The organism is Streptomyces sp. NPDC005576 (assembly GCF_042871745.1).
Taxonomy (GTDB): domain Bacteria; phylum Actinomycetota; class Actinomycetes; order Streptomycetales; family Streptomycetaceae; genus Streptomyces.
In genome coordinates this window covers 51,631-109,301 of record NZ_JBIAJC010000018.1, presented here as the reverse complement: position 1 = coordinate 109,301, position 57,671 = coordinate 51,631, and the positions used below count along the sequence as shown (strand labels likewise).

General features: G+C 71.4%; 44 protein-coding genes and 3 pseudogenes (1 of these 47 running past the window's edge). 30 read left to right on the top strand and 17 right to left on the bottom strand.

All coding sequences use genetic code 11. The annotated features are described in order from the left end of the window. The 4 genes from ACFYPN_RS28350 to ACFYPN_RS28335 form a co-directional block, all read left to right on the top strand. Positions 1–1,112, top strand: partial view of a SpoIIE family protein phosphatase gene (locus ACFYPN_RS28350; protein WP_358764642.1) — the 3' portion only. Its footprint begins 112 nt before the window's first position; 1,112 of the gene's 1,224 nt are visible here — the last part of the coding sequence; the start codon falls outside the window, past its left edge; it ends in the stop codon at positions 1,110–1,112. Continuing rightward, entirely contained in the window at positions 1,105–2,730 is a 1,626-nt protein-coding gene (locus ACFYPN_RS28345; RefSeq protein ID WP_358764617.1) for a CHASE3 domain-containing protein, read from the top strand. The genes ACFYPN_RS28350 and ACFYPN_RS28345 overlap by 8 nt, the downstream gene beginning before the upstream one ends. After that, positions 2,727–3,170 carry a response regulator gene (locus tag ACFYPN_RS28340; protein ID WP_358764619.1) on the top strand — a complete coding sequence of 148 codons (444 nt, stop codon included), beginning with the start codon at positions 2,727–2,729 and terminating at the stop codon, positions 3,168–3,170. The genes ACFYPN_RS28345 and ACFYPN_RS28340 overlap by 4 nt, the downstream gene beginning before the upstream one ends. Before the next feature lie 110 nt (positions 3,171–3,280). Further along, entirely contained in the window at positions 3,281–3,736 is a 456-nt protein-coding gene (locus tag ACFYPN_RS28335) for an ATP-binding protein (protein WP_358764643.1), read from the top strand. Positions 3,737–3,807: 71 nt separating this feature from the next. Here the strand turns inward: ACFYPN_RS28335 and glgC are convergent, their stop codons facing one another. Beyond that, positions 3,808–5,025 carry a glucose-1-phosphate adenylyltransferase gene (gene glgC / locus ACFYPN_RS28330; RefSeq protein ID WP_358764621.1) on the bottom strand — a complete coding sequence of 406 codons (1,218 nt, stop codon included), beginning with the start codon at positions 5,023–5,025 and terminating at the stop codon, positions 3,808–3,810. Positions 5,026–5,111: 86 nt separating this feature from the next. Further along, positions 5,112–6,281 (bottom strand): glycogen synthase, encoded by a 1,170-nt coding sequence (gene glgA / locus ACFYPN_RS28325; RefSeq protein WP_358764622.1) that lies wholly within the window; start codon positions 6,279–6,281, stop codon positions 5,112–5,114. A 237-nt stretch (positions 6,282–6,518) separates the two neighbouring features. On the opposite strand from glgA, the gene ACFYPN_RS28320 reads away from it, so the two are divergent. Then, positions 6,519–7,619: a DMT family transporter gene (locus ACFYPN_RS28320; RefSeq protein ID WP_389302083.1), complete on the top strand. Its 1,101-nt coding sequence runs from the start codon at positions 6,519–6,521 to the stop codon at positions 7,617–7,619. Here ACFYPN_RS28320 and ACFYPN_RS28315 read toward each other — a convergent pair. Further along, positions 7,609–8,907: a peptidoglycan DD-metalloendopeptidase family protein gene (locus tag ACFYPN_RS28315; protein WP_389302080.1), complete on the bottom strand. Its 1,299-nt coding sequence runs from the start codon at positions 8,905–8,907 to the stop codon at positions 7,609–7,611. The two genes, ACFYPN_RS28320 and ACFYPN_RS28315, sit on opposite strands and share 11 nt — an antisense overlap. A gap of 282 nt (positions 8,908–9,189) precedes the next feature. Between ACFYPN_RS28315 and ACFYPN_RS28310 the strand changes: the two are divergent. Further along, positions 9,190–9,601, top strand: a pseudogene (locus ACFYPN_RS28310) (LysR substrate-binding domain-containing protein); the annotation flags it as partial. A gap of 209 nt (positions 9,602–9,810) precedes the next feature. On the opposite strand, the gene ACFYPN_RS28305 reads toward ACFYPN_RS28310, so the two are convergent. Then, positions 9,811–10,215: a hypothetical protein gene (locus ACFYPN_RS28305; protein WP_358764628.1), complete on the bottom strand. Its 405-nt coding sequence runs from the start codon at positions 10,213–10,215 to the stop codon at positions 9,811–9,813. 155 nt (positions 10,216–10,370) lie between these two features. On the opposite strand from ACFYPN_RS28305, the gene ACFYPN_RS28300 reads away from it, so the two are divergent. Beyond that, positions 10,371–10,952, top strand: coding sequence for a hypothetical protein (locus ACFYPN_RS28300; RefSeq protein WP_389302077.1), 582 nt, complete (start codon positions 10,371–10,373; stop codon positions 10,950–10,952). A 160-nt stretch (positions 10,953–11,112) separates the two neighbouring features. On the opposite strand, the gene ACFYPN_RS28295 is transcribed toward ACFYPN_RS28300, so the two are convergent. Next, positions 11,113–12,468 (bottom strand): ROK family transcriptional regulator, encoded by a 1,356-nt coding sequence (locus ACFYPN_RS28295; RefSeq protein WP_389302074.1) that lies wholly within the window; start codon positions 12,466–12,468, stop codon positions 11,113–11,115. 142 nt (positions 12,469–12,610) lie between these two features. Here ACFYPN_RS28295 and ACFYPN_RS28290 point away from each other — a divergent pair, with 142 nt between their 5' ends. Genes ACFYPN_RS28290 through ACFYPN_RS28275 form a run of 4 tightly spaced genes read left to right on the top strand, consistent with a single transcriptional unit; the run spans position 12,611 to position 17,192 of the window. After that, on the top strand, positions 12,611–13,924 hold the full coding sequence (locus ACFYPN_RS28290) for a sugar ABC transporter substrate-binding protein (protein WP_358764634.1): 1,314 nt from the start codon (positions 12,611–12,613) through the stop codon (positions 13,922–13,924). A 10-nt stretch (positions 13,925–13,934) separates the two neighbouring features. Further along, positions 13,935–14,945 carry a sugar ABC transporter permease gene (locus tag ACFYPN_RS28285; RefSeq protein ID WP_358764636.1) on the top strand — a complete coding sequence of 337 codons (1,011 nt, stop codon included), beginning with the start codon at positions 13,935–13,937 and terminating at the stop codon, positions 14,943–14,945. Positions 14,946–14,973: 28 nt separating this feature from the next. Continuing rightward, positions 14,974–15,813, top strand: a complete 840-nt coding sequence (locus tag ACFYPN_RS28280) for a carbohydrate ABC transporter permease (RefSeq protein ID WP_358764645.1) — start codon at positions 14,974–14,976, stop codon at positions 15,811–15,813. Positions 15,814–15,833: 20 nt separating this feature from the next. After that, positions 15,834–17,192, top strand: coding sequence for a GH1 family beta-glucosidase (locus ACFYPN_RS28275; protein ID WP_389302174.1), 1,359 nt, complete (start codon positions 15,834–15,836; stop codon positions 17,190–17,192). A 178-nt stretch (positions 17,193–17,370) separates the two neighbouring features. Here the strand turns inward: ACFYPN_RS28275 and ACFYPN_RS28270 are convergent, their stop codons facing one another. From ACFYPN_RS28270 to ACFYPN_RS28260, 3 genes are all read right to left on the bottom strand, one after another. Beyond that, positions 17,371–18,543: a S1 family peptidase gene (locus ACFYPN_RS28270; protein ID WP_389302069.1), complete on the bottom strand. Its 1,173-nt coding sequence runs from the start codon at positions 18,541–18,543 to the stop codon at positions 17,371–17,373. A 528-nt stretch (positions 18,544–19,071) separates the two neighbouring features. Further along, positions 19,072–19,668: a DinB family protein gene (locus tag ACFYPN_RS28265; protein ID WP_358765757.1), complete on the bottom strand. Its 597-nt coding sequence runs from the start codon at positions 19,666–19,668 to the stop codon at positions 19,072–19,074. 116 nt (positions 19,669–19,784) lie between these two features. Then, entirely contained in the window at positions 19,785–21,356 is a 1,572-nt protein-coding gene (locus ACFYPN_RS28260; protein WP_389302066.1) for a carboxylesterase/lipase family protein, read from the bottom strand. A gap of 242 nt (positions 21,357–21,598) precedes the next feature. Between ACFYPN_RS28260 and ACFYPN_RS28255 the strand changes: the two genes are divergently transcribed. From ACFYPN_RS28255 to ACFYPN_RS28225, 7 genes are all read left to right on the top strand, one after another. Continuing rightward, positions 21,599–21,982: a hypothetical protein gene (locus ACFYPN_RS28255; protein WP_358765761.1), complete on the top strand. Its 384-nt coding sequence runs from the start codon at positions 21,599–21,601 to the stop codon at positions 21,980–21,982. Positions 21,983–22,138: 156 nt separating this feature from the next. Next, the gene (locus tag ACFYPN_RS28250; protein WP_358765763.1) at positions 22,139–22,729 is read left to right on the top strand and encodes a GNAT family protein; all 591 of its coding nucleotides are present in this window, start codon (positions 22,139–22,141) and stop codon (positions 22,727–22,729) included. Between the two features lie 427 nt (positions 22,730–23,156). Beyond that, a complete protein-coding gene (locus tag ACFYPN_RS28245) occupies positions 23,157–23,756 on the top strand; it encodes a DUF5709 domain-containing protein (RefSeq protein WP_358765765.1) in 600 nt (199 codons plus the stop codon). 155 nt (positions 23,757–23,911) lie between these two features. After that, complete coding sequence (gndA, locus tag ACFYPN_RS28240) at positions 23,912–25,384, top strand: NADP-dependent phosphogluconate dehydrogenase (RefSeq protein ID WP_358765767.1); 1,473 nt, start codon at positions 23,912–23,914, stop codon at positions 25,382–25,384. Between the two features lie 432 nt (positions 25,385–25,816). Further along, complete coding sequence (locus ACFYPN_RS28235) at positions 25,817–27,172, top strand: tetratricopeptide repeat protein (protein WP_358765781.1); 1,356 nt, start codon at positions 25,817–25,819, stop codon at positions 27,170–27,172. A gap of 205 nt (positions 27,173–27,377) precedes the next feature. After that, positions 27,378–29,072, top strand: coding sequence for a helix-turn-helix domain-containing protein (locus tag ACFYPN_RS28230; RefSeq protein ID WP_358765769.1), 1,695 nt, complete (start codon positions 27,378–27,380; stop codon positions 29,070–29,072). Positions 29,073–29,310: 238 nt separating this feature from the next. Further along, positions 29,311–30,729 (top strand): diaminopimelate decarboxylase, encoded by a 1,419-nt coding sequence (locus ACFYPN_RS28225; protein ID WP_389302062.1) that lies wholly within the window; start codon positions 29,311–29,313, stop codon positions 30,727–30,729. A gap of 491 nt (positions 30,730–31,220) precedes the next feature. On the opposite strand, the gene panD is transcribed toward ACFYPN_RS28225, so the two are convergent. Beyond that, a complete protein-coding gene (gene panD, locus ACFYPN_RS28220) occupies positions 31,221–31,646 on the bottom strand; it encodes an aspartate 1-decarboxylase (protein WP_358765773.1) in 426 nt (141 codons plus the stop codon). Positions 31,647–32,027: 381 nt separating this feature from the next. Between panD and ACFYPN_RS28215 the strand changes: the two genes are divergently transcribed. Together ACFYPN_RS28215 and ACFYPN_RS28210 are read left to right on the top strand one after the other, a co-directional pair. Then, positions 32,028–32,858 (top strand): alpha/beta hydrolase, encoded by an 831-nt coding sequence (locus tag ACFYPN_RS28215; RefSeq protein WP_358765775.1) that lies wholly within the window; start codon positions 32,028–32,030, stop codon positions 32,856–32,858. After that, positions 32,851–33,468 carry a WHG domain-containing protein gene (locus tag ACFYPN_RS28210; RefSeq protein ID WP_358765777.1) on the top strand — a complete coding sequence of 206 codons (618 nt, stop codon included), beginning with the start codon at positions 32,851–32,853 and terminating at the stop codon, positions 33,466–33,468. Before ACFYPN_RS28215 ends, ACFYPN_RS28210 begins: the two co-directional genes overlap by 8 nt. Positions 33,469–33,537: 69 nt before the next feature. Here the strand turns inward: ACFYPN_RS28210 and ACFYPN_RS28205 are convergent. The 5 genes and pseudogenes from ACFYPN_RS28205 to ACFYPN_RS28185 all read right to left on the bottom strand — a co-directional run. After that, positions 33,538–33,918 (bottom strand): annotated as a pseudogene (locus tag ACFYPN_RS28205) (MBL fold metallo-hydrolase); the annotation flags it as partial. 449 nt (positions 33,919–34,367) lie between these two features. Continuing rightward, positions 34,368–34,766 carry a hypothetical protein gene (locus tag ACFYPN_RS28200; protein ID WP_358765779.1) on the bottom strand — a complete coding sequence of 133 codons (399 nt, stop codon included), beginning with the start codon at positions 34,764–34,766 and terminating at the stop codon, positions 34,368–34,370. 924 nt (positions 34,767–35,690) lie between these two features. Beyond that, complete coding sequence (locus ACFYPN_RS28195) at positions 35,691–36,269, bottom strand: TetR/AcrR family transcriptional regulator (protein ID WP_358766276.1); 579 nt, start codon at positions 36,267–36,269, stop codon at positions 35,691–35,693. Positions 36,270–36,279: 10 nt separating this feature from the next. After that, the gene (locus tag ACFYPN_RS28190; RefSeq protein WP_389302056.1) at positions 36,280–37,227 is read right to left on the bottom strand and encodes an SDR family NAD(P)-dependent oxidoreductase; all 948 of its coding nucleotides are present in this window, start codon (positions 37,225–37,227) and stop codon (positions 36,280–36,282) included. A gap of 691 nt (positions 37,228–37,918) precedes the next feature. After that, positions 37,919–38,445: pseudogene (locus ACFYPN_RS28185) on the bottom strand (IS701 family transposase); the annotation flags it as partial. A 447-nt stretch (positions 38,446–38,892) separates the two neighbouring features. On the opposite strand from ACFYPN_RS28185, the gene ACFYPN_RS28180 reads away from it, so the two are divergent. The 4 genes from ACFYPN_RS28180 (at position 38,893) to ACFYPN_RS28165 (ending at position 43,069) form a co-directional block, all read left to right on the top strand. Further along, on the top strand, positions 38,893–39,552 hold the full coding sequence (locus ACFYPN_RS28180; RefSeq protein ID WP_389302053.1) for a pyridoxal 5'-phosphate synthase: 660 nt from the start codon (positions 38,893–38,895) through the stop codon (positions 39,550–39,552). A 769-nt stretch (positions 39,553–40,321) separates the two neighbouring features. Beyond that, a complete protein-coding gene (locus ACFYPN_RS28175) occupies positions 40,322–41,458 on the top strand; it encodes an FUSC family protein (protein ID WP_358760600.1) in 1,137 nt (378 codons plus the stop codon). A 73-nt stretch (positions 41,459–41,531) separates the two neighbouring features. Beyond that, entirely contained in the window at positions 41,532–42,287 is a 756-nt protein-coding gene (locus tag ACFYPN_RS28170) for a ZIP family metal transporter (RefSeq protein WP_389302050.1), read from the top strand. 287 nt (positions 42,288–42,574) lie between these two features. Continuing rightward, on the top strand, positions 42,575–43,069 hold the full coding sequence (locus ACFYPN_RS28165) for a GNAT family N-acetyltransferase (protein WP_389302049.1): 495 nt from the start codon (positions 42,575–42,577) through the stop codon (positions 43,067–43,069). Between the two features lie 231 nt (positions 43,070–43,300). Here ACFYPN_RS28165 and ACFYPN_RS28160 read toward each other — a convergent pair whose 3' ends face one another. Further along, on the bottom strand, positions 43,301–43,687 hold the full coding sequence (locus ACFYPN_RS28160; protein WP_389302046.1) for a barstar family protein: 387 nt from the start codon (positions 43,685–43,687) through the stop codon (positions 43,301–43,303). On the opposite strand from ACFYPN_RS28160, the gene ACFYPN_RS28155 reads away from it, so the two are divergent. From ACFYPN_RS28155 to ACFYPN_RS28145, 3 genes are all read left to right on the top strand, one after another. Beyond that, a complete protein-coding gene (locus tag ACFYPN_RS28155; protein ID WP_389302044.1) occupies positions 43,686–44,747 on the top strand; it encodes an alpha/beta fold hydrolase in 1,062 nt (353 codons plus the stop codon). The two genes, ACFYPN_RS28160 and ACFYPN_RS28155, sit on opposite strands and share 2 nt — an antisense overlap. A gap of 262 nt (positions 44,748–45,009) precedes the next feature. Then, the gene (locus tag ACFYPN_RS28150; protein ID WP_389302171.1) at positions 45,010–48,291 is read left to right on the top strand and encodes a GH92 family glycosyl hydrolase; all 3,282 of its coding nucleotides are present in this window, start codon (positions 45,010–45,012) and stop codon (positions 48,289–48,291) included. A 590-nt stretch (positions 48,292–48,881) separates the two neighbouring features. Beyond that, positions 48,882–50,756 (top strand): ABC transporter ATP-binding protein, encoded by a 1,875-nt coding sequence (locus ACFYPN_RS28145; protein WP_389302168.1) that lies wholly within the window; start codon positions 48,882–48,884, stop codon positions 50,754–50,756. Positions 50,757–50,858: 102 nt separating this feature from the next. Here ACFYPN_RS28145 and ACFYPN_RS28140 read toward each other — a convergent pair whose 3' ends face one another. After that, positions 50,859–52,109: an MFS transporter gene (locus tag ACFYPN_RS28140; RefSeq protein WP_389302041.1), complete on the bottom strand. Its 1,251-nt coding sequence runs from the start codon at positions 52,107–52,109 to the stop codon at positions 50,859–50,861. 368 nt (positions 52,110–52,477) lie between these two features. Here ACFYPN_RS28140 and ACFYPN_RS28135 point away from each other — a divergent pair, with 368 nt between their 5' ends. Continuing rightward, entirely contained in the window at positions 52,478–54,361 is a 1,884-nt protein-coding gene (locus ACFYPN_RS28135) for an ABC transporter ATP-binding protein (protein ID WP_389302039.1), read from the top strand. 147 nt (positions 54,362–54,508) lie between these two features. Further along, a complete protein-coding gene (locus tag ACFYPN_RS28130) occupies positions 54,509–55,150 on the top strand; it encodes a DUF998 domain-containing protein (RefSeq protein ID WP_358760533.1) in 642 nt (213 codons plus the stop codon). A 138-nt stretch (positions 55,151–55,288) separates the two neighbouring features. On the opposite strand, the gene ACFYPN_RS28125 is transcribed toward ACFYPN_RS28130, so the two are convergent. After that, positions 55,289–56,023 (bottom strand): maleylpyruvate isomerase family mycothiol-dependent enzyme, encoded by a 735-nt coding sequence (locus tag ACFYPN_RS28125; RefSeq protein ID WP_389302036.1) that lies wholly within the window; start codon positions 56,021–56,023, stop codon positions 55,289–55,291. A gap of 203 nt (positions 56,024–56,226) precedes the next feature. Between ACFYPN_RS28125 and ACFYPN_RS28120 the strand changes: the two genes are divergently transcribed. Next, positions 56,227–57,564, top strand: coding sequence for an APC family permease (locus tag ACFYPN_RS28120; protein WP_358760535.1), 1,338 nt, complete (start codon positions 56,227–56,229; stop codon positions 57,562–57,564). Positions 57,565–57,671 lie beyond the last annotated feature (107 nt).

The window sequence follows — 57,671 nt, the reverse complement described above, 5'->3', positions numbered from 1 at the left end:
AGGAGATGCTGTCCGACAGCGATCTCGACCCCTCGCTCACCTGGTGCAAGACGCTGGCGGAGGCACGACAGTTCCTGCGGACCTGCCGCACCCCCGTCTGTGTGTTGCTCGATCTGCACCTTCCGGACGTGCACGGTCTCGACGCCGTGACACAGATCGTGGAGGCGTCGGGTGACGCGGCCATCGTCGTGCTGACCGGACTGACGGAAGCCGGTACCGGTCTCTCGGCGGTGGCCAACGGCGCCCAGGACTACCTGGCCAAGGGGCGGCTCGATCCGGAGGCGCTGGGCCGTGCGATCCGGTACGCCCTCCAGCGCAAGCAGGTGGAGCGCGCCGCGGCGGCACTTAGGGCCAATCAGCAGATGGCCCGGGAGAACGCACGTCTGGAACGGGGGCTGCTGCCCGTCCCCCTGTTGCGGGACGACCGCTTCGAGGCGGTGGCCCGTTACGAACCGGGACGGGTCCACGCGCTGCTGAGCGGTGACTTCTACGACGTGGTGCAGACCCCGGACGGCACGGTCCACGCGGTCATAGGTGACGTGTCCGGCCACGGTGCCGCCGAGGCCGCGCTCGGCGTGTGTCTCCGGGTCGCCTGGCGTACCGCGGTGCTCTGCGGGACCAGCCCGCTCGACCAGACGAACCTTCTGGAAGAGATCCTGGTGGCGGAGCGCTCCGACCCGCACCTCTTCGCCACGGTCACCACGCTCACCTTCCCGCCTGACGGGACGCGGGTGGGCATCGTGCGCGCCGGTCACCCCGGACTGCTGCTGCGCGAGGGCGACAAGGTCTCCTGGGTGGAGCCCGAGACCGGTATGGCGCTCGGGCTGCTGCCCGGGGCGCGGCACTGGTCGGAGAGCGAACTGGTGCTCGGCCCGGACAGCAGTCTGGTGCTCTTCACGGACGGTCTCTTCGAGGGGCGTACGGGCCCCGACAGCCGCCTCGGCGAGGAAGGGCTCCTCGCGATGGCGCAGGGCTCCTCGTCGCTGGCGGCCAGACCGTTCATCGACGCCCTCGTGGCGGGGGCCACGGCCGGAGCCGCGCCCTTCGGGGGTCTCGCGGACGACGTGGCCGTACTGCATCTGAGCTGGGGAAAGGTGGGAAACGATGGCTGACCCCAAGGGGAAGCCCCTGCGCGGTGGAGGTGCCTCACGGCTGTCCGTGCAGAGCTGGGTCCACCTCATCCTGGGTGGATTCGTCGTCGTGGTCGTCACGTGTCTGGTGATCGGCGCGGTCGTCCTCAACGACATGTCCGCGCGGACGACGGACCTGGTCGACCGGGTCCAGCCGGCGCGTTCCGCCTCCTTCCAGCTGCAGAACGCGCTGCTCAACCAGGAAACCGGTGTGCGGGGCTTCGTGCTCACCGGCGACGACTCCTTCCTCGAACCGTACCGACAGGGGCAGCGCGACGAGAAGAAGCGGCTGTCCCAGGTGCGCGGGCTGACCGGGTCCGAGCAGCCCTACGCCGGTGACCTGGACCGGATTGCGGTGGCGGCCGAGGAGTGGCGCACCACGCAGGCCGAGCCGCTGATCGCGGCGGTGCGGGCCAGCGGCCCCACCGGGGAGGCGTCGGCGCCGCTGCTCCGGAGCAAGGCGGAGTTCGACGCGCTGCGGGACCTCTACGGCGCCCAGCAGACCCACCTGGACCAGGCCCGGGACCGTGTCCGTGAGCAGTTGGACGACGCCCGCGCGACCCGTGACCGGGTGCTCCTCGCGCTGATCGCGGGCTTCCTCGCCTCCGTGATCGCCCTGAGCCTGCTCTTCCACCGGGTGGTCGGCAGGCCGCTGAACCGGCTGCGGGCCGCTTCGGACGAGGTCAGGTCGGGGGCGTACGAGGGGAAGATCGACGTACGCGGCCCGTCGGACGTGCGGTCGGTGGCCACGGCCGTCGAGTCCATGCGATCCCGTCTGGTGGACGAACTCGCCGAGTCCAGGAACCGGGAGACACTGCTCGCCGAGCAGACGGAGGAGCTGCGGCGCTCCAACGCGGAGCTGGAGCAGTTCGCCTACGTCGCCTCGCACGACCTCCAGGAGCCGCTGCGCAAGGTGGCGTCGTTCTGCCAGCTGCTGGAGAAGCGGTACGGGAACGAGCTGGACGCGCGCGGAAAGCAGTACATCGACTTCGCCGTGGACGGCGCCAAGCGGATGCAGGTCCTCATCAACGACCTGCTCACGTTCTCGCGGGTGGGCCGGGTGCACGAGAGCTGGCAGCAGGTCGACATGGAGCGCGGGCTCGACCGCGCCCTCGCCAATCTGACGCTGGCGATCGAGGACGCGGGCGCGGAGATCGTCCGGGAGGAGGCCCTTCCCGAAATCCTGGGCGACTCCACGACGCTGGCGATGGTGTGGCAGAACCTGATCGGCAACGCGGTGAAGTTCCGTCGCGAGGACGTGCCGTGCCGGATCACGGTGGGGTGTCTGCGTGAGGACGAGGTGTGGCACTTCACGGTGGCGGACAACGGCATCGGCATCGCGCCCGAGTTCGCGGACAAGGTGTTCGTCATCTTCCAGCGGTTGCACGCCAGGGACGCCTACGACGGAACCGGCATCGGGCTCTCGCTCTGCCGCAAGATCATCGAGTTCCACGGCGGCCGGATCTGGCTGGACCCCGAGCCGGGTGAGGGTACGCTGATCCACTTCACCCTGCCCGTCAGTCCTGATGCCCCTACGCACACCACGGCGGAGCTCCTCGCTCCCGCCCTGCTCGCCGCCCCGTCGGGAGATGCCACGTGACCAGTTCCGTAGAACCCATCGAAGTCCTCCTGGTGGAGGACGACCCCGGCGACGAGCTCATGACGCGCGAAGCGTTCGAGGACAACAAGATCCGCAACACCCTGCACGTGGTGCGCGACGGGCAGGAGGCGCTGGACTTCCTCTACCGGCGTGGCCCCTACGCGGAGGCGCCCCGGCCGGATCTGATCCTGCTGGACCTGAATCTGCCGAAGTACGACGGCCGCCAGGTGCTGGAGGAGATCAAGAGCGACGCGGAGCTGGCCACCATCCCGGTGGTGGTGCTGACGACGTCCTCCGCCGAGGAGGACATCCTGCGCAGTTACAAACTGCACGCCAACGCCTACGTCACCAAGCCGGTCGATCTGGACCAGTTCATCGCGGCGGTCCGGCAGATCGACGACTTCTTCGTGACGGTGGTGCGGCTTCCCGGACGCAAGTGAACCCGGTCCGGTTTTTTACGGGATTCACCAGGAGTGGGATACCCCGGCCCGGGTAGACGGCTTCCGTGACAAAGACACTCACCTCCCCTGCCGGGCCTTGGCTGGAGCACATGAACGAACAGGGCGCCTCGCTGCCCGACGTACCCGGACCGGGCATCCCCTCCACCGGCGTACTGCTCACGGCGGAGGTTTTCGACGGTGAGCCCGGGTGCATCGCGCAGGCGCGCGCCTTGGCGGACCGGTTCCTCACCCAGCTCGCCGCCGAGTGGTTCGCCCCGCTGGGGGTCAACACCCGCAGCGATCTGATGCTGACGGTGAGTGAGCTGGTCACCAACGCGGACCGCTACAGCCACGGCCCGTACCTCCTGGAACTGGAGGGCACCGCTGAGCGCGTGAGCGTCACGGTCTACGACAGCAGCACCGCGCTCCCCGTGCTGTACTCCCCCGACCCCTCGCGGCTCGGCGGCCACGGGATGGAGATCGTGGTGGCGCTCTGCGACCGGGTGACGGCGGAGGCCGTCCCGGTGGGCAAGCGCATCCGGGCCGAGTTCCTGCTCGGCTCCTGAACCTCGGCCGGTGACGGCCTCGGCCCATGGGCCGCCGGAGAGCCGGCCCGGACGCACCGGGCGGCGGCCCCTCAGCGCACCTGCTGGCCCTTGCCCAGGGCGATGACACCGTTGCCGGAGACCGTGTAGAACTCCCGGTCCCGCTCGGGATTGACGCCGATCGCCGCCCCCGGGGGCACGTCGACGTTCTTGTCGAGGATCGCCCCCCGCACGATGGCCCCGCGCCCCACCCGCACGTTGTCGTGCAGCACCGCCCCCTGGACGACGGCCCCCTCGGCGACGACGACGCCGGGTGAGAGGACCGACCGGGACACCTGGCCGCGGATCACGCAGCCGGGGCTGATGACCGACTCGCTCGCGATCCCCCCGGCCACGATCCTCGCGGGCGGCAGCGGACCGGCGTGGGTGTAGATGGGCCAGCGGCGGTTGTCCAGGCTGAAGGCGGGCCGGTCGGAGAGCAGGTCCATGTGGGCGTCGTAGTAGGCGTCGAGGGTGCCCACGTCGCGCCAGTAGCCGTGTTGTACGGACGTCTCGCCGGGCACGTGGTTCTCGTCGAAGTCGTAGACCTGGGCCTGGCCGCGCGCGGTGAGCATCGGCAGGATCGAACCGCCCATGTCGTGCACCGAGTGCGGATCCTCGGCGTCCCGGTGCAACGCGTCCACCAGGACCTTCGTGGTGAAGAGGTAGTTGCCCATGGAGGCGAAGACCCGGTCGGGGTCGCCCGGCAGACCGGGCGGGTCGGTGGGCTTCTCCAGGAATCTGTCGACCTGGGTGCCGTCACTGCCGGGCGTGATGATCCCGAACGCGGACGCCTCGGCGCGCGGCACCTTGATCCCGGCGACGGTGACGCCCGCCCCGTTGTCGATGTGCCGGGCCAGCATCTGTCGCGGGTCCATGCGGTAGACGTGGTCGGCGCCGAACACGGCCACGTAGTCGGGCTGTTCGTCGTGCACCAGGTTGAGCGACTGGAGTATGGCGTCGGCGCTCCCCAAGTACCAGCGCGGACCGAGCCGTTGCTGCGCGGGCACCGGTGTGACGTAGTTGCCCAGCAGGCTGGACATCCGCCACGTCGTGGAGACGTGCCGGTCCAGCGAGTGAGACTTGTACTGCGTCAGTACGCAGATGCGCAGCACGTCCGCGTTGACCAGGCTGGAGAGTACGAAGTCGACCAGCCGGTACGTGCCGCCGAACGTCACCGCCGGTTTGGCCCGGTCGGCGGTGAGCGGCATCAGCCGCTTGCCCTCCCCTCCCGCGAGTACGATTCCGAGCACCGAAGGTCCACCGCGCATCGCCGCCCCTTTGTCCGGTCACATCCGTCCGGCCGAATCCGTCCGGTCGCTTCCGCCGGTCGCTGTCGCTCCCGCCGGGTGGTAAGTCACTCGTTCGTCGCGCTGAACTCCCGGTACAGCTCCGCGGTACGGCCGGCCACCCGGTCCCACCCGAACTCCCCGACGGCGCGCCGCCGTCCGGCCGCGCCCATCCTCCGGGCACCGGCCGGGTCGCCGACCACCGCGTTCAGCGCTTCGGCGAGCCGGAGTTCGAAGAGATCGGACTCCTTCTCGTCGTAGGGAACGAGTACCCCCGTATGCCCGTCTTCCACCACCTCGGGGATACCGCCGACGGCGGAGGCGACCACAGGGGTACCGCAGGCCATCGCCTCCAGGTTGACGATGCCGAGCGGCTCGTACACCGATGGGCAGACGAACACCGCTGCGTGGGTGAGGAGTTGGACGACGTCAGGGCGGTCCAGCATCTCCGGGATCCAGTGCACTCCCTTGCGGCCGGCGCTCAGTTCGTCGTACGCGAGACGGAACTCCTCGGCGAGTTCAGGGGTGTCGGCCGCTCCCGCGCACAACACCACCTGCGTTCCCGGCTCCAGGAGGCGTGCCGCGCGCAGCAGGTGCGGGACGCCCTTCTGGCGGGTGATGCGTCCGACGAACAGGACGTACGGCCGGTCCGGGTCGATGCCGAGACGGAGCAGGGCGTCCGTGCCGGGGTCGGGGGCGTAGAGACGGGTGTCGATGCCGTTGTGGATGACCCGCACCCTGGCCGCGTCGAGCTCGGGGTAACAGGCGAGGATGTCCGCGCGCATCCCGTGCGACACCGCGACGACCGCATCGGCGGAGGCGAGGGCGGTGCGCTCGGCCCACCCGGAGAGGGCGTATCCGCCGCCGAGCTGCTCGGCCTTCCAGGGGCGCAGCGGCTCCAGCGAGTGGCAGGTGACCACGTGCGGGACGCCGTGCTGGAGCTTGGCGAGGTGGCCGGCGAGGTTGGTGTACCAGGTGTGCGAGTGGACCAGGTCACGGTCGCCGAGGGCGGCGGCCATCGACAGGTCCACCGAGAACGCCCGCAGCGCGTCGTTGGCCTCGGGCGGGAGCGCCGGGGTGTGCCAGTGCACGCCGTCCTCCCGGCCGTCTGGTTCGCCCCACGCGTGCACGGCGAGATCGACCAGTGGCCGCAGTTCGCGCGCCAGGAACTCCACATGCACACCGGCGCCGCCGTACACGCCGGGGGGATACTCGCGAGTGAGCAGTCCGACCCTCATGCCTTGATGGTCACTCACCCGGGGCGAACGCGAAAGACCCCGTCACGTGTCAGGGGGCGACGCCGTCACTTTGCGGGTACGGCGGGTGGCGGTGCGGCACTCCTCCGGCGGTCCTCGGCCAGGGGGTCTACCGTCGAAGGAAGGACGTCGCACACCTGCCCGTACTACGGAGGCAGTACGCCGGATCGCCCCCTCTGGGACGACGACCCGGCCGCTTTCGGAGGACATCGTGGTCACATGAGTTCCCTCGCGCTTTCGGTGCTGCTGTCCCTGATCTCCGCGGTCGCCTACGCGGCCGGGGCGATCGTGCAGGAGCGGGTGGCTTCCGGCGGGGACGGGCGCTCGTACCCGCCGCTGCGCGATACCGCCTGGTGGGCGGCGGTGGGGCTCAACGGGGCGGGGGCGCTGCTGCACGTGGTGGCGCTGGCGTACGGCCCGCTGAGCCTCGTCCAGCCGCTCGGGGCGCTGACGATCGTCTTCGCGCTGCCGATGGCCGCGCTCTTCGTCGGGCGGTCGGCGGGGCGTACGGCGTGGCGCGGGGCCGTCATGGCGACGGTGGGGCTCGCCGGGTTGCTGGCGCTCACCGGGAGCGCCGAATCGCACGCGCTGGGCGGTGCGGACCGGTTGCTGCTGGCGACCGCGACCTTCGGCGCGGTCGCGGCCCTCTTCCTCGCGGGCCAGGGTCTGGGGGCCCAGCGGCCGATGATGCGCAGTGTGGTGCTGGCGACCGGCGCGGGGGTGGCGTTCGGGATGGCCTCGGTGTTCACCAAGACGGTCGCCGTCGAGTGGACGTCGGGCGCGCTCGGGGCGGGGCTCCCGTCGCTGCTGGTGATCGCGGTGTTCGCCGCCGCGGGACTCCTGCTGTCCCAGGCGGCGTACCGGGGCGCGGGGCTGGCCGCACCGCTGGCCACGGTGACGGTGGTGAACCCGGTGGTGGCCGCAGTGGTCGGACTCACACTCTTCGGGGAGCACTTCCGCTTCGGGCTGGTGGGCACCCTGCTGGCGCTGGCGAGCGGCGCGCTGGCCGCGGCCGGGCTGGTCCTGCTGACGACCGAGCGGGTGGCGGCCGAGGGGCAGGACGGGCCCCCCTCCGACGGCGCCGACGGGGCGGACGGCACTGACCGGGCTGACGGGACGGATTCTGGCGCGACGAGGCGTAGGCCGCCCGGTCCGCGGCAGGGCGGACGGCGTCAGGGCGGTGAGAGCCAGGTGGCGTTGCCGGAGCGGGCCGAGGAACCCGAGCCGCCGGCCCGCGGGCCCGGCAGGGCCGAGCGGACGCGGTCCGGCTCCCGGGCGGTGGGCCGGCCGGCGTCCGCCGCTCCCTGGCTCAGACCTTGACCCCGCCGGCCCTCAGGTAGCTGAGGGGGTTCACGTCGGAGCCGTAGGCGGGTCCGGTCCGGATCTCGAAGTGCAGGTGCGGGCCGGTGGCGTTGCCGGTCGAGCCGGACCGGGCGATGCGCTGGCCGGCGGAGACCGACTGTCCGGCACGGACGTTGAGGGCGGACAGGTGGGCGTACTGGCTGTACTTGCCGTCGCCGTGGCGGATGACGATCTCATAGCCGTACGCGCCGGCCCAGCCCGCGGAGACGACGGTGCCCTTGGCCACCGACTTCACCGAGGTGCCGGTGGCTACCGGGAAGTCGACGCCGGTGTGGTAGCCGCTGGCCCAGGAGCCGGCCTGGTGGTACGCGGTTCCGGTGGACGCCTCGACGGGGGCGACCATGGCGGCGGCCTTCGCCGACTGCTTGGCGGGGGCGGACTTGGCCGCCGGCTTCGCCTCGGCGGGCTTGGCGGTGTGTCTGGTGGCGGTCGGCTTGGGGGTGGCGGGCTTGGGGGTGGCGGGCTTGCCGGCGGCGGGCTTGGTGTCCGGCCGGGCCGACGCCTTCGACGTTCCGGCAGAGTTGCCGGACCCCGTTCGGGCGGGGGCGAGGTCGAGTCGCTGGCCGGGGAGGATGAGGTCGGGGTTCTCGCCTATGACCGAGCGGTTGTCGCTGTAGAGCCGCTGCCAGCCGCCCTGGAGCCGTTCGGCGGCGGCGATGGCGGAGAGCGAGTCGCCGCTCGCCACGGTGTACGCCTCGCGCTTGCCCGGCACCGTGGTGGGGGTCGCGGCGGAGGTCTTCTTCGATGTCTGCCCCGGTGTGGCGGCCGGCGTCTTCCCCGCGGTGCGCTCGGGTCCCTGCGCGGCCTTGACCGGTGACGCCGCGGGGCGGGACCCCCCGGTCTGCGCGACCGTCCCGGAGTCCGCGTCGTCGCGGGTCAGCCCGGCCTGCCCGGAGCAGACCGGCCAGGCGCCGGGTCCCTGGCCCTCGAGGACCTTCTCGCCGATCGCGATCTGCTGGCCCTCGGTCGCGAGATCCGCACGCCCGGCGAAGGCGGTGCCCCCGTACGCGGCCCACGTGGACCCGCTGAACTGAAGCCCGCCGTAATAGCCGTTGCCGCTGTTGATGTGCCAGTTGCTCGTCGACTCGCAGGCGGCGACCTTCTCCCACGTGTCCACGGACGCGGCGTGCGCCGTGCCCACCGTGATCAGCGGCAGGGCTATCCCCGCACCGCCCGCCGTCACCGTGAGCGACGCCCGGTTGATCCGACTCGGCTGGTATCTGCGGTGCCGTCCGTTCGCGGCCATGATGAGGCTCCCCCGCTGGCAGTTGGACAGAGTTCAGGCGTCAACCTAGGTGCGCACAAGGGCTCGTGACAAGTGCACGACCCATCCGGCATCTCCCCCGGCGCCGGGGCCACGGCCCGGAACGCCCTCCCGGGGTGCCCGACGAGGGCCGCGAACGTCAATCGGTACCGGTCGGCCGAGGAAGGTCGGCCGAGGAGGGTCGGCAGAGGACGACGGACTCCCACTGGTTTCGGGTCGGGCCGTCGTGCCGTGGCGTGAACTCCGGGCGGCCGGCCGGAGTTCACGCTGGACGGCTCGGCACCCCTCCCGACCGGTCTGGTCGGGAGCCGGCTCTTCGAGGAACCGTGCGCCTTGGTGCACGCCGCGGGCCATGCTGCCCCGCGTTCCCTTCCGTTGATGGACTGGGCCGAGAACTGCGGCTCGTACACCCGCGACCGGTGTGCGGCGCAGGACTGGATCCCGGAGGCGACCGTCGAGGCACAGGGGTTCTGTCCACGGAGCGGTCCTCGCCCTGGTGGCCGGAGGCCACGGCATGGCGATCATGCCCACACTGTCCCTGACCGGAGCGCCGGAGTCGGTCGCGGTCTTCGGCCTCGGATCCGACCGGCCGTCCCGCACGATCGGTTGCGTCGTCACTCCCGAATCGGCCGTGTCCGCCGTCGTGCGTGCCGCGGTGCCGGAGTTGAGGGCCGCGGCCTGGGAGCGTGTTGCAAAACTAGCGCCGTCCGCACGCCGGACAGGCGGGACTCCCCCACCCGCGCGGCGTGGAGACTCCGGCGTCTCCGGGGTTGGTCCGGTCCGTGCGGCGCACCGAACCGCTCACCGATGGCAGTCGGCCGAGTCCTGTGCCCCGGGCACAGGTCCACCGCGAGGCAACGGTGAACGCTCCCGCACCACGTACCGTCACCGCTCGTCACGATGGGTGAGCCGACCGTCCGTGAGCCGCCAGAGGTGCCGGTGCGGCGTCAGTTGCCAGGTCTCGTCGGCGGCGATCGCCCGCGTGATCCACGCGTGGAGCTGGGGCAGGGCCTGCGCACGCAGGAGGGTGCGGGTGGCGGCACGCCCGCTGGTGTCGACGGGGTGGACGTCCACGCGGAAACCGACCATGTCCGGGTGCGTCCCGCGTCCGTAGTTCCAGGGGGCCGGGGCGATCCACTCCGCCCCCAGGACGATGGTCCCGCTGTCGTGCCCGGTGAGGAACCGCAAGTCGGTGACGCGGTCCGTGTACGGGCCGAGGCACTCGCCGATGTCGGTGGTGGTCAGCGGCCAAGCGCGGTGGCGGGGCAGTCTTCTACGGGAAGCGGGCATGGCTGGAAGCATGACATCGAGTCGTCTGCGCCACGCGTGGGACGGTCCTGCCGTCGGATCCTGCGGCCATCGCCGCGCACGACCGCACCTCGGCCCGGACGCGGCGGCCGGAGAAGTGGCACGACGGAATCCGCGGGTCGTGCCACTGTGGGGGCATGACGGTGGTCGAGACGGTGGGGCGGAAGAACGACTCCTTCCCGGGAGATGGGCGTCCTCACACGTACCGGGTTCGCGGGCACGACCGCAGTGCGGTGGTCCTGTGGATCGGCGGGCAGGCCGACGAGCCCGATCGGGTGTACGCCCTCACGGAGAGCGGCCACCCGCGCGTGCCTGTGTTCGTGACGGTGCGGCAGGCACGGCTCTACGCGAGCCGGCGGGGGCGGCCGGCCGTTTCGGACGCCGCCACGCTGGAGCTCTTCCGGGTCCAGCACTGGCTGGCGGATCCGGTGCGCCGGAAGGTCCCGCCCGGTGCGGTGCTGGACACGTGGAACTTCTCCGAGGATCTGGCCCGCGGCCTCGACGCGTCCGGCCGGCTGCCGGAGCAGGGAGTGGTCCACGACAGCGCCTACGAGAAGCTGTTCGGCGGCGAGTGCGCCACGTGGACCACCGACGAACTTCGTGCGGTGGTGGAGCTGATCGCGGCCGGGGTGGAGCTGTGGAGCTCCTGCCCGGTGGCCGTGAATCCACGGTCGGTGAATTTCCCGGGCGGTGGACCGGGTTTTCTCCGGGGTGCATGAGCCGTGCGTCGGCCGGCCCGCCACAGCGGCGCTCGGCTCCCCAGCGGGACCGGCGCGTCGCGAGCCTGCCGAGCACTCTTCGATCCCCGGCCCCCCTCGTCCGCCCCGCGCCCCGGTCACCGCTCAGGACCGGCCGGGAAAAGACCGACGCCCCTCCGCGTCACACGCCTTCGGCGACCACCGCCCTGGCGCGTACCGCGTCCGCCGGGCTACGGGCGGGACCGGCCGCAGCGTCGGGGGCGGGTGACGGGGCGGGGCGACTGCCGCCGCGGGCGAGGAAATCGGAGAGCGGCAGGGTGGCCGCGCCCACGGTGACCGCGTCCGGACCGAGTCGGCCCATCTCGATGGTGACGCGGGCGGCCGCGTGGCGGAGCGCGTACTCGTCGGCGTACCGGCGGATCGCGGGAAGCAGATGGGGGCCGATCAGCAGCCCCGCCCATCCGCCGAGCAGGATGCGCTGGGGCAGGAAGAGGTTGACGAGGTCCGCCAACGCGGCGCCCAGGCATTCGGCGGTCTCGTCGAGCAGGGCGACGGCAACGGGGTCGGGGTCGGGGCCGCCCGGGGGCGGGTAGGCGGCGGCGAGGAGGGCCGCGAGCGCCGCTTCGTCGTCGGTGTCCTCGGGGAGGGGGCCGCCGGCCTCGTACCAGCGTTCGCGCATCGCCTCGCCGCCGGCGTACGCCTCCAGGCAGCCGATGGAGCCGCAACGGCACCGGCGGCCCCTCAACTGGACGGTGGTGTGGCCCCATTCGAGCGGGACGCTGGTGCGGTTCTCGTCGAGGACGCCGCCACGGTTCACGCAGGCGCCGACGCCGGAGCCGATGAGGGCGATGGCGGCGGCGTCCGCGCCGCGTCCGCCGCCGAACCACATCTCGGCCTGCCCGAGCGTCTTGGCACCGTTGTCGATGAAGAACGGGACCTCGGCCGGGAGGTCGACGGCCTCGCGCAGCAGCCGCTCGAAGGGGACGGCGCGCCAGCCGATCGTCTGCCCGTGCACGACGGCCCCCTCCCCGTCGGGACCGTCGCCCCCCGAGGGGGGCGGGCGTTCGATGATGCCGGGTACGCCGATGCCGATGCCGAGCAGCCGGTGCGCGTCGGCGCCCGCGTCGGCGAGCACGTCCGCGACCGCGGCCCGTACATGGCCCACGATGCGCTCGACGTCGTATCCGTGCTGCGCCAACGGCCGCTCAGTACGGGCGAGTTCGGTGAGCGCGAGGTCGAACAGCTCGACGCGCACCCGGGTTTCACCGATGTCGATCCCGATCAGTAGACCGCCGCCCGGGGCCACCCTGAGGAGGGTGCGCGGCCGGCCGCCGTCCGAGTCGACGACCCCCGCCTCTTCGAGGACCCCCTCCGCGACGAGTTCGGCGACGACGTTGCTGATGGAACCCGAACTCAGCCCGGTCGCCGGGGCGAGCTCCTGGCGGCTCAGGGGGCCGTCGAAATACAACCGTTGCAATACCCTTGCCCGATTGCCCCTTCGCAGGTCACGCACGGTCCGTCTGTTGCGCTCGGCCATGTTGCTCCCTTCCTTCCGGCAACATACCCCGGTCCAACCCCTTGACGCGACCTTCCTTCAGCTCTTAGATCACGACATAAATTAAGTCATGGAGGCCGTTCGGTTCCCGGACGCAGCCATCCCCGGAAAGGGGCCATCCCGTATGCGCAACATCAGAGCCGCCGCAGCCGTCACCCTCGCGATCTCCATCGCCGCCGGAGTCACCGGCTGCGGCGGCGGGTCCGACTCGGGCGGCGGCAGCAACGAGTCGCCGAAGACGCTCACCTACTGGGCCTCCAATCAGGGCCCGAACGTCGAGGCGGACAAGAAGATCCTGACTCCCGAGCTGAAGAAGTTCGAGAAGCAGACCGGCATCAAGGTGAAGCTGGAGGTCGTTCCCTGGTCCGACCTCCTCAACCGCATCCTCGCCGCCACCACGTCCGGTCAGGGCCCGGACGTGCTGAACATCGGCAACACCTGGTCCGCCTCGCTGCAGGCGTCCGGCGCCCTGCTGCCGTGGGACGCGAAGAACTTCGACGCGATCGGCGGCCGGGACCGGTTCGTCGACTCGGCGGTCGCCTCGGCCGGTGCGGAGGGTCAGGACCCCGCCGCCGTGCCGCTGTACTCGCTGTCGTACGCGCTCTACTACAACAAGAAGATGTTCGCCGACGCGGGCATCGCGACGCCGCCGAAGACCTGGGACGAACTGGTCGCCGACGGCAAGAAGCTGTCCAAGGACGGCAAGTGGGGCCTGGGCGCCGAGGGTGGCAACCTCTCCAACAACATCCACCAGGTGTTCGTCCTCGGCAAGCAGCACGGCGCCGACTTCTTCGACTCCTCCGGCAAGGCGACCTTCACCTCGGACGGTGCCGTCGCCGCCGTGAAGCAGTACGTCGACTTCATGGCCAAGGACAAGATCATCGCTCCCGGCAACGCGGAGTACGCGCAGAACCAGTCGCTCACCGACTTCGCCAAGGGCCGCACCGGGATGGTGCTGTGGCAGGCCGCCGCCTCCACCTTCGCCGCCCAGGGCATGAAGCCGGAGGACTGGGGCGTCGCCCCCGTGCCCGTCCCGTCCGGGACCCCGGGCCAGGGCGCGCAGACCAACTCCATGGTCGCCGGCATCAACATCGCGGTGTTCAAGAACACCAAGAACATCGACGGCGCCAAGCAGTTCGTGAAGTTCATGACGAGCGACGCGGAGCAGAAGCTCCTCAACAAGACCTACGGGGCGATCCCGCCGGTCAAGGCGGCCCAGGCAGACGAGGCGTTCGGCGCGCCGGACCTCTCCGTCCTGCGCGACACCCTGTCCACCAGCGCGGCCCCGCTCCCGCAGGTGCCGAACGAGTCCCAGTTCGAGACGGCCGTGGGCACCGCGGTCAAGGACCTGTGGGCCGACGCGGCGGCCGGCAAGCCGGTGACCACCGAGACCGTCAAGGCGGCCCTCGAAAAGGCCCAGCAGACCATGGGGCAGTGAGGCACCGAACATGACTTCCACCGTGACCGCCGACCCCCGGGTCGGTAAGTCGGACAGCGGTGGGGGCCGGGGCACCGGGGGTGCGCGCAGGAGACTGCCGCGCATCCCCGACCGCATCCGCAACGGCGGACTGCCCTATCTCCTGCTCCTCCCGGCGATCCTGCTCGAACTGCTCGTCCACCTGATCCCGATGATCGTCGGGATCGTGATGAGCTTCCGCCAGCTCACCCAGTTCTTCATCAGCAACTGGGGCAACGCGCCCTGGATCGGACTGGACAACTACCAGGTCGCCGTCGACTTCGACGCCCCCCTGGGCAAGGCGCTGCTCCACTCCTTCTTCGTCACCTGCGTCTTCACCTTCTTCGCGGTCGGCCTCTCCTGGCTGTTCGGCGTGACCGCCGCGATCATGCTCCAGGAGAACTTCCGGGGCCGCGGCGTGCTGCGGGCCATCTTCCTCGTGCCGTACGCGCTGCCGGTCTACGCGGCCGTCATCACCTGGGCGTTCATGTTCCAGCGGGACAACGGTCTGGTGAACCACGTCCTGCACGACCAGCTGGGGCTGACCGACCAGCCGTCGTTCTGGCTGATCGGCGACAACAGCTTCATCGCACTGCTCGTCGTCTCGGTCTGGAAGGGGTGGCCGTTCGCGCTGCTCATCCTGATGGCCGGGCTCCAGAACATCCCGAACGAGCTCTACGAGGCCGCGTCCATCGACGGCGCCGGCATCTGGCAGCAGATCCGCAAGATCACGCTGCCGTCGCTGCGGCCGGTCAACCAGGTCCTCGTGCTGGTCCTCTTCCTCTGGACCTTCAACGACTTCAACACGCCGTTCGTGCTCTTCGGCCGCGCGGCACCGGAGAACGCCGACCTCATCTCGCTGCACATCTACCAGTCGTCGTTCGTCACCTGGAACTTCGGCACCGGTTCGGCGATGTCCGTCCTCCTCCTGCTCTTCCTGCTGCTGGTGACGGCCGTCTACCTGCTGCTGACCTCACGCAAAAGGAAGGGTTCCGGTGTCTAGCGTCATCGCTCACAAGCGCCGTTCACCGATGGCGGCTCCGGCGTCCTTCGTGTGGACCCGCCGGATCGTGCTGACCCTCCTGACCGGTTTCGTCCTGCTGCCCGTGTACGTCATGGTCAGCAGCTCGCTCAAGCCGCTCCAGGACGTGTCCGGCAAGTTCCACTGGCTGCCGTCGAGCATCACCATCCGGCCGTACATCGACATCTGGTCGACCGTCCCGCTCGCGAAGTACTTCGGGAACTCGCTGATCGTGGCGGGCGCAGCCACGGTCGCCTCGGTGATCATCGCGGTGTTCTCGGCGTACGCGGTGAGCCGGTACGCCTTCCGGGGGAAGCGGGTCTTCACCATCACGGTGCTCTCGACCCAGATGTTCCCCGGCATCCTCTTCCTGCTGCCGCTCTTCCTCATCTACGTGAACATCGGCAAGACCACGGGCATCGAGCTCTACGGCTCGCGCGGCGGTCTCATCCTCACCTATCTGACGTTCTCGCTCCCCTTCTCCATCTGGATGCTGATCGGGTACTTCGACGCCATCCCGAAGGACCTCGACGAGGCCGCCAAGGTGGACGGCTGCGGTCCGCTCGGCGCGCTCTTCCGGGTCGTCGTGCCGGCGGCCGTGCCGGGTATCGTCGCCGTGGCCGTCTACGCGTTCATGACCGCCTGGGGCGAGGTGCTCTTCGCATCGGTGATGACGAACGACGCCACCCGAACCCTCGCCGTGGGGCTCCAGGGGTACGCCACCCAGAACGACGTCTACTGGAACCAGGTGATGGCGGCCTCGCTCGTCGTCAGTGTTCCGGTCGTCGCCGGGTTCCTCCTGCTCCAGCGCTACCTCGTCGCCGGTCTCACGGCGGGCGCTGTCAAGTGACCATCTCAGAAAGGCAGTCCGTGAACGACCTCAACGCCCTCCCGGCCGATTTCACCTGGGGAGTGGCCACCGCCTCGTACCAGATCGAGGGAGCCGTCGCGGAGGACGGCCGCGCCCCCTCCATCTGGGACACCTTCTCCCACACCCCCGGGAAGGTGGCGGGGGGCGACACCGGCGACGTGGCGTGCGACCACTACCACCGGGTGCCCGAGGACATCGGCCTGATCAAGGAGGTCGGCGCGGGCGCGTACCGCTTCTCGCTGGCCTGGCCGCGTATCGTCCCCGGCGGTGACGGCCCGGTCAACAAGAAGGGCCTGGACTTCTACGACCGGCTGGTGGACGGACTCCTGGACAACGGGATCACCCCCTTCGCCACGCTCTACCACTGGGACCTCCCGCAGGCCCTGCAGGACCGCGGCGGCTGGACCGTCCGCGAGACCGCCGAGCACTTCGCGGCGTACACCTCGGCCGTCGTCGAGCGCCTGGGCGACCGCGTCAAGGACTGGGCGACCCTCAACGAACCGCTCTGCTCGGCGTGGATCGGCCACCTGGAAGGCAAGATGGCGCCGGGTCTGACCGACCTCACGGCCGCCGTCCGCGCCTCGTACCACCTCCACCTCGGCCACGGCCTCGCCGTGCAGGCGATCCGGGCCGCCTCGCCGGGCGCCCGGGTCGGCATCGTCAACAACCTCAGCCCGATCGAGCCGGCGAGCGACAGCCCCGCCGACATCGCGGCGGCCGTCCGCGCCGACGGGCACACCAACCGCTGGTGGCTGGACCCGATCCACGGCCGTGGCTACCCGCAGGACATGCTCGACCTCTACGGGGTCGAACTGCCGGTGCAGCCCGGCGACATGGAAACCATCGCGGCCCCCCTCGACTGGCTCGGCCTGAACTACTACTTCCGCCAGGTCGTCACCGCCGACGAGTCGGGCCCCGTCCCCCACGCCCGGCAGGTCCCGGTGCCCGGCGCCCCCGTCACGTACATGGACTGGGAGGTCCACGCCGAGGGCCTGGAGCAGCTCCTGCTGCGCCTGACCGAGGAGTACGGCGCTCAGAAGATCTACGTCACGGAGAACGGTTCGTCCTACCAGGACACCGTCGCGGCGGACGGGTCGGTCCACGACCCGGAGCGCACGAAGTACCTGGAAGAGCACTTGGCCGCCTGCGGCCGGGCGGTCGCCAAGGGGGCGCCGCTCGCCGGTTACTTCGCGTGGTCGCTGCTCGACAACTTCGAGTGGGCCTACGGGTACGACAAGCGGTTCGGACTGGTTCACGTCGATTACGACACCCAGCGCCGTACGGTGAAGACCAGTGGAAGGCGTTACGCGGAGATCATCCGCGAACTGTCCTCCGGGCGAGTGGCGGACCCCGCCTGACGTCACTCCTCCGGAAGCGGCCCCGGCCGCGACGGTTCTCCGTCGCGGCCGGGGCCTCGTCATGTCCGGCTCCGCCCGGCTCGGGGGTCGTCCCGCACTTCCCGCCGGGTTGTGCGGGGAGTGCGGGACCACTGTGCGTGAGCCTCGGGCCGTGTGCAGGGTCGGGCCGTGTGCAGGGTCAGGCCGTGTGCAGGGTCAGGCCGTAGCGGTTGAGGATCTCGTTGATCGGCTGGTACCAGGTCTCGCCGCCGGTGGAGCAGTTGCCCCAGCCGCCCGAGGTGACGCCCTGGGCCTGGTCGCCACTGATGAACGAGCCGCCGGAGTCGCCGCCTTCGGCGCAGACGTTGGTCTTCGTCATCTGGTAAACGGCGCCCTGGCTGTAATTGACCGTCTCGTTCTTGGCGAGCACGGTGCCGCAGTGCCAGTGGGTGGTCGAGCCGGACCGGCAGATGGAGGCACCGATCGGCGCTTCGGCGGAGCCGCGTACCAGCTGGTCGGAGACGGTGCCCCAGCCGAGGACCACCGGCACCGTCCACCAGCCGTTGGCGACGTTCACCCAGGCGTAGTCGTCACCGGGGAAGGTCGAGCCCTGGAAGTTCCCGATGGCCGATCCGTCCCAGCCCCGGACCGCCGCGCCGGCCTGGGCGCAGTGTCCGGCGGTGACGAACCCTCCGTACACCGAGAATCCTATGGAACAGCGGACGTTGCCCGTGTAGTACGGGTCACCGCCCACCGTGCCGGCGGAGAACGTTTGCGGCGCACGTGCCGTGTGACGGACCGTCACCGGCCCTGCTTCTCGGGCCTCCGTCAGGAACGAGCGGACCTCCTCGTCCTTCGCCGAAGCGGCGACGACGTTCACCACGACGGACCCGGCCTCGGCGTCCACGTGCCAGCTCGCGACCCCGTCGGGCGCGGCGAGCCCGTCGATCCTGGACTTGGCCCGGTCGAGGGCCCGTTGCGTGTGCGGGACGAGCTTGGCGTCCGCGCCCGCCGCCCGGACGGCGGCGGCGGCCGTCGCGTCGGTGACCCCGACGGTCAGCCTGCCGGTCCCGGCGTCGAACCAGGACCCTCCGTACGAGGCTCCGGCAGCGCGGCGCGCGGCCGGCTCCCGGGCGGTGGCGGTCTTCTCGGCGGCGAGCCGGGCCTTCACCTGTGCGGGCGTCAGGCCGAAGTCCTTGCTCATCGCTGTGAGCAGGCCGTCCGAGGCGGGCTGCGGAGTTGCGGCGGTCGCTGCTGCCGACGCGGGGAGAGCGCCATCGGCCGCCGAGGCCGAGGCAGGGCCGATGGTCGCCCAGGCGCCGACGACGAGGAGCGCGGACAGGCCGGCGCGCAGGGTGGTCAGGTGTCTCAAGGGAGTGCCCTTCTGGTGTTCCGATGTGTGGGGGTGGAACAGCAGGTGTCCGAGACCGCTCCCGGGACGTGGGGGTGGGGATTGAGAGCGCTCTCAGGCCGTGTCTGCGACTCTAATGCAGCGGAAAGGTCAGGTCCATGCCAAGCAAGTGATCGACTCGACCGGGCAGAACCCACAGGGGATTGATCGGCGGCCGCCCCGAGGGCAGTGGCACGAGCTCATCCAGGTGCTCGCCGGCAGGGACGCCCGTGCCGCCGAAACCCGCCTTCTGCCGGGGCAGTTCGTACGCGTCCACCGTCATCGCCCGGGATGGAGGCGTGGAACCCATGACCTCAGCGGGGCGTCTTGGGGGTGCGTGCCGCACGACCCGCCGGACCAAGAGCATCCACATCGGGCCGCCCCCGTACGGGCCGCGCGCCGCCACGGGGGCTCTCCTCACGGCCGGCCCGGCGCCGGCGACCAGGCACCCGCGCCCCTGCGGACACCTCACCCGCGGAGGGGCACCGTCGAAGGAACGGTTTGTCCCGCTCAGCCCCGGTCGGTGCGGAACGCCCTCGCGGTCCGCTCCAGCCGTTCCACGTACTCCTTCCACCATGTCGCGTCGTCCGTGGGGAGGTTGTCCCCCGGGGACCTGTAGCCGACTTCGCCGTCGACGAGCTCCCGGACGATGTCGGCGTGACCCGCGTGGCGGTGCGTCTCGGTGGCGACGTGCACCAGAATGTGATGAAGCGTCACCTCGCGCTTCTCCTTGGACCACCACGGCACGGCGCCGGGTGCGTCGAGCGGCAGCGCTGCGATGGTCGCGTCCGAGTGCTGCCACACGCGTCGGTAGCGTGCGACGACCTCCTCGCGGCTCTCGTCCTCGGTCGCCCACATGTCGGCGTTCTCCTCGGCGTCGTCGTCGAGCCACGGGAAGGGCTCTTCGGAGGGCCGGCCGAAGGTCGGGCCGAAGTAGCCCAGTTCGACTCCGGAGAGATGCTTGACCAGGCCCAGCAGGTTGGTCCCGGTCTGCGTCAGGGGTCGGCGCACGTCGTACTCGGAGAGTCCTTCCAGCTTCCGCAGGAGGGTGTCACGGGCGGCCTGGAGGGACGACTGAAGATCGTCCTTGGGGTGTGATCGACTCATCCGGGAAGTCTCCCACCTCGCACCGACAGCGCGCCGCCGGGCGGGTCGGCCCCGCCGCTCCGGAGCGTTCCCCCGAAGAGGCCCCTGCACCACCGGTGTTACGGGCGATACGGATGTCACGGGGTCAGGATCGGCAGGCCCGCGTCACGCCAGAGAGCGCGCAGCGCCGCCCCGGACTCCGCCCGCTCCGAGGACGGTCCACGGCCTCCGGCCTCGCCCGCAGTGCGCCAGTGATGGACGTCCGCGCCCGGGTCGCGCCCCTCCCCCAGCCTCTCCCAGCCGGGGTCACCACAGGTGGCGAAGTCCGCCCACGACCTCATCATGCGCGCGGAGAGTTCCCGGTCGGCGTCACCCGGCGGTCCTCCGACGAGGAAGTGGACGTCCTCGTCGTCGAGGGTGCCGAAGGCGAACGGGACGTCGGCGCAGTGCCACGCCCGTACCGGGCGGGCCGGAGAGCCGCCGGACCTGCGGTCGAAGTGCGCGAGGAAGGCCGTACCGCCAGCCCTCGCGTGGGCCTCGGCGAGCCGGTCGCTGTACTCGGCGAAGAGCAGGTCCCCCTGGAGTGCCTGGTACGTCTCACGGAACGACGCTCCCCCCGCACGGTCCCGGTACCCCCGCACCAGGGCGACAGGGAGCCCGAAGTCCCGGGCGAACGCGTCGAACCGGGCCTCCGTCGCGATGTCGGCGCTGCTGCCGACCGCTTCAAACAGGGCGTACTCCTCCGTGGTGCGGCAGACGAGGAGATCGATACCGGCCTCTGCTCCGGCGCCGGCGAACATCGCGGTCAGCGGGTCGGCGCGCAGCAGTGCGCCGTCGACGACCGGACCGAAGATCGCCGGGTCGTGGTGGCGGCGGCCGGACGCGGGGTCGCGACGGCACGCCTCGACAACGGCGTCGGACGCGGCGACGAGGGACTGCGGGGAGGCCGTCAGGAGCGCCTCACGGGTGGCGGGGACACCCGCGGCCCGTGCGACCTCCTCGGTGGTGCGGGCGGCGGACTCCGCCGTGGCACAGGAGTTGACGGCGGAGTGCAGCGCGGCTCGCCGGAAGAGACCGCGGGCACGGTCCATGGCGATGAGGCAGGCGACCGAGGTGGCACCCGCGGACTGGCCGGCCACAGTGACCCGGTCCGGGTCACCCCCGAAGGCGGCGATGTTGTCGCGCACCCACTCCAGGGCGGCGATCTGGTCGAGCAGTCCACGATTGTCCGGACAGATGTCACCGGTCGTGCCCCGGAAGACCGGGGCGTTGCCGGGCACATGGCCGAACCCCTCGAAGCCCAGGCGGTAGTTGCAGCTCACCACCACCAGGCCGAGCCCGGCGAGGGCGGCACCCTCGAAGTCGGGCTGGGCCGAGGAGCCGAAGGCGAAGGCGCCTCCGTGGATCCAGACCAGGACGGGGAGCGAACCACCCGACCCTCCCGGCGTCCATACGTTGACGGTCAGGACGTCCTCGTCCCCGGGCTTCCAGCCGGGCGCGCCCGGGAGTTCGGCGGACTGGGGGGCGACCGGACCGAAGGTGAGGCAGGGGCGGACTCCGCTCCACCCCCGCGCCGGCCGGGGCCCTCGGAAACGCCGGGGCCCGAACGGCGGTGCCGCGTACGGGATGCCGAGCACCGCCGTGACGGAGGCGGACCGTCCGGCCGGCGCTCCCCGTACCGCTCCGGACCTCGTCGTGAATACTGGCATCGCTGCTCCCCCTGGTGTCGTCCGGCCGACACCGCGCCGGGCCCTCATCCTGCCGACGGAATCGGGCCGGGCGCCAACACCGGGATCAGGGCGATTGACGCGGCTGGGCGGTGAATGGCCGCAGGGAGCAAGGTGCGTGCAGGCAACCCGCGCACGCGTCAACGGAGTTGGCAATCTCCCCGAAAGCCCGTAACTTGAACATGTTCACATTCGAACGTGTTCATTTCTTATGAGGTGTACGCATGGAAGACCGGCCTGTCCGCACGGCGCAGCGGGTGCTCGCCCTCATCGCGGCGGCGAGTACGCTTCCCGGGCTGGCCATCGGTCTGCCGACCGGTATGTTCTGGATCTTCCTGCTCGCAGCGACACCGGTGGCCGTGCCCGTTCTCCTGCGAGACGAACCGCAGCCCTTCGCGTGGGCTTCCCTCATCGTCGGGACGAGTCTGCTGGCCGGGGCCGTGGTGGGCGCCCTGCTGGGAATGTTCCTCTTCGTACCCACGGCGCTGATGCTGCTGGCAATCGCCTTCATGGATTCGCGCGCCCGGCCGAGCGTCCTGTGGGCGGTCGCCGCCCTGGGGATCCCGGCCGCCAGCGGCCTGGTGTTCTACGGCACCTACGACTTCTGAGGGGTCGGGAACGGCATCGAGCCACCGGGCCCGAAGGCGGCATCCGCAGCGGAGCCCGTGCGCCGCGACTCCCGGTACATGGCTCTGCCAGGTACCCCGCTCGGCGACTCCGATACCTGGTTGCCGCCCCGCTCACCGTCCGCCGAAAATGCTCCGATGACCGCACACATGACGCCTTCCGCACCGTCCGGTTTCGCCGTCAAGCCGGTACTCGTCGGGGAGAAGGCGCTGCTGCGTCCGTTCTCCGGGGACGACATCCCTCGAATGATCGAGATCCTGGACGATTCCGAGGTCGTCCGGTTCACCTTCGAGCCGGATACGGAGCTCACTCCGGAACTTCTGCGTGCGTGGTATGGCTCGCGCACCACGCCGGACGACCGTCTCGACCTGGCGGTGACCGACCGCGCCACCGGCGAGTTGGTCGGCGAGGTGGTCCTCTACGAGTGGTCGGCCGCCGACAAGAGCTGCAGCTTCCGCACCCTGATCGCGGCCGCCGGGCGCGGGCGTGGTCTGGGCACCGAGGCGACGCGCCTGGTCGTGGGGCACGCCTTCGAGTCGCTGGGCCTGCGGCGGGTGTCCCTGGAGGTGTACAGCACCAACCACCGCGCGCTCCGGGTGTACCGGAAGGTGGGGTTCCAGGTGGTGGGCGTCCGCCCGAGAGCCCAGTTCCGTGAGGGCGTGTGGAACGACGAGACGCTGATGGCGGTGACGGCGGACGAGTGGTCCGTCCACCGGGGCAGGCCGTAGGGCCCCGGCCCTGCCGTGGCGACGGACGGCCGGGCGGCCGATCCTGGAGTGAGCGGCCGGACAGGAGTGCTGTGCGGTCCGCCGGAGCCGGGGCGCGTGTGCCGGGCAAGAGACGTGCCGACCGACAAACAGGCCGACCGGCCGACAGAGGTGCCGAGTGCCGGCAGCGCTCCGGGTATCGCGGGAGGTTCCCGAGTGGCGGGATCGGCTCGCAGGGTGTGGCCGTCCCGTCGGGCGCCCCGGCCCCGTACAGCGCCTCAGGGCGGGGGAGCGTGCGACGCTTCGGCGGCCGCGATCGGGGCAGACCCGCCTCCGTGGCGCCGCCGCCCCGGCGTCCGAGGAGATCCTCCTTTTGCGGCGGGCGCGCGACCGGAGTGCAATGGCGGCAGGGGACGGCAGGGCTCCGCCATCGGCGAGAGGACACGCAATGAGCGACACCGACCGGGGGGACGACGTCTATCAGCCCCAGCCGGAGGAGGCGTCCGACCCCGACGAACAACCTGACATCGAGGACACCCTCGAGGACTCCGACCTCAGCGACGCACTGGACGAAGGGTATTCGCCGCCCGAGCGGCCGTGGGCCGTGGACGACGTGGGGACCACCGCGTCCGAACAGCACGACGGGGAGTCGCTCGACAGCAGGCTCTCCCGCGAGCGGCCGGAGGTGGCCGCGAGCGACAGTGACGGCGCCGGGGACTTGGCCGACGGTGAGGGTGAGCCGTGGGACGACGAGGTGGGTACGGACCGGGCCGGCAGGCTCACCCAGCAGGCGGACGGGACCGTACCGGCCACGCTCACCGCGAGCGACGTCGGTGTCGACGGGGCCGCCGCCTCCGCCGAGGAGGCTGCCATGCACGTCGTACCCGACGAGGAGCCCTGGCTCCCCGAATGGGACCCCGCCACCCCGCCCGACTCCGGTCCGGATTCCGTCGCCCCTGCCCCCGGCCCCGCCACGGGCACCGCCACCGACTCCGAGGCCGCATCCGGGGCCCCGTCCGCGGACGCCCCGACGGCCCGCACCGGTTGAACCGCGGGGTGCGGGGGTCAGCAAAGGGCCCAAGAGTCCGTACGCGCGCGACCGCGAGAGAGCGCTGAGTACCGTGACGCCGGACAGCACGCCGACGCGACGAGCCGAGACAGCCACTCCTGAGACAGCCACTCCCGAGAGAGCCTGGAGCACCCATGACCGGCACCACCTCGAGCAGCACCGCCCCGACCGGCACCGCTCAGATCGGCGTGACGGGACTCGCGGTGATGGGCCGCAACCTGGCCCGCAACTTCGCGCGCAACGGGCTCACGGTCGCCGTGCACAACCGCACGACCGCGAAGACCGACGCCCTGGTGGAGGAGTTCGGCGACGAGGGGGACTTCGTCGCCGCGCACTCGCCGCAGGAGTTCGTCGATGCCCTGGAGCGGCCCCGGCGGCTGGTCGTGATGGTGAAGGCGGGAAAACCGACCGACGCGGTGATCCAGGAGTTCGCCCCCCTGCTGGAGGAGGGCGACGTCATCATCGACGGCGGCAACGCCCATTTCGAGGACACCCGGCGCCGCGAGAAGGAGCTGCGGGAGCGTGGGCTGCACTTCGTCGGCACGGGCATCTCCGGCGGCGAGGAGGGCGCACTCAACGGGCCGAGCATCATGCCGGGCGGTTCGGCTGAGTCGTACGAGTCGCTGGGCCCGCTGCTGGAGAGGATCGCGGCACGTGCCGAGGACGGCACACCGTGCACCACCCACATCGGTCCGGACGGTGCGGGCCACTTTGTCAAAATGGTACATAACGGCATCGAGTACGCGGACATGCAGCTCATCGCCGAGGCGTATCACCTGCTGCGCGCGGTGGCGGGCTACTCCCCCGCCCGGATCGCGGAGGTGTTCCGGAGCTGGAACACCGGTCGGCTGGACTCGTACCTGATCGAGATCACGGCGGAGGTGCTGGCCCACACGGACGCGGCCACCGGGAAGCCGTTCGTCGACGTCGTGCAGGACCGGGCCGAGCAGAAGGGCACCGGCCGCTGGACCGTGCAGATCGCCCTCGACCTGGGCGTTCCCGTCTCGGGCATCGCGGAAGCAGTGTTCGCCCGGTCGCTCTCCGGCCACGCCGACCTGCGGGAGGCGGCCCGTGACCTCTCGGGGCCCACCCCGGCTGCGCTGCCCGCGGCGGAGGCGGCGTCGTTCGCGGACCAGGTGGAGCAGGCGCTGTACGCGTCCAAGATCGTCTCCTACACCCAGGGCTTCCACCAGATCCGGGCGGGCAGCGAGGAGTACGGCTGGGACGTCGACCTGGGCGCCGTCGCGGGGATCTGGCGGGCGGGCTGCATCATCCGGGCGGCTTTCCTGGACCGCATCCGGGCCGCCTTCGCCGGCCGTCCCGGACTGCTGAGCCTCCTCTCCGACAGGGAGTTCGCCCGGGAGATCGGCGCGGCGCAGGACGACTGGCGGGCCGTGGTCGCCCAGGCGGCGCGGCAGGGGGTGCCGACACCCGGATTCGCGGCTGCCCTCTCGTACTACGACGGGCTGCGCGCCGAGCGGCTCCCCGCCGCGCTGACCCAGGGACAGCGGGACTTCTTCGGGGCCCACACCTACCGGCGTACCGACCGGGAGGGGACGTTCCATACGCTGTGGGGCGGCGACCGGTCCGAGGTCGACGCGGGCTGACCCGCCGGCGGTTCGCCGGAGTCGGCGCCCCGTACCGGCCGGTGCTCGGCGCCGACGCCTGCACCGGGCGACCGGGACCTCGACCACGGCTACCCGGTGACCCGCCGTCCACCTGCACTTCCGGCAGGCCTTCACCTTCTGCCCGCCGCCCCCGGGGCGTGATCCCGCTCATCGCCTGATCCGCCCCGCCCGTCATCTCGTCACCCCTTCATTCCCTACGTCCGTCGTGTAGTGCACATTGCACCAACAGGTCCGACACAACGGTCCTTCAGCGGGCAACTGCCCCGACTCTCCACCCCTCGCCGACGCCCCGGGACGTTCTGGTCGATACTCGTCTCCCGTACCGGTCGCGGTCGGGATGCCCACCGAAGCGAAATGAGGGGCCACGTGGCGGAGAAGAGCCCGACCGGGCGGCGGACGGAACGCGGACCGGTGGACGATCCCGCCACGATCGGCCGGCGCGTGCACCGGCTGCGCGCGGAGCGCGGTCTCACCCAGCGCGAGCTCGCTGAACCCTCGTACACCCCCGCCTACATATCCACTCTGGAAGCAGGGCGCGTCCGGCCGTCCGAAGCGGCCGTCCGCCACCTCGCGGAGCGGCTCGGCGTGAGCTACGAGGAGGTGGCCACCGGGCGGCCCGCCCACCTCGCCACCGAACTCCGGCTGCGGCTGGTCGAAGCGCAGCGCACCCTGGCGACGAGCGCCGCCGAGGACGCGGTGGCCGACTTCACCGAACTGCTCGCCGAGGCCGACCGGCTCGGGCTCGACCAGGAGAGCGCCTCGGCGACGCTGGGGCTCGGCGAATGCGCCCTGGAGACCGGCGATCTCCCCACCGCCCAGCGGCACTTCGAGGCGGCCGAACGCCTGCTCGCGGACGCCCCGCTCTCCCAGCGGGCACGGGCCGTCCGGGGCCGCGCCGTCGCGCACCTGCTGGCGGGCGAACTCAGGTACGCCTGCTACCTGCTGGAGAGCACGATCGATGAGCTGAACGCGTCCGGTCTCCCCGATCCCGGCGCGCTGCTCCTCCTCTACACAGCGTCCATCGCGCCCTACATGGACATGGGCGCCCACGCGCGGGCGGCGCAGGCCGGCGAGTTGGCGCTCGCGCTCGCTCCCCGGGTCGACGATCCGGAGCTGGTGGCGGGCATGCACCGCAGTGTGGCCCGGTCCCTCATCGCCGCCGGCCGTACCGACGAGGCCGACGCCTCGCTGGCCAGGGCGGCGGAGATCTACCAGCAGCTCCAGATCCGTACGGAGATGGCGCACTGCCACTGGATGCGCGGCTACGTGCGGGCCCAGGACGGCGACCTCTCCGGGGCCGAGACCGAACTGCTGGCCGCCCGGGACATGCTGGCCTCGAAGCGGGCCGCCCTCTACACGGCCCAGGTCGAGGTGGAGCTCGCCGACGTGCTGCGCCGCCAGGGCAAGGCCCGCCAGGCGGAGGACCTGCTCCACCGGCTGCTGGGCGAACTCCAGCCGGACCGGGGGGCGGTGCACGCGGCCGGGGCCCACCGGCTCCTCGGACTGATCCACGAGGAGGACGGGGAGACCGACACCGCCGAGGAGCACTACGTCAAGGCACTGGCTCTGCTGGAGCGCGCCGGAGCGGCCGGAGACCTGGCGGACATCTGCCGGCTGCTCGGCGACCTGCTGCGCCGGGCGGGGCGCACGGAGGCGGCCCTGGACGCGTACCGGACCGGCCTCGGTCACCGGTCGGCCCCCGGTTCGACCACTCTCGGCCCCGCCCCGGTGAGCCCGCGCCCGGTCCTGGGGGGCGCGGGACGGTAAGAGCGCGGGGCGGTAGGGGCCGGAGGGCGATGAGGACGGGCGGTGAAGCGCGCGGGGCGGTGGAGCGCGGGGCTTCTGCCGCAGGATGGCCGACGCCATCCGGGCGGTGACATCGTCCGGGCGCGACGCCGTCCGAAGGCAGCGACGCCGTCCGGGCAGCGACGCCGTTCATCTCGCTCGGGGGCCGCCTCCTATTCTCGGTGCCATGACCAGTGTCCCGGGCCCGTCCGCCACCGCCCCCTCGGCCGAACCGGGCTCGTGCGTGCCCGGCGCCACGCTGCGGAGCGTCTTGACGTTCGACGACAGCGGTGCCCTGCGGTTGCTGCTCGCCCCCGCCGGACAGGACGTCCCGGTCCGTGGCACTGCTTTCGCCGAGAACGGCGCACCGGGGTCGGCCCGGGGGCTGCTGCTGCTCGCCGTGGGTGCCGACGCCGCTTCCGCGGAGGCCGCGACCGCCGTGCGACGGGCCGCCCGGCAGGGGGCGTGCGCCGTGGTGCTGCGCGACGGCGGGGACGCCGGCCCGGCGCCGGAGGTCCTGGATGCCGCGCGGGAGGCCGGGATCGCCGTACTGGCCCGCGCCGCTTGGGCGGACTGGACGGACACGGCGACGCTGTTGCGCTCGGCCCTCGCGTTCGAGGCGGCGGGCGGCGCCGCTGCGGACCCGTCGGCCGACGACCCTGCGCCCGGGGGGCTGGGCGCGCTCGCCGCGGTGATCGCCGCGGCCACCGGTGGAGCAATCACCATCGAGGACACCCGTTTCCGGGTGCTGGCCCACTCCGCCACCCGGCCCGAGGCGGACGGGGTCCGCCGCTCCACCATCCTCGGCGGCCGGGTCCCCGAGTGGCGGGTGGCCGAGCTGCGCCGCAGCGGCCTGATGCGCGCGCTCTGGACCTCGCACGAGGTGATTCACCGGCCGCCTGACGAGGACGGTCCCGAGCGCCTGATCGTCGCGGTGCGCAGCGGTCCGGAGGTGCTCGGCTCTATCTGGGTGGCGGTGGACGGCAGCCCCTTGTTGCCGGGTGCGGCCCAGGCACTGCTGTCCGCAGCCGCCACGGCCGCACCCCACCTCGTGCGCCACCGGCTGCGGGAGAGCGGGGAGGTGCGGCGGCGAGATCACGCGCTCCGGGGACTTCTACGGGGAGAGGGAGACCTCAGGACCCACGCCTGGTCGCTGGGGCTGGCGCTCGGCACGCCGTGCGCGGTCGTGGCGGTGGCCGCCGTATCGGCCTCGGATCCGGTGGCCCCCGCGCTGGACCGGACGCTCGACGTGCTGGCCCTGCACGCCGCCTCGTACCGCCCCGACGTGCAGGTTCTCCGGGAACGAGACCGGTTGCTCGCCCTGCTGTCCGTCGGCTCCGGGAAGGACCGGGAGGCCGTGGGGCTCGCCCGTGAGCTGGCCACGCTCGCCTCCTCGCTGCCCGGCGGGATGCCGGTGCTCGCGGGCGCGGGAGCCGTGGCGGATTCCGCCCTCGGCGCCCCGGCCTCGTGCGAGGAGGCGTCCCTCGTCGTACGGGTGCTGCGCGAGCGGCTCGCCAACCGGGACGCGGGGCAGAGCGGCGACCGGGCACCGGTGCGGTGGGCGGGCGCGGGCGAGCTGGGCCCGGTGGTCGACGTGCGGCGCATGCTCGACGCGGTCCGGCCGCTGTGGGAGGCGGGCGGAGGTCCGGTGCACGACCTGGTGCGTACCGATCTCGCGGCCGGCGGCGAACTGGTCCGCTCTCTCGCCGCCTATCTGGACGCGGCGGGTGACGTCCCTGCCGCCTCGCGCCGCCTGGGACTGCATCCCAACACCCTGCGCTACCGGTTGCGGCGAGCCCGGGAACGGCACGGGGTGGATGTGGACGACCCGGACACCCGGCTGTTGCTGACGGTCGCCGTCCGCCTCGCCGCCGGCTTCTGAGGCCCCCGGCCGGGGCTTCCCATCCCCTCCCGGCTCCTCCCCGCCCCTCCCAGCCCCTCCCAGCCCCGCCCAGCCCGGTCTCTGAGAGCCCGACGAGGCCCTGACCCGTCCGTACCTTCTATCACTTTCGTTCGTTCTGTTGCCGTTTGCCCGATGCTTGACCAGTAGAACAAGTGTGACCTTCAGGTTTGGCCCCGCCGACAAAGACCGGGCCCCGCCGATCGGCGATTCTCACCTTATGACCCAGACGCCTTCCGCCTCCGGCCCGCCGACCACCCCGAAATTCGCCCATGCCGTGCGGCGTGCGGTCGCCGACGGCCTGCTCGGCGAGTCTCAGCCCGTCGTCGGATTCATCGACACCCAGGGGGTGAGGGACTCGGTCGAGGCCCTTCAGGAGGCATTCGCCGGTACCCCGCAGGTCCTGCACACCTTTGCGGCGAAGGCGTCGCCGCTCGTCCCCGTGCTGCGCCTGCTCGCCTCGTACGGCATGGGGTGCGAGGTGGCGAGCCCCGGGGAACTGCGGCTGGCCGTGGACGCCGGTTTCGCGCCTTCGACGATCGTGCTGGACTCCCCCGCCAAGACCCGTGAGGAGATCCGGCTGGCGCTGGCGCTGGGGGTCGCCGTCAACGCCGACAGCCTCGACGAACTCCGCCGCATCGACGCACTGCGCCGGTCCGCCTCCCCCTCGGCCGTCGGGCTGCGGGTGAACCCACAGGTCGGTGGCGGTGCGATCGGCGCCATGAGCACGGCCACCGCCACGTCCAAGTTCGGCGTCGCGCTGCGGGACCCCGGGGCCCGCGCGGCGGTGGTGCGCGCATTCGCCGAGCGCCCCTGGCTGACCCGGCTGCACGTGCACGTGGGTTCCCAGGGGTGCCCACTGGACCTGATGGCGGCCGGTGTCGCGGAGACGTACCGACTGGCCGAGGAGATCAACGCGCACCTCGGCGAGCGCCGGGTCACCAGCCTGGACATCGGCGGCGGGCTGCCGGTGAACTTCGCGGACGACGAGGTGCGGCCCACCCACGGCGACTACGTGACCGCGCTGCGCACGGCCGTACCGGACCTGTTCGACGGACGGTACGCGCTGGTGACGGAGTTCGGCCGGTCGCTGCTCGCGAAGAACGGGTTCATCGGGGCGCTGGTGGAGTACACGAAGGACGCCGGCGGCCGGCGCATCGCCCAGACCCACGCGGGCGCGCAGACCGCGACCCGTACCGTCCTGATGCCCGGGTCCTGGCCGCTGCGGGTCGGAGCTTTCGGGCCGGACGGGCTGCCGAAGGGCGGTCCCGTGCTCGCACAGGACATCGCGGGCCCCTGCTGCTTCGCCGGGGACGTGGTCGCGTACGGCCAGGAACTGCCGGAACTGCGCGAGGGCGATTTCGTGGTGCTCTACGACACGGGGGCCTACTACTTCTCGTCCCCGTGGGCGTACAACAGCCTGCCGAGGCCGGCGGTGTACGGCTTCCGCACGACGGCAGGGGGCGGGGTGCGCTTCGCGCCGGTACGCGAGGCCCAGACGCTGGAATCGATCGCGGCGGAGAGCGGTCTCGGACATGCCGACGCACTGGTGGGGCTCGGGGGTGCGGACGGCAGGAGCAGCGCGGACGGCGGCAGCGGTGCGGACTCCGGGGGCGACGCGCACCGCGCTTCCGCTTGACCGCGGGCGCTCACGGGTTCATGCGCCCGGGCGGGCCTGCCCAACACCGCGTCGGACAGGCCCGCCGCCCGGGATCAGCCTGCGGGCTGCGGGGACGGCTCGGGGTCCGGCACCGGGTCGGGAACCGGTGCCGGCGGCTGCGGAATGGGGTCCGGAGCCGGGCCGGGCGGCACGGGCCCCGGCGGCGGAGTCGGCACCGGGGCCGGCGGCCCGGGCACGGGCGACGGACTCGGCACGGGCGACGGATGGACGGGATCGGGGTACGGCTGGGTCATCGCGGCCCTCCCATGGTGCGAACGGTACGAGTGGGGCTCATCCCCACCGTCTCCCGCTGCGGCTGCCCGCGCCTGCCGGGACCACACCTCGTACGCCCGGACCGCGCCCCGAACGGGCCCGCTGCGGAGGGAAGCGCGCCGACTCCGGAAGGCGCTCCCAGCCCGTACCGTCGCCGGTGCTCCAACGCCCCGTGCTCCGGCGCTCCGGCGCTCCGGTCAGCGAGCCGACGGGACGGCGTGCGGGCTGCGCTCGGTGGGGGTACCCGGCACCGGCGCGGAGGCGTCATTCCCCAGCGCGACGATCCGGTTGTCCGCGTCCACGTGCACCACGCTCGGAACGAGCGTGCGCGCCTCGGCGTCCTCGACCTGCGCGTAGCTGATCAGGATGACCAGGTCACCGGGGTGCACGAGATGCGCGGCGGCGCCGTTGATCCCGATCACACCGGAGCCCCGCTCGCCCTCGATGACGTAGGTCTCCAGCCGGGCGCCGTTGGTGATGTCGACGATGTGCACCAGCTCACCGGGGAGCAGATCGGCGGCTTCCATCAGCTCTGCGTCGATCGTGACCGAGCCCACATAGTGCAGGTCGGCCTGGGTCACGGTGGCACGGTGAATCTTGGACTTGAACATGGTGCGCATCATCGAGGTACTCCTGGACGTAGGCTCCCTGCCTGCATTTTTGCAGGTCAAGTGCTGTTTCCCCACCCTACAACGATTCGCATGTCCGGGCAGCATCCCCCGGGTTCTTCAGGACTCATGCTGACCACCTGCCGACTCGGCCGACACTCCATCAGGTAGCAGCGAAGGGCCTCCGCCCGCGCTCCAGGCCACCTGCCGGGCGACCGCGACCCGGAACCACTCTGCCCCTGGGGCTCGGCGACCGCCGCCGTGCGCACTCCCGGTACGCGCGCTCTGGGCATCGTGGTGATTCCGGGCCGATCTTGACAGGCAAAGCTAATGGGATTAGCTTTATGGCTATTGCAGCTAGCAGACCGGCGTAGCTGGTAGAAATCGGAGACAGCCATGACTGAGTACTTGACCGTCGGCGCCGGTACGATCGCGTACGAAGTGACCGGGGAGGGGCCGCTGGTTGTCCTGGCCCCCGGCATGGGCAACAGCCGCGACGCCTATCGCTTCGTCGCGCCGCGGCTGGTGGCCGCCGGTTACCGGGTCGCCGCGGTCGATCTGCGCGGCGCCGGCGAATCGAGCGCGCAGTGGCCCTCGTACACCCGCACCGACATCGCCGGTGACCTGCTCGCGGTGATCCGTCACCTCGACGGTCCGGCCGTGCTGGTCGGGCACTCGATCTCCGGTGGAGCCGCCACCATCGCGGCCGCCCAGGCGCCCGAACTGATCACCTGCATCGTCGAACTGGCGCCGTTCACCCGCAAGCAGGCCACGAAGCTGGGCGACCTGCGCAACAGCGGTTACCGCAAGGGCTTGGTCCGGCTGGTCGGGACGATGATGGGCAGCCTGTCGTCCTGGAAGAAGTACCTCGACCTCGCCTACCCGGGCACCAAGCCCGCCGACTGGACCTCCCACTTGGCGGCGATCGACGCCATGCTGCGCGAACCGGGGCGTATGAAAGCGCTGCGGGGCATGATGCAGTCGACGCCGGCCGACGCCGGAGCGCAGCTGGGCAACGTGCGCTGCCCGGCCCTGATCATCGAAGGTTCGCTGGACCCGGACTGGGCGGACCCGAAGGCCGAGGGCGAGGCGATCGTGGCCGAGATGCCGACTGGCCTGGGCCACCTCGAGACGATCGACGGGGCGGGCCACTACCCGCACGCGCAGTACCCCGAGGAAGTGGTTGCGCTGATGCTGGCCTTCCTGCAGGCGAACGCCCGTGCCTAGGGCCGGCCTCGACCCCGCCGCCCTCGTCTCCGCCGGCGCGAACCTCGTCGACGAGGTCGGCTTCGACGGCCTGACCATGGGCCTGCTTGCCGAGCGGGTCGGTGTGAAGACGCCGTCGCTCTACAAACATGTCGCCTCCCTGGAAGCCCTCCGGCGAAGCATCGCCAACCAGGCCAAACGCGAACTCACCGAGGCCGTGGCCCGCTCCGCCGTCGGCAGGTCGGGCCCGGACGCGGTACGCGCATGCGCCGACACCTGGCGCCGCTGGGTCCTCGACCACCCCGGCCGCTACACCGCCACCGTACGGGCGCCCACGGCCGACGAAGAGGAGGAGGATCGCCGTGTGGCCAACGAGGGCCTGCAGGTCCTGTACGACGTCCTCGCCGGCTTCCCTCTGCGCCACACCCACCGAATCGACGCTGCGCGCGTCCTGCGATCGGCCCTGCACGGGTTCGCCACCCTCGAAAGTGCCGGCGGTTTCGGGCTCCCCCGTGACGTGGACCGCAGCTTCAGCTTCCTGGTCGACACCCTGATCGCCGGCCTGCAGGCCGACCTCCCCACTTCGATGGACGACGAGCACGACGCAGGACCACTCACACATGACATCTGACCCCGGAGCAGCCGAAGTGGGCAGAGACGACCGCACCACCATGTGCGACAAGTGCACCTGAGCCCAAGCTCAGCGGTGGTCCCCCCTCTGCGGTGGCCTTGAGGCCGTCGCCCGCTCTGCCGGCCCAGCGCAGCGCCACCCGCTTCCCCGACATCCCGGCACCCGCATCCTGCCGTTTCGCATCCTCCTCACCGCCGGCGCGGTGCTGCGTCCGACCGGGCGGCCGGATGCGAGTCGCAGCACGGAGTTCCAGCCGACGTGATCGACGTGGAGGTGAGTGTTGAGGACGACATCCACATCCTGCGGGCGAACACCGGCCCTCGCCAGGAGGTCGAGGACATCGGACCGCGAGTGGTGGAACGGGCCCATGCCCGGCCGTTCGCGCCCGTTGCCCGCTCCGGTGTCGACCATCACGGTCCGCCCACCCCTGCGCAGCACCCAACTCGGGAGGGGCCGTCGCAGACCACAAGCGCACCGAGCTCGTCAGCGCAGCCCTGACCGCCGTGGCACGCACCACGCACCCGCCACAGCCTCGACGGCGCAGCCCTGCACACCGACCACGGCGCCCAGTGGACCAGCGGCGCAGCATTCGCTGACGCCTGCCGCAGAGTCGGCGCCCGCCAGTCCATGAGCGCCATCGGCGGCTCAGCGGACAACGCGCGCGCCGAATCCTTCAACGCGACGCTCAGAAGAGAGACGCTCCAAGGCCGAAACGCCGGTCGAGCGGGCACGAGGGCCGCCTCGACGCGTTGCACCGGCTGAACCGCTACAACCCAAGACGCCGTCATGCCCGCTTCGGACCCCGCAACCCGATCGCCCATGAAACGGCCTCCAGGCTGAAATCAACTACGTTCGCGCCAGCCGCATACCCCGTGTTCCGAACTCGGAGTCAAGGCCCCTCATTGGTCCCGCATCCGTGCTCGCAGGTGTTCACTCAGCACGACGTCATGCGAAAGCCCGGCCAGCTCCTGCGCTTCCACATCCACGCCCTGCCGCGTGAGAATGTCGGCCAGGGAGTTCCAGTGGTCAGCCGCCGCCTGCTCGGTGGTTTCGCCACCGACCGGCTCGTCCGGCCCGACAACCATCCGGGCCTCGTCCTCGAGTTCTTCGGCCGAGAAGTGCGACTGGGTGCCCATTGGAGCCGATGAGGTCCACCACCACCCCCGGTCATCCAGCAGCACCACACTGCGGTCATCTTCGAGTACAGCCTCAAGCCGTGCAGTCACCGACGTGCGCTGAGCGTCCGTGGCAACCTCATCCAAGTCGACATAGGTGACCAAACGAGTCACAGCAATCACTTGCCCTCCTCTCGGCTCACCAACTCCTGGCCGAGCCATTGCGCGGAATGGCCACGATATCGGGGACCGGTTTCCAGCCCACGCACTCGCGTCCCGGCCCGGCCTTCGTCAACGACCGAGCACCATCTACCCTGACTGCGCCTTCACGCCCTCTGTGGTGCGACGCCCACTGGAATCCGCCAAGTCGCGGGAGGGGCGTCACATCGTTCCCCTGGCAGGGAAACGCGCAGGCAGCAGGCGCCGAGAGCAGCACCAACGCGGGCGCGCCGACTATTACCCCCGAGTGATACCTGCCTGCGCAATGTGCCCCTGGTACACAGGAAAGTGCAGCAGGGGCACTTTCGTCAGCGACGGGGGGGGGGGGGGGGGGGGGGGGGGGGGGGGGGGCGGGGGGGGGGGCGGGGCGCGCGCCCCCCCCCCCCCCCACGGCCGGACGGTGGGCCCGGGTGGGTCAGACGGTACGGCGGCGGGAGAGGACGCCGNNCGGACGGAGCGGGGAGCACGGACGGAGCGGGGAGCACGGACGGGGGAGGGAACGCGGCGGGGGGGGGGGGGGGGGGGGGGGGGGGGGGCCCCCCCCCCGCCCCCCCCCCCCCCCCCCCGTCGCTGCCTCCGGTGCAGGGGCCATCCGCGCTGCACCGGTGAGGCCGGCCCTGCTTCCGTGCAGCACCCGTGTGCCGCTCGGGGCGGGTGAATGCCGCACCGCGCGCCGGACGACCTGGGCAGCGCCCGGCGTTGCACCCCTCCGCGGCCCTTGCACCCTGTCAACAGTCACGGACTCCCTCACCTTTGGCCGTTTCCGCGTCACGAAATTCCCCCCCTCGTGGTCACGATTCCCCAGGGGGATGGCGATCGCAGACCGGTGCGCCAGGCAGGTCGTGGCGGCAGGCAGGGATCACCCCGGTCGGGGCGCGGTCGGTGTTCTCACGCCTGCTGTGGCGTGGTATGCAGGCCCTCGAGGAGTGTGGCCAGGTAGCGGTGTGCTGCATCGAGCCGGTCGGCGGGTTTGCCGCCGTGGACGTTGACGGCGTAGGCGATGCCGCACATGAGCGGGACGAGGTCGGTGGCGGCCAGGTCACGTCGGACCGTTCCGGCATCGCGAGCCCGGCCGAGGAGTGCGGTGCCGACCGACCGAAGCGTCTCTTTGAGTTCCGTGGTGCGCGGCAGGGTGTCGGTAGCTGCCGCGCACACCGGGGCGAGGGACGCGTCGGTGACCTGCGCTTCGACAGTGCGGAACAGGAAACCTTCGAAGGCGCGCCAGGGGTCGGTGCCGGTCAGAGCTTGCCGGCCATGGTCAGCCAGCGCTTCCAGGCAGGGGGTGGCGACGGTCTCCAGTAGCGCCTCGGGGGTGGCGAAGTGCCGGTAGACGGTGCCGACTCCGAGTCCGGCGCGGCCCGCGACGTCGTTCAGCTGCAGGGGTGCGCCCTGGTCGACCAAGGCACGGGCGACCGCCACGATCCGGTCCCAGTTGCGGGCCGCGTCCTTGCGCAGGGGCATCGTCATGGGGGACATGCTAACCGGATTCTTCATCCGCTGGTGCCGCCGACAGCACTCCCACCGTCTGGGGGGGGCAGATGACGGTGAGAGGTGCGTACCGTTCACTGAGCCGGCGCACGTCCCGGGCGAGGTGGGGGTCGGTCGCCGCGCGCAGCGGCGTCACCGGGTGCGTCTGGGCCCCGATGACGATACCGGTCCGGCCCGCGAGGGCTGCGTCGGTGGCGGCGACGATCGAGGACCGGGCAGCCACGGACGCCGGACCCGACGTGGAGCGTTCGAACTTGCGGCGCACCAGCGGCCACAGCAGTCGCAGGGCAGGTGAGACGACCTTCGGGTCGGTCAGGGTGCCGTTGGTCATGTCGGTCGCGGCGCCTCCCGGGTCGGCGGCGAAGACGGAGGCGGCCGTGCCCTCCAGTCGGTTCGCCAGGTCGAGCGTGTAGGCGAGGTTGGCGAGCTTGGCGCGACCGTACCAGTGGAAGCCGTAGTAGCCGCCGGGCGGCTCGACGGCGTCGAAGGCCCTCTTCGCGAGCCCGACCGCGCCCGAGGTCACGTTCACGATCCTGCTCGGCGCCCCGCCGGTCAGCGTGGGCAGCAGCAGTTCCGTCAGCAGGTAGGGCGACAGGTGGTTGACGACGAACGACGCTTCGATGCCATCCAGGGTCTGTCGCTGCGGGAACATCGCCCCGACGTTGTTGACCAGCACGGTCAGCGGGTCGCCGGAGGCGGCGTGCTCAGCGGCGATCCGGTCGGCGAGCACGCGCACCTGGTCGAGCGAGCCGAGGTCGGCGGACAGGAACCGTCCGGGATGCATCGGGTTCGTAGCGTTGATTCGCTCGACCGCCCGGGTACCGCGGTCGGCGTTGCGTCCGACCACGGTTACCGAGAACCCGGCATCGGCCAGTCCCAGGGCCGTCTCCAGTCCGATGCCGGCCGTGCCTGCTGTGACCACAGCTGTCTTTCTCATGTGTGCCCCTCCACCCAGATATTCGGATAGTTCATCCGCTTGATAGGACGCTAGCACACAAATGGATGAACCATCCGTTTAGAGGTGGCGGGCGGCGGGACAGTCAATGCCGGGCGCCATGAAGCCGTGCCGATCCGAGCACGCCGGACGGCCCGGACCCTCCTGACCGTGACGCTTGCCCTGGGAGTCACGTGACCGTCCACCAGCAGAGCTCGCGACGGGAAGGACGAGGACGCCGGCGCCGGAGACGAGCCGCGGCAGGCGGCCAGGAAGCTGCCGGGGCACCCCGGATCGCGCGAAGCGCTGTACGCCCCGTGAGCACGCGAGAGGCTCCCGATCGTCCCGCTTCGGCACGGAAGCGCTCAGAGGGGAACAGCACCGGGAAACATCAAGCGCGCTCGGGGTGACAGGTGCGGCGGCACCTTGGATTCGCCCACCACTGGCCCTGGACCTACCTCATCACCGCCGCGATCCAACGACTTACGTCCCTGCCCGATCCCGGCTGACCAGCAACTCCCGTCCCTGCGAACAGCACCACCCACCGGGGCCGTGGAGCCCGACGCCCACCCGACGCGACAGCCGGGCCACCCGTCTGCCCACCACCACTCCAACAAACGAAAACGGCCCACCGGAGAACCAGCAGGCAGTCACGAAAGATCGAGGTCAGTACTCCAGCCGTAAATCGTGATCTTCATGCCCGAGTGGCTTGCTGCCGGTAGTGGCCGGCCTGGAATCGGGCCTGGCGGGGGCACCGCCAGTGTGACCGACCGAGCCGGTGGGCTGTGTCGTGGACGGGTCGGACGACGAGGGTGATGAACAGGCGCGGGATCTCGTTGCAGGTGAGCGGAATGAGGGCATCGGGTACGGGGCGGGTGTGCTCGTCCGCGCGTACGACGGCGAGGAAGGCGTGCGCGAGGAAGGCGTGCGCGAGCATGGCGAGGGTGACCCAGCGGGACTAGGAGGTATAGCAGCGGACCTGGTGCTCGTCGAGTGCGGCCAGGCCCTTTCCCGACTGGAAGAACTCTTCCACCCGCCACCTTGATCCCGCGATTGTGACCAGCACGGTCAGCGGCACGGATGCGGGCGAGTAGCAGCGGTAGTAAGCGAGTTCGCCGGTGCCGCGGTCGCGGCGGACAGCAGCTGCCGACTCCCGGGGCGGGGGTCGGCGAGGTCGATGACGGCCCATTCGTAGAAGCGATGGCCCTTGGCCCCGGCCCCTCACGCTCATCGAGGCGGCGAAGGCGGCGTTGAGCAGTAAGCCGACGTTCAGGGTGGCCGACACACCTCTTCTCGGTCGTTCAAGGCACTCGCCAGCGTCACGCCTGCCATATGAGCAGACCCCGGCCGGCGAACGCAAGGCGCTGCCCAGGGAATGGAATGAGCCGTCAGGACCACTCTTGACAGCTTCAGGACTTCGATAGATCTTGAAACGGCGAAAAACACCGAGCGCGCATACCTTCGACGGCCGACCCGACGGCACAGGCCTTTGTCGCCCACAGACCGTTCCGGTCCGGGGCGCCCTACCAGGGGTTGACGTCATGAACAGCCGGACACGTCGGCATACATCATGTCCATCCCCAGAGAATGCTGTGCCACCCGGAACGCACCTGGGATCATAAATGCGCACGTCCGGCACAGTCCACACGAAAGGCAGATGTCCGAAAAATGACCGAAGCCGTACGAGACAGGCTCAGAGGTATTCCCGTCTTCGCCGAGGTGACACAGAAACACTTCGAGGAATCCGACCTTCCGGCCAATCCCCTTCCGGTCGTGGCTGAATGGATTTTCGCCGCCCACGCCGTCGGGCAGCCTGAGCCGCACGCGATGAGCCTGTGTACGGTCGACGCCGAGGGAACTCCGTCGAGCCGGGTCCTGCTGGTGAAGGACATCGACTCCGACCGCCTGTACTTCGCCACCCCCGCGGACAGCCCGAAGGGGCTCGACGTCGCGTCGAATCCGCGGGTCGCCGCCCATTTCCACTGGCCTGCCACCGGGCAGCAGATACGCATCACGGGTACGGCGTCCCCGCAGTACCGGGACGCCTCCGAAAGCGACTTCGCCGCGCGGGGACGCGGATCCAGGCTCTCCGCGCATCTGCACCGGCCGGGGCCGCTGCCCGATCGCCGAACCGCCTTCGACGAGTTCGAGCGCCTCGGAGGGCTCTATCCGGACGAGGTTCCCTGCCCCCTGAGTTGGACGCTGTATGCGATCGAGCCCACTGGGGTGGAGTTCTGGGAGGCGAGCACGGATCGCGTGCACCACCGGGTGCGGTACCACAGGGATGCCGCAGACGGCGGTTGGCGGCACGAACTGCTGTGGCCATGAGCGACGATCACCACGGAGCCCATCACCACGGAGCCCTGAGCCACGCGCCGGGCGTGGGCGCGTCGACCGCCCCCTCCCGGGCTGCAAGATCCTGTTGTTCGTCGTCGGCCGACTGCGCGCCGACGCCCTGATCGCGTACGGCGATCCGGTGGCGCCCACCGGCCGACGACAACCGGACTTCGCGCGCCCTCTACAGCCGCTGGTGGTGCTGGAGAGGGCCCATGTCCACGACGCGGCCCTCTCCGGGCTCTCCCGGCTCGGCCTCGCCCGTCTCCCCGGCGCTCTGCTGTTCTCCGAATGCGACTTTTCGGAGGAGTACCGGCAGACAGCCGCAGCGCCACACCCCGTGAACCGGGAACGCGACGCGATCCTCTCCTCCACGCGCCTGACCCGCGCCCCTCTCCCGTCCCGCCCTGCCGCGCGGCAGGGCGGGACGGGGGATAGTCCGGCGGCCTTCTCCGTCGAGCCTGCCGGGAGTCTTTCGCCCGGCCACGGCCATCCGGCAACGGGAAGGCCGACTGGAGATAGACCCCGCGGTACCGACCGCGCTCCCCCGTACGCCGCCTGGTGATCCGTCCGCGGTGGTGCCGCGTCGGCCGATGCTGTGTGAGTGAACGTGGGCCGGCCCGGTCGCCGGACGCACGGGAGGCTGTGCTCCTGCCGGTGGTGTCCCGCGCGAGGTGTCCCCGGTTTCCCCCACGACACGGGGGCACGAGAGAACGAGTGCCGGGAAACGCGGGCGGGCGCCCGGGAGGGAGTGTGCGGGTTGGTGTGGAACGTGCGGTGGTCGGCCGCGGTGCGGTGGGCGGGGCGCGAGTGGAAGGTCGTGCGCCGGTCCGTGCACAGCGCCTTCGAAGAGGCCGGTCCGGAGCGGGACACGCTCGTCCAGTCCCTCAAGGCCGCAGCGGCGGCCATCGCCGCGTGGGCGCTGACGGGATGGTGGTTCCATGCGCCGATGGCGCTGCTGGCACCCTGGACGGCCGTCGCCCTGGTCTGCGGCACGGTGTACCAGTCGTTGCGCAGGGGCCTCCAGCAGTGCGCGGTCATCGCCCTCGGCACGGTGTGGGCCTCGGCGGCCATGGCGATCACACGGGACCAGACCATGCCCGCGATGCTGCTCACCGTCCCGTTCATGACCCTGCTCGGGAACTACCGCAGGTTCGGGAACCAGGGCATCTTCGGGGCCACCACCGCACTCTTCGTGATCACCGCCGGTTCGTCCAGTGCCTCCACGGTCGGCCACCGCCTCCTGGAGACCCTGATCGGAGCGGCGGTGGGTATCGCGGTCAACGCGCTGGTCCTGCCCCCCGTGCACCTGCGCAGTGTCCGCGACCGGCTCGGCCACTTCGCCCGGGGCACCTCGGACCTGTTCGGCACCATGGCGCGCGGCCTGCGCGAGGAGGACGGACTCGACGGTGCGGAGAACTGGCACGGGGAGGCCACGCGCCTGGCGCTGTCGCTGCAGGGGGTGACGGAGGCCCGCACCTGGGCGATGGAAGGAGCCCGGCTGAATCCCGCCAGGCGGCTGCGGCGGGTGGGCCCGCCGCCCCCACCCGTCTCGGAGGACATGCGGTGGGGGCGGGTGTCCGCACGCGTCCTCGCCGTCACGCGCACGTTGAGCGGGATCGGCGGCAGTGACCCGGAGCTCCCGGGGCCGTCCCCGCACTTCCTCACCGAGCTGGCGGACGTACTGGATCAGGCGGCGCGTCTCTGCGCCCAGGCGGGCGCACGGTCCTTCGGCGGCTCGGCCCCGGAGCGCGACGAGCCTGCGGCCGAGGACGCAGAAGTCTCCCTGCGCGCACTGGCCGGCACGTTCCGCCGGCAGGAGGGCGCGGCGGCGGCCGTCGGCGGGGAGCTCCTGGTGGAGACGAGGCAGCTGCTCAAGGAGCTGACCCGGTCGCCCTGAGAGCCCGTGCTCCGAGAATCCGCTTTACGCTCCCATGGTCGTACGGCACCCGAGGGGCGGGTAGGGGCGGGCCATGATCGAAGTCGTGGAAGCAGGTGGCTGGGGTTTCCTGGCCGGTTCGGCGCTCCTTCTCGGGGCCGGGGTCGGGTACGCGTGGCGGTTGCCGCACTGGCTGGTCGCCTCGGTGATGGCCTTCGGAGCGGGTGTGCTCCTCTCCGCCGTCTCCTTCGAGTTGCTGGGCGAGGCGTACGACCAGTCGGGGCTGACTCCAGCCGTGCTCGGGACCGCTGCCGGGGCGGTGCTCTACACGGTGGGGAACATCGTGCTCGCCCGGCACGGCGCCCGGCACCGCAAGAGGTCCGGGGTGAGCCGGTCCCAGCCCAGCGAGGCCCAGCAGGCGGGCTCCGGCATGGCGCTGGCGCTCGGCGCACTGCTGGACGGCGTACCGGAGTCCGCGGTCATCGGCGTCGGGCTGACGGACGGCGGAACGGTGAGCCTGGTGACCGTGGCCGCCGTCTTCATCAGCAACATCCCGGAGGGCCTGTCGAGTTCGGCAGGCATGCGCGAGGCCGGGCGCAGCAAGGGGTACGTCTTCGGGGTGTGGAGCGCCATAGCCGGGGCCTGCACCGTATCGGCGGTCCTCGGGTACGTGGTGGTCGGTGGGCTGTCTCCCCTGGTGACGGCTTACGTCACCGCCGTGGCCGCCGGGGCCATCCTGGCGATGATCGCGGACACGATGATCCCGGAGGCGTTCGAGGACACACATCTGGCGAGCGGGCTGGTCACCACCAGCGGCTTCCTCCTGTCGTTCGCCCTCTCCCACGGGTGAGGGCGGGAGTGAGCGGCCCCGCGGAGCCGGGGCCGCGTCTCGCCACGCGAACTCTCCGTCCTCGCACGGACTCCGGAAGACGGTTCCTCGGGCGCGGACCAGCCATGCCGGCGGAGGCCCACGCCGGCCGCTCTGTCCTTCCCGCTCTCCGACGTCCGCCGCCGGACCCGGCGTAGGACTGTCCCGCAACGCTCGAGCCGTAGATCGCCTTGTGCCTTGGTCGTGAGCTGTCTGCCACGGGCGGAAACTCAGATGGCCTCGGCGCACGACGTGGGTAGGGTCGGGCGGTGCCCGAGTTGAAGCGGCTGCATGCCGGCCACGCCCCGGCGGTCCTGGCCTTCGAGCTGGCGAACCGCACCTACTTCGCCGCCTCGGTCTCCGACCGCGGCGACGACTTCTTCGACCGCTTCACCGACCGGTACAGCGCCTCGCTGGCCGAGCAGGAGGCCGGAATCTGCGCCTTTTACGTGCTCGTCGGCGAGGACGGGTCGGTCCTCGGCAGGTTCAACCTGTACGACGTGGAGGACGGAGCTGCCAGACTCGGCTACCGGGTCGCGGAGCGGGCCGCCGGCCGCGGCGTGGCGACCGCGACCGTCCGGGAGCTGTGCCGGACGGGGACAGCGCGGCACGGCCTGCGCATACTGCGGGCGGCCACCTCCCACGACAACGCCGCGTCCCGGAGAGTCCTGGCCAAGACCGGGTTCGTCCCGGTCGGCCCGGCCACCCCGGCCGATCTCGGCGGCACGTCAGGCACCTGGTACCAGCGCGACCTCCAGCCATAGAGCTCGATCCCGCGCGTGGGTCGGCTGCGGGAAGGCTGCGGTCACCGCCGAACATCGGTGTCAAGACCCACGATTCGCCATCGCTCGCACGTACGGACCTGCGGCCCGGGGACCATGGGCTGTTCCGGACCCCCTGTCACGCCGCCCTGCGCTCGGAGAAGGCATGTCTGGCGGAGGGTCCCCCGACGTCCACGTCTCGCGAGGGCCGTGCGGTGAAGACGGACTGGGTGGCTACTGAAGCTGTAGGACGCCGGGGGCCCGCTCCTCGAAGATCTCGATCAGCCAGTCGAAGACGGTAGGTCCTTGCCCCGTACGCGCCGCAGCCAGTTCCGCACTGACAGCAGGACGGTTCGAGGGATGGCACCGGGAGAGGCGAATCTCCAGCTGGCGAGCCGTCTCCGGATAGCTGAGATTCTCACGAGACGCCTGGTGGTCACGCCATTCGACAACGTAGTCACCGTCGTCGGGGTGTCCGAGGCCACCGCTGAGGCAGTCGGCGAGAGCGTCCAGGTTCCTGCCGAAGTAGCCTCCAGGACCGTTGACCGCCTCACCAACGATCCGCCAGAAGTCTTCCAGGGTCCTCACGCGGGTCCCGTCCAACACGTATGTCGCCGTCATGGCCCGCAGGATACGTCCGTCTGCCGGCTCGCCTCTCCCCCTGCGAACCCATGCTGTTCAGCCGCTGCCCGACGCAGGTTCGCCGGAACATGTGCGCTCCCCGAAGGGCACTTCCCGGCTGCGCTCCACCCGGGAAGTGGTGTGCGGCTGCGGATGCTTCAGGCATATGGTTCCGATGTTGTGCTCGGTGATCGACGGGAAAGGTGCGGCCGCCGTGGGCTTGCCAGGTCAGGAGCGTTGGACTCGGTCGGGGGTCCGGTTGCGTCGCGTCTCGGGCACGGAGGGGACGCGGAACTGGCTGTTCGTCCCTGGTGGCCCGGGTCTGGGCTCGGAGTCCTTGCTGGGGTTGGCCCGCGCGGTCGAGGTGCCGGGCACGGTCTGGTTGGTCGACCTGCCGGGGGACGGTTCCAACCGCGGTGGGCCGCAGATTCCTGAAAGCCCGTACGAGCTCTGGCCGCAGGTGTTGGCCGAGACGACGGACGAACTGGACGACGTGGTCATGGTCGGTCATTCCACCGGTGGGATGTTCATGCTGGCCACACCCGAGCTGGAAGGCCGACTGGCCGGCATGGCCCTGGTCAGCAGCGCACCCCACGCCGGCTGGCGCGAGACCTTCGCGCAGTGGGCCCTGGCCCATCCGCTGCCCGGACTCCAAGAGGCGGCCGCCGCCTACGGACAGGACCCGAACGACCGGACGCTGCGCGCACTCACCCTGACCGCAGCGGCGTGGAACTTCACTCCGGCAGCTCTGGCCGCCGGCCGCGCGGTGCTGGAGGACCTGCCTTACTGCCAGGACGCGGTGGCCTGGGCCGACACCCACTTCGATGGCACCTACCGGGCGCGCTGGACACCGGCCGCCGGCAGTGTGCCGACGCTGGTCGTCAGTGGCGGCCAGGACCGTGTGGTCGACCAGAGCCTCTGGTACCAGGACGCCGCGTACGACCGGCCCCACGTACTGCGGCGAACGGTCGAGAACGCGAGCCACTTCCCGTGGCTGGAGAACCCGCACGCGGTCCGTACGGCTTTCGCGGACCTGACCGCCCTGATGGAGCGCGCGTGAACCCGTGACCGGGAGCGGCGCCCCTCCACCGGGAGCGCGGGCGCAAGATCCGCAGGGGCCTTGACACCTCCGGTCTGGCAGGAGGAGCATCCTCCCGTCGTTGACAACGTTGTCGGGACAGGGTCGCCCGCGCAGGCAACGGTGCTCCCGCTCCCGCCCGTTGACCGTCCGTCACACAGGAAGGGCAGGATCGGTGTCAGACACGCACAACCGTCGGACCCACCCCGGGCTGAGAGTTGTCAGCTGCGTCGCGGTGACCGCCATGGCCGCACTCGGGCTCGCCGCCACAGCCGCCCCCGCGTCGGCAGCAACCTCGTACACCACCGTCAAGGACCCGGTGTCGTACGTCCACCCGCTGATCGGCACCGCGAACGCGGGCAACACCTATCCAGGTGCGGTACAGCCGTTCGGCATGCTGGCCTGGAGCCCGCAGAACTCGCGGGGCAAGCAGGTCTCGACCCCCGCTCCCGGCGGCTACCAGTACGACGCGACGAAGATCCGCGGCTTCAGCCTGACCCACCTGAACGGTGTCGGGTGCTCCGGCGCGAACGGTGACATCCCGATCATGCCGTACGTGGGTGACGTGGACACCTCGCCCACCTCGGACACCACCGACGCGAAGTACGCGAGCGGCTTCTCGCACGCCGACGAGACCGCGACCCCCGGTTACTACAAGGTGGGCCTGGCCGACGGCGCTTCGGCGGCGCTCACCACGACGGCCCGCACCGGGACGGGGCAGTTCGGTTTCCCGGCGGACAAGCCCGCCAGCATGCTCTTCCGCACCTCGAACTCGGAGAGCGGCAGCACCGCCGCCACCGTCAGGATCGACAAGGCCGGACGGACGGTGACGGGCTCCGTCACGGCGGGCAACTTCTGCGGTCCGCAGAGTGCGAACAACCGCAAGGACCTGTACACGCTCTACTTCACCGCCCACTTCGACAAGGACTTCGCGAAGGTCGGTACCTGGACGGACGGCACCGTCGCACCCGGGTCCACCTCCGCCTCCGGCGGTACGGGGTACAGCTCGTCCGGCAACCCCGTGGCGGGCAAGGGTTCCGGGGCGTACATCACCTTCGCCGACGGCACCACCAGCGCGCAGGCCAAGGTCGCCGTCTCCTATGTCAGTCCCCAGAACGCGGAGGAGAACCTCCGCGCGGAGAACGGGCGCCACGCGACCTTCGACTCCGTCAAGAAGCAGGCTGCCAAGACCTGGAACAAGGCGCTGAGGACGATCGAGGTGGGCGGCGGTACCGACGCCCAGCGGTCCATCTTCTACACCGCGCTCTACCACTCCATGCTGGAACCCACCCTCACCAGCGACGTGGACGGACGCTATCTCGGCTCCGACCGCAAGCCGCACCGCCTCGCCAAGGGGCAGAGGGCGCAGTACGGCACCTTCTCCGGCTGGGACCAGTACCGCGCGCAGGTGCAGCTGATGACCCTGATCAACCCCCGGGCGGGCAGCGACTACGCGCAGTCCCTCTACAACTACGCGAGCCAGAACGGCGGCGAGTGGGACCGCTGGCTGCTGGAGAACGGCAAGACCAGCGTGATGTCCGGTGACCCGTCCGACGCGGCACTCGCCGGGATCTACGCCTTCGGCGGCCACGACTTCGACGTCAAGGGCGCTTGGAAGTCGCTGGTGACGGCGGCCACGGTACCGACGGCGAACGATTCCGACAGTGCGGGCTGCAACGTCGAGTGCGTCGGCCAGCGGCCCGCGCTCGACAAGTACCTGGAGCTCGGTTACGTACCGGCGGACGGCTGCCACTGCTGGGGCGGTGCGGCCGAGACGCTGGAGGACGCGGCGGCCGACTACGGCCTGTCCGAGCTGTCCCGGCAGATCGGGAGGACCGCCGACGCCGCCACGTTCCTGGAGCGCTCCGGCAACTGGTCGAACGTCTTCGACGCCAACGCCACCGCCGACGGCGGCTACGTCCGCGACCGCAAGGCCGACGGCACCTGGGCGGGCACCTTCACACCCGGCACCGGCACCGGCTTCGTCGAGGGTTCCAGCGCGCGGTACACCTGGATGGTCTACTCGGACATCGCCGGGCTCGCGAGCGCGATGGGCGGTAAGGGCGCGGCGATGAAGCGTCTGGAGGCCTTCTTCCGTACCCCGGACGGGAAGTTCGACTTCACGGCGGAGGACGCCACCCGTTACGACCCGACCAACGAGCCCGACATCAACGCCCCGTACCTGTACGACTACCTGGGCGCCCCGTACAAGACGCAGGAGACGGTCCGCGCCGAGCTGGACCAGCTCTGGACCGACGCCCCGGGTGGCATCCCCGGCAACGACGACGCCGGCACCATGTCGTCCTGGTACGTCTTCTCGGCGCTGGGCATGTACCCGCAGAACCCCAGCCGGGCCGACCTGGTCCTCACCGCTCCGCTCTTCCCGCACGCCGTGGTGCACACCGGACACGGGAAGACGATCACGATCAAGGCGCCGGCCGCCTCGTCGGCCAACACCTACATCCACGGCCTGAAGGTCGACGGCCGCACGTCCGACAAGCCCTGGGTCCCGGCCTCGTTCGTCACCCGTGGCGGCACGCTGGACTACACGCTCGGCGCGACGGCGGACACCTCCTGGGGCAGCGCGGCGGCCGACGCCCCGCCGTCCTTCCCCGGTGGCGGCGTCAAGTACTTCACCGGCACGACCCCCGAGCTGGTGAAGACCGTGCCAGGGTCGGGCAGCGCGGAGACCACTGTCAGGGTGCAGACCCTGGAGACCATGGCCACCGCGGTGCACTGGACGGCGGCGGCTCCGGCCGGAGTCACCGTCACGCCCGCGGAAGGTGACTTCACCGTACCGGCGGGCGGTTCGGTGAGCGCGAAGCTCACCGTGTCGGCCGGTGCGGAGACAGCCGAGGGCCACTACACGATCCCGGTGACGCTGAAGTCGTCCGACGGCACCGAGCTCCCGAAGACCTCGGTCGCGGTGACCGTGGCCGAGAAGAACGGTGTGCTGTGGAACCGCAACAGCACCGCCATCTCCACCGACGACACGAACCCGCAGGCCGACTTCGACGGTGAGGGCTGGAGTTACTCGGCCGCCGCGCTCGCCGCGGCGGGCACGACGCCGGGCGGTACGGTCTCGTCCAACGGCTTCGACTTCGTCTGGCCCGAGGTGGGCGCCGGCGACCCCGACAACATCGAGGTGACCGGCACCACCCCGCAGGTGCTCAACGTTCCTTCCGCCGAGAGCGACACCAAGCTGAGCCTGCTGGGCAGCGCGGCCGAGGGCGCGGCGAGCGGCAGGCTGACGCTGACGTACACCGACGGCACCACGCAGCAGGCCGACATCGGTTTCAGCGACTGGACGCTCGGTGGCGGCTCCCAGCAGCCGTCGTACGGCAACACGGTCGCGGTCCACACCACGTACCGCGACGTCCAGGGCGGCGGCAAGGATCCGGTGGGCACGGAGGTGTTCTCCTCCGCCCCGATCGCCCTCCAAGCCGGCAAGCGGCTGGCGAGCGTGACCCTCCCCCCCACCACGAGCGGCGGCATCATCCACATCTTCGCGGTGGCCACCACCTGACGCGCCCGACCCGCTCGACCGGTCCGTCCTGATGGCGTCGACAGCCCGCCGCCCCTCTTCGGGGAGCGCACGGCGGGTTGTCGGCGTTTCGGCCAACTCCGCCCCAGGCATGGCCCCTTGCGGTGCACGGATGGATGTAACCCGCATGCGCGCGCACCCGCGGCCCTCCGGGGTCCGGCCGCGACCGAAATACACGCGTTCGAAGTTTCGCCCCTGTCGTTAGGCCCCACGAACCCGGCCGGACGACCACCAAAGGGGACTCTCATGACCACCGCACGGCATCGCCACCCACTGCCCCCGGCTCTCGAGCACGTCCCGCCCTCCGTCCCCGCGCGCCGGTGCGGAGGCTCCGGGAAGCGCCCCGGCGTGGGCGGTACATACCCCACCGCTTCCGCTTCCGCTTCCGTACGCGTGGACACGAGGTGGACCGCATGAGCGAGTCCGCCGACGCGTCGAAGGAGGGCGTCCCGGGGCCGCGCACCACTCCCGGATCACCCCGGTCCGCCCCGACCCCCGCGGCGCCCGATCAGGCGCGCGGCAACAACCCCGGTGACGGCACCGGCACCGGACCGGGCGCCGACGAGCCGCAGATGCGGTACGTCGACCTGACCGGCAGCCGTGAAGCGGCGGGCAGGTCCATCCGGATGCGCGACATGGCACGGCGGCTGCCCCAGCTGGTGCGCCGCTCGCTGGCCCTCGCCTGGCGGGTCGACCGGCGCGCGACCACCGGCCTCCTGCTCTGCCAGGTCGTCGCCGGAGTGCTGCAGGCCCTCGGTCTGGTCGCCATCAGCGGCACCCTCACCGCCCTGCTCACCGGCGGGGACGTCTACGACCGGCTCCTCGAAGCGTGGCCGTCCGTCGTCCTGCTGGCCGGTACCTCCGGGGCACGCGCCCTGCTGGGGATCACCGTCAGCTGGCTCTCTTCCCGGCTCGGCCCGCTCATGTCGCGCGAGGCCGAGCAGATGCTGCTCACCGGCTGCGCCGAGGTGGAACTGCGCGCCTACGACGACCCCGCCTTCAACCGGGACCGTGAGGCCGCCGACCGGGGGGCGCAGGTCACCGGCGACCTGATCGACGAGGGCCAGGACCTCATCGCCTCCGCCGCCAGCTTTCTCGCCGGGGCGGTCGTCCTGGCCGGCGTGCACCGGGTCCTCCTGCCGCTCCTGGTGGCGGCCAGCCTCCCCCAGGCGCTGGCCCAGGTCAGTGCCGCCCGGGTGCGCTACCTCGCCAACCTCCGCAGCAACGGCGACCAGCGGATGCTGTCCGTGCTGCGGTGGCACATCTACACCAAGGACGCGGCCGACCAGATCCGGGCCGGCACCATGGGCGGCTTCCTGTCCGGCCGTTACCGGCAGACCGTCGCCCGGATCAACCGTGAGGACCGGGAGGCGGCCGACCAGGGCGCCCGTATGTCCCTGGTCGGCGCGGTGTGCGGTGGCCTCGGATCGGCGTTCGTGTGGGCCGCGGTCGCGTGGCTGCTGGCCACGGGCCGTATCACCGTCGGGCACGCGGGGACTGCGGTCTTCGCCCTGCAGACGGTGGGCCAGTCGGTCCGGGGTCTGGTGGCCGTCGGTGCGCGTGCCGTCCGCACGGGCCTGTACATGGACGACTGGAGCGGCTTCCTGGACAAGGCCGGCGGCTACCGCATGCGCCGGGGCTCCCACCGCCCCGAGCCGCCGAAGACGATCGAAATCACCTCGGTCACCCATCGCTACGCCGGCAAGGAACTCGACGCGCTGTCGGACGTCTCCCTCACCCTGCGGCGCGGCGAGGTCACGGCCCTGGTCGGGTTCAACGGCTCGGGGAAGTCGACGCTGTCGAAGCTGGTCAGCGGGTTGTACCTGCCGACCGACGGGCAGGTGCTGTGGGACGGTACGCCCACCGGCGACGCCGACCCCCAGGCACTGTGGCAGCAGGTCGCCCTGGTGCCGCAGGACTACGCCCACTGGCCGCTGACCGTGCGCGAGAACGTCAACCAGGGGCAGCCCACCGCGCGCGGTGACGTGGCGGTGCGCGAGGCGTGCGAGGCCGCGGGTGCCGACGAGGTCATCGACAGACTCGGCTCCGGCCTCGACACCCTCCTCGCCCGGGAGTGGCTCAACGGTGAGGAACTGAGCGGCGGTCAGTGGCAACGCATCGCCCTGGCCCGGGCCTTCTTCCGCGAGGCCGGACTGCTGGTCCTCGACGAGCCGACCGCGAACCTCGACCCCCGCGCGGAGTACCGGATCTTCCAGCGGCTGCGCGACCTGGCCCGGGACCGGGTGGTGCTGCTGGTCACCCACCGCATCACCAACGTGGCCGTGGCCGACCGGATCGTGGTCCTCGACGAGGGCCGGGTGGTCCAGGAGGGCACCTACGCCGAACTCGCTCAACAGCCAGGTATGTTCCAGCAGTTGTTGTCCTACCAGGTCACCTCCGGGGCGGAGGCGGAGGCACCGGGCGAGAAGAACGGGGCGGTCGGGTGAGCCGACCGCGCGACGTACCGGAGAGCCTCGCGGAGAAGGCGTCACGCGCGTGGGGAGGATCGCCGCCCGAGTGACGCTCGCGGCACCACGGGCCGTCCCTGGTCATCCCTTCGCCTCCCCGGCGCCGCTCGGCTGCGGCCGGGTCCGCGTCCCCCAGCGGGCGAGAGGGGGGCCGGCGGCACCCAGCGCCGCGAAGAACAACGCCAGCAGCAGCCAGCCCGCCGTGCCGAGGCCGAGCACCACCGTGGTGAGGAGCGCGGGGGCGAGTGCCTGGCCCGCGTTGAAGCCGAGGCCGAGGAGACCCTGGTACTGGCCCTGGGCATGGTCGGGGGCAAGGCCGAAGCCCAGCGCGAAGCCCGCCGACGACTCCCAGACCTCTCCCAGGCTGTGGACGAAGACCGCCACCAGGATCAGTCCCACTGCCGCCCGGACGGGGGTGTACGCCGCGAGCGCCATCAGCGGGCAGCTGACGAGGAAGAGCAGGCCCGCGGTGCGGAACGCCCTGCCGCCGTCGTGCGGGGTTTCGATCCGGGAGCCGATCCTGGTCTGGGTCAGTACACAGAAGCCGGCGTTGACGGCGAAGAGTGCGGCCACCGTCCAGCGCGGCGCTTCGGTGTGCTCGGAGATCCAGATCGGCAGGAGGAGGGAGACCACCGGGTATTGCAGCCCCATGGCCGCGTGGAGAGCGGTGAACGTCAGGAACGGGAGGTCCGTGACAGCCGGCCGACGACGCTCGCGTGGCGGTGCGGCCCGCACCGGAGAGCTGGGCAGCAGGAGCAGCAGCGCCGCGCAGAGGGCGAAGCTCGCGGCGTTGCCGAGGACCAGCGCGACGTAGGCGCTCCGGCTGTCGGCTGCCAGCGCCAGCCCCGCACCCACCGTTCCGAGGAGGACGCCCAGGTTGACGAAGGTGCGCAACTTCGCCCGGAACCGGGCGGGGCGGTCACCCCCGACCCGGGCCACCAGAGCGCCCCAGGCCGCCCCACCGGCCGCCGCCGCGATCTGGTCCACCGTCGCGACGGCCGCGAGCGCGGCCCAGCTCTCGACGAGGAGGAGGGCCGCCATCGACAGCGCCTGGACCGTGAGGGCCACCATCATGACCCTGCGTGCTCCGCGCCGGTCGGCGAGATGGCCTCCGGGTATCCCGGCGCACAGGCCGATCACTCCGGCGATCGTGAGCGCGGCACCGACCTGTACCGCGGGCAGGCCCACGACCAGGGTGAAATAGAGCGCTGACGCCGCGTTGAAGAGACCGTTGCCCACCCGGTTGACGAAACTGGCGGCGATCAGCGCGCGCTCCGGCCTGCTCTCCCCCGCCAGGGTGGCTTTTCGGCCCGCCGGACCGCCCGTGATCATGGACGGCAGGATAGTGCCGCCGTCGTGGGAAAGCGTGGGAGGGGTCCCCGCACCGACCACATTCGGCCACACACAGCCACCGTCAAAACGCACCCGGTCATCGCGGCCGGTGGTTTCGGGGGCCGACGCACCACCCGGCGCCCTTCGGCGGCCCACGACGTCCTGTCCGGGCCCCGCACCGGGCGAGCGCCGTGGCCGTCCTGCCGAGCGGGTGGCGCACCCACTCCGTAAAGAGCCTCCGGAGCCTCCGTGACGCTCGTTCCGGAGCACGCTCGGGTGACAGAACTGGACAAAAACCCTTGGACCTCGCGGTGGCGGCTGCGGGAGACTCCGGTCTGCTCATTCACCACCGGACGAAACGGGTCGCGATGGGATCAATCGAATCGGGTGACGGACTACCGAGCAAGGGCTCGGTGCTCCTCGCCCTCCGCTACTACACCCGGGAACTCTCCCGCCTCCGACGGCTGTCGGTACCGGCCCTGCTGCTGCCGGCCCTGGGCAACATCGGCCTCTACTACATCTCCCCGCTGATCGTCGCCAAGCTCGTCGGCCGCGTGGCCGGGAAGGGCGGGGAAGGAATCGGCATCGGCCCGATGCTGCCGTACGTCCTCGGCTTCGCCGGGGTCCTGCTCCTCTCGGAGGCACTCTGGCGGGTCGGGTTGCACTGTCTGAACCGTCTCGAAGGCCGGGGTATCGCGCGCCTCTACGTCACCGGTATGGACGAGATCTTCGTCAAGGACTCCTCGTTCTTCCACGACAACTTCGCCGGATCGCTGACCAAGCGGGTCCTGAGTTTCGCGTCCCGCTTCGAGGAGTTCGTCGACACCCTGACGTTCTCCGTCATGGGCAGCCTCGTCCCACTGACGTTCGCCTCGGTGGTGCTGTGGAGTTACGACCCGATGCTCGTCGTCGGCCTCCTGACACTCATCGTGCTCACCGCGCTGATCGTGACGCCCCTGATCCGGCGCCGCCAGACGATCGTCGCCGAGCGCGAGCGGGCGGTGGCCCGGGTGTCGGGCCACGTCGCCGACAGCCTGACGAACATGGAGACAGTGCAGTCCTTCGCCGCCGAGGACCGCGAGGCCGCCGAACACCGTTCCAGGGTCGCGGAGTTGTCCCGGCTGATGGTGCGTTCGTGGGACTACGGGAACCTGCGTATCGACACGCTGGTGGCGCCGCTCTCCGTACTGACCAATGTGGTGGGCCTGGTGCTCGCCATCACGCTGGCGGACGGTGGCCTCGGGGTGGAGGCGATCATCGTCGCCTTCACCTACTACGCCAACGCCACGCGGATCATGTTCGAGTTCAATCAGATCTACCGCCGTCTGGAGAGCTCGATGACGGAAGCCGCGCAATTCACCGAACTGCTGCTGGAGCCGCCCACCGTCGTCGACCCGCCCTGCCCCGAACCGCTGCTGCGCGCGGGGTCGGACGTCCGCTTCGAGAAGGTGACCTTCGCCCACGCGGGCGGAAAACCGCTCTTCGACGGGCTCGACCTGGAGGTCGCCGGCGGCACCAAGATCGGTCTCGTCGGCCGGTCCGGCGGCGGCAAGACCACGCTCACCCGGCTCCTGCTGCGGATGGCGGACATCGAGGGCGGACGCATCCTGATCGGTGGTCAGGACATCAGCAAGCTGCGCCGGGCCGACCTGCGCAGCCTGATCGCGTACGTCCCGCAGGACCCGGCGATGTTCCACCGCACGCTGCGGGAGAACATCGCCTTCGCCCGGCCCGGCGCGACCGCGGCCGAGGTCCGCCGGGCTGCCGAGGCGGCCCACGTCACGGAGTTCGCGGACGCCCTCCCGGAGGGCTTCGACACCATGGTGGGCGAGCGCGGGGTGAAGCTCTCGGGCGGCCAGCGCCAGCGGGTCGCACTCGCCCGGGCGATCCTCCGTGACGCACCGGTCCTGCTGCTCGACGAGGCGACCAGCGCCCTGGACTCCGAGAGCGAGATCCTGGTCCAGGACGCCCTGTGGCGGCTCATGGACGGCCGGACCGCCCTCGTGGTGGCGCACCGGCTGAGCACCGTCGCCACCATGGACCGGCTCGTGGTCCTCGACCGGGGCCGCATCGTCGAACAGGGCACGCACCAGCAGTTGCTCACCACCGGCGGCGCCTACGCCAAGCTGTGGCAGCACCAGTCGGGGGGCTTCCTCGACGAGGCCGACGCCAGGCAACCCGTCACTGCCTCGGCTCCGGGCGCCGCCGGGGAGTCCCTCGCCGGCACCGTCGTGGAGGCCGAAGTGCGCTGAAACCGGGGGCGGCCCCGGAGCCGCCCCCGGCCCCTCGCGGAACGGGACCGGGGCCGGGACCGGGGCCGGGCGTCCGCCCGGCTGATCACCGCTGCCACCTGCGTGTACAGCGGGAGTCGCGGACCGGGGCCGTTCTACCGTTCACCGATGCGATACGTCCCCTGGTGGGTTCTCTTCTCCTCGTTGTGCGCGCCGATCCTGCTCGTCGGAGGCTGGTCGGTCTCGGCGGAACTCGAAGGGCCCCGGTACGACCCCGCCTCGACCACCATCAGCATCCTCGCCGCGGACGGGACGCGCGGCTACTGGGTGATGACGTCGGCGCTGGTCGCGCTCGGAGTCTGTCATGTGGTCACCGCCTGCGGGCTGCGTCCCGCCGCACCGTTCGGCCGGGTGGCGCTGGCGGGCGGCGGGCTCTCCGCGATGCTGCTGGCGTTCTTCCCGGCGCCGGTCAGCGGCGGGTCGTTCGCCCACGGGGTCGTGGTGACGGTGGGCTTCTCGCTCCTGGCGCTGTGGCCGGTGCTGGCCGCGCGACGGGACGCCGCGCGGCGCCCGCCGGGGCGGCTGGTCCCGGTCTCCGGAGGGAGCGTTCCGTGGGGCCTGCGGCCCGGTCCTTCCGTCGGTGCGACCACCCTGATGTGGCTGGGCGGGGCGTGGTTCCTGCTCGCGCTCTTCGTCCTCGACATCGCGGGAGCGGCCGAGCGCGTCATCACGTTCGCCCAGTCGTTCTGGCCCCTCGTCGTCGTCCTCTCCTGTGCCCGGAGGCTGGGGGGCGCGGCTCCACGGAACTGAGCGTTCCACCGGCCACCCGGCCCCCGGCAGCCGCCGCATCCGCATCCGCGTGCGGGGGCCGCGCCGCTACTGCGGCGGAGGGGCAGGGGCGCCTCGGGTCGGTACCGTGACTCCTCCTCGCGCGGCGCGCCTGCCCCGTCAGCTCCGCCACGCCGGTACGGCCGGCAGCGGGCCGGGCGGATCGACCTTCAGCCCCTCCCCGGCGGTGCGGCCGGTCAGCCAGCCGAGGAGGTCCGCTTGCCGACCCATCACGCGCGGCCCGTTGCCGTCGCCGGTCCGGTACGGTGGCGCTCCGCCGTCCTCGGCGTGCAGCACCAGGCCGGGGGCGTCGACGCGCCCGCCCAGTTCCGCCGCCGTGGCGGTGAGTTCCCGGGCCACGAACGACGGGGGCCAGTCCGCCGGCAGGTGGCCGGTCCGCAGATCGGTGTGGTGCACCTCGACCTCACGCAGCATGCTGCCGACCGCGCCGCGGACGGGCCGCAGTCCCCCGCCGAGCCAGCGCACCGGTACGTCCCATGCGTCCTCGGGATGGTCGGCGGCGGCCTCCAGGAACCGGTGGAGGGCGGTGCCGAGATCCTTGGCCAGCTCGGCGGCCGGCCGGTCGGCACCCGCCTCGATCTCTCGTTCCCGATGGGCCTCGTCGGCGTACTGGGGCACGTCGGCGCCCGTCCGGGCCGCGGCGAGCAGCCGGCACCGGGAGTCGGCGCTGCGCGCCACGTGGGTGAGCACATGGGCGCGGCTCCATCCCTCGAGCAGTGAGGGGGCTCGTACGTCTCCGTCGCCGAGGGCCGTCGCCGAAGCGAGCAGCAGTTCCACGGACGTGCGCAGCGCGGGCAGCAGGGCGGCGGGGGTGGGCGTCCCGTCGGTGGTCATGCGGTCTCTTCTCCTCGGTCCGGGGTCTGTCTCCCTGTGCCGGGTGCCCTCTCCGGTGGGGTGAAGTCGCGTCGGGAGCGGCTCGTGTCCGGTGGTACTTCCGTACACGTGGCCGTGCGGCGGGTGCGGCAGGACCACGCGGACCGCACGGCATCCGGGGGATCGCTTCGCTGCGGGGCGACTCCCCGGGTATACGGCACCTCATGAAGCACTCTCCCACCACCCCACCCCCGGCTCCTTCGGCGGCGAGCTCGCCGACAGCACTGAGAAAGGCGCTCACCACCCCACTGCTCTACTTCTTCATCCTGGGAGATGTTCTCGGCGCCGGCGTCTACGTCCTGGTCGGCGAAGTCGCCGCCAAGTCCGGGGGGGCCGTCTGGGCGCCCCTGCTCGTCGCCCTGTGCCTGGCTCTGCTGACCGCCTGCTCGTACGCGGAGCTGGTCACGAAGTACCCGCGCGCGGGTGGCGCGTCGCACTACGCGACCTTGGCCTACGGGCCGTTCGCCGGGTTCTTCGCCGGTTTCTGCATGCTCGCTGCCGGCGTGGTGTCGGTGGCCGCCCTGGCCCGGGGGTTCGGTGGTGACTATCTCTCGGAGTTCGTCACCCTCCCCGTCGTGCTCGTGACGACCGTCTTCCTGGCGGCGCTGGCGCTGCTCAACGCGCGCGGCATCAGTGAGTCGACGCGGGCCAACGTGGTGGCCACGGTCATCGAGGTCGGCGGCCTGCTGCTGGTGATCGGGCTGGGCGCCTGGCTGGTACTGCGCGGGGACGGGGACCTCGGAAGGCTGACCGACCTGGGCACCCCGACCGAGGGACCCGTGGCGGCCCTGCTCAGCGGGGCGGTCCTCGCCTACTACTCCTTCGTCGGGTTCGAGACGTCGGTGAACGTCGCCGAGGAGACCCTCAACCCCCGCCGCTCGTACCCGCGCGCCCTCTTCGGCGCCCTGATCACCGCCGGTGCGGTGTACGCCCTGGTCGGAGCGGTCGCCGCGGCGGCCGTACCGACCGAGCGGCTCGCCGGGTCGAGCGGACCTCTGCTGGAGGTCGTGCGCGCCGCGGGCGGAGTGCCCACGGAGGTCTTCAGCGCCATCGCGCTGGTGGCGGTGGCGAACGGCGCCCTGCTCACCGGCATCATGTCCTCCCGGCTGGCCTACGGCATGGCGCGGGACGGACTCCTGCCACGCTTCCTCACGGCGGTACTGCCCGGCCGCCGTACACCCTGGGCCGCCATCGCCCTGACCACCGGCCTCGCGCTGCTCCTCGCGCTGACCGGTGACGTGTCGACGCTCGCCTCGACCCTGGTGCTCCTCCTCCTCGTGGTCTTCTTCATCGTGAACACCGCGCTCCTGGTGCTGCGCCGGGACACGGTCGACCACGACCACTTCCGGGCGCCGACCGTCGTACCGTTCCTCGGCGCCGCGTCCTGTGTCGGGCTCGCCACGCAGGTGGAGGGCGAGGTCTGGCTGCGCGGACTGCTCGTGCTGGCGGTCGGCGCGGTCCTCGGCGCGGTCGCCGCGATTCGCGCACGTCGGGCCGACTGAACCGGTCGGGGGGGGCCGGCCCCCCCCCCCCCGGGGGGGGGGGGGGCCCCCCCCCCCCCCGCGCCCAACCCCCCGGCCCCCCCCCCCCCCCCCCACCACCCCCGGGC

Bases quoted from the DNA above. Each gene is read 5' to 3' on its own strand.
- ACFYPN_RS28345 (WP_358764617.1), top strand. From the start codon at position 1,105: ATGGCTGACCCCAAGGGGAAGCCCCTGCGCGGTGGAGGTGCCTCACGG.
- ACFYPN_RS28335 (WP_358764643.1), top strand. From the start codon at position 3,281: ATGAACGAACAGGGCGCCTCGCTGCCCGACGTACCCGGACCGGGCATC.
- glgC (WP_358764621.1), bottom strand. From the start codon at position 5,025: ATGCGCGGTGGACCTTCGGTGCTCGGAATCGTACTCGCGGGAGGGGAG.
- glgA (WP_358764622.1), bottom strand. From the start codon at position 6,281: ATGAGGGTCGGACTGCTCACTCGCGAGTATCCCCCCGGCGTGTACGGC.
- ACFYPN_RS28320 (WP_389302083.1), top strand. From the start codon at position 6,519: ATGAGTTCCCTCGCGCTTTCGGTGCTGCTGTCCCTGATCTCCGCGGTC.
- ACFYPN_RS28315 (WP_389302080.1), bottom strand. From the start codon at position 8,907: ATGGCCGCGAACGGACGGCACCGCAGATACCAGCCGAGTCGGATCAAC.
- ACFYPN_RS28305 (WP_358764628.1), bottom strand. From the start codon at position 10,215: ATGCCCGCTTCCCGTAGAAGACTGCCCCGCCACCGCGCTTGGCCGCTG.
- ACFYPN_RS28300 (WP_389302077.1), top strand. From the start codon at position 10,371: ATGACGGTGGTCGAGACGGTGGGGCGGAAGAACGACTCCTTCCCGGGA.
- ACFYPN_RS28295 (WP_389302074.1), bottom strand. From the start codon at position 12,468: ATGGCCGAGCGCAACAGACGGACCGTGCGTGACCTGCGAAGGGGCAAT.
- ACFYPN_RS28290 (WP_358764634.1), top strand. From the start codon at position 12,611: ATGCGCAACATCAGAGCCGCCGCAGCCGTCACCCTCGCGATCTCCATC.
- ACFYPN_RS28285 (WP_358764636.1), top strand. From the start codon at position 13,935: ATGACTTCCACCGTGACCGCCGACCCCCGGGTCGGTAAGTCGGACAGC.
- ACFYPN_RS28280 (WP_358764645.1), top strand. From the start codon at position 14,974: ATGGCGGCTCCGGCGTCCTTCGTGTGGACCCGCCGGATCGTGCTGACC.
- ACFYPN_RS28265 (WP_358765757.1), bottom strand. From the start codon at position 19,668: ATGAGTCGATCACACCCCAAGGACGATCTTCAGTCGTCCCTCCAGGCC.
- ACFYPN_RS28260 (WP_389302066.1), bottom strand. From the start codon at position 21,356: ATGCCAGTATTCACGACGAGGTCCGGAGCGGTACGGGGAGCGCCGGCC.
- ACFYPN_RS28255 (WP_358765761.1), top strand. From the start codon at position 21,599: ATGGAAGACCGGCCTGTCCGCACGGCGCAGCGGGTGCTCGCCCTCATC.
- ACFYPN_RS28250 (WP_358765763.1), top strand. From the start codon at position 22,139: ATGACCGCACACATGACGCCTTCCGCACCGTCCGGTTTCGCCGTCAAG.
- ACFYPN_RS28245 (WP_358765765.1), top strand. From the start codon at position 23,157: ATGAGCGACACCGACCGGGGGGACGACGTCTATCAGCCCCAGCCGGAG.
- gndA (WP_358765767.1), top strand. From the start codon at position 23,912: ATGACCGGCACCACCTCGAGCAGCACCGCCCCGACCGGCACCGCTCAG.
- ACFYPN_RS28230 (WP_358765769.1), top strand. From the start codon at position 27,378: ATGACCAGTGTCCCGGGCCCGTCCGCCACCGCCCCCTCGGCCGAACCG.
- ACFYPN_RS28225 (WP_389302062.1), top strand. From the start codon at position 29,311: ATGACCCAGACGCCTTCCGCCTCCGGCCCGCCGACCACCCCGAAATTC.
- panD (WP_358765773.1), bottom strand. From the start codon at position 31,646: ATGATGCGCACCATGTTCAAGTCCAAGATTCACCGTGCCACCGTGACC.
- ACFYPN_RS28215 (WP_358765775.1), top strand. From the start codon at position 32,028: ATGACTGAGTACTTGACCGTCGGCGCCGGTACGATCGCGTACGAAGTG.
- ACFYPN_RS28195 (WP_358766276.1), bottom strand. From the start codon at position 36,269: ATGACGATGCCCCTGCGCAAGGACGCGGCCCGCAACTGGGACCGGATC.
- ACFYPN_RS28190 (WP_389302056.1), bottom strand. From the start codon at position 37,227: ATGAGAAAGACAGCTGTGGTCACAGCAGGCACGGCCGGCATCGGACTG.
- ACFYPN_RS28180 (WP_389302053.1), top strand. From the start codon at position 38,893: ATGACCGAAGCCGTACGAGACAGGCTCAGAGGTATTCCCGTCTTCGCC.
- ACFYPN_RS28170 (WP_389302050.1), top strand. From the start codon at position 41,532: ATGATCGAAGTCGTGGAAGCAGGTGGCTGGGGTTTCCTGGCCGGTTCG.
- ACFYPN_RS28155 (WP_389302044.1), top strand. From the start codon at position 43,686: ATGGCCCGCAGGATACGTCCGTCTGCCGGCTCGCCTCTCCCCCTGCGA.
- ACFYPN_RS28160 (WP_389302046.1), bottom strand. From the start codon at position 43,687: ATGACGGCGACATACGTGTTGGACGGGACCCGCGTGAGGACCCTGGAA.
- ACFYPN_RS28150 (WP_389302171.1), top strand. From the start codon at position 45,010: ATGGCCGCACTCGGGCTCGCCGCCACAGCCGCCCCCGCGTCGGCAGCA.
- ACFYPN_RS28145 (WP_389302168.1), top strand. From the start codon at position 48,882: ATGCGGTACGTCGACCTGACCGGCAGCCGTGAAGCGGCGGGCAGGTCC.
- ACFYPN_RS28140 (WP_389302041.1), bottom strand. From the start codon at position 52,109: ATGATCACGGGCGGTCCGGCGGGCCGAAAAGCCACCCTGGCGGGGGAG.
- ACFYPN_RS28135 (WP_389302039.1), top strand. From the start codon at position 52,478: ATGGGATCAATCGAATCGGGTGACGGACTACCGAGCAAGGGCTCGGTG.
- ACFYPN_RS28130 (WP_358760533.1), top strand. From the start codon at position 54,509: ATGCGATACGTCCCCTGGTGGGTTCTCTTCTCCTCGTTGTGCGCGCCG.
- ACFYPN_RS28125 (WP_389302036.1), bottom strand. From the start codon at position 56,023: ATGACCACCGACGGGACGCCCACCCCCGCCGCCCTGCTGCCCGCGCTG.
- ACFYPN_RS28120 (WP_358760535.1), top strand. From the start codon at position 56,227: ATGAAGCACTCTCCCACCACCCCACCCCCGGCTCCTTCGGCGGCGAGC.